The organism is Nocardia sp. NPDC019219 (genome assembly GCF_040632645.1).
In the GTDB taxonomy this organism is placed as follows: domain Bacteria; phylum Actinomycetota; class Actinomycetes; order Mycobacteriales; family Mycobacteriaceae; genus Nocardia; species Nocardia sputorum.
On sequence record NZ_JBEYCG010000027.1, the window covers coordinates 1 to 57671 of the forward strand.

Below are 57671 nucleotides of genomic sequence, written 5' to 3' on the forward strand. Positions count from 1 at the left end.
GGGGGGGGGGGGGCGGGCCCCTCCCGCGGGGCGGGGTGGTGGCGTTACACCACCCCCGCGCGGCGGCCCCCCCCCGGGGGGGGGGGGGGGGGGGGGGCCCCCCCCCCCCGCTTCTTTGTTCACGCCGCGGTCCCCCCGCCGTCACGCCGCTGGACCCGATCCGCCCACCGGCGTGTCGTATCGTGATCCGGTGACCAGCTCGACAAGCCTCTCCCCCGTCGCGGAGGTGATCCGCGCGCGGCGTGCCACGTCCGGCCGTGCCGACGGTCACCGCCTGGTGCTGGTGATCGAGGGTGGCGGCAGCCGGGGCGTGTACTCCAGCGGCATGGTGTCCGCACTGGAGGAACTGGGACTCGCCGGGGTGTTCGACGCCGTGTACGGCACGTCGGCGGGCGCCATCAACGGCGCCTGGCTGCTGTGCGGGCGCGCCATCCCCGGCATGCGCTCCTGGACCGATCCGGCGATCATGCGCCGTGCCATCGACCCGGCCCGGCTGCTGCGCGGACGCCCGGCGTTCGACCTGCGGTATCTCGTGCATCAGGTATACGACGGCATCGAACCGATGGATTTCGCGGCGATCCTGGCCAACACCACGACGTTCCATCCGATCGCCACCGATATCCGCACCGGGCAGTCGGTCGACCTGCACCCGCACATCACCGACAAGCGCACGCTCATGCGCGCGTTGCGCGCGTCGGCGGGCCTGCCCATCCTGGCCGGGCCGCCGGTCGCCCTGGGCGGCTCGGCGTTCTTCGACGGCGGTCTCTCCGAGACCGTGCCGATCCGCACCGCGGTCCGTGCGGGCGCCACCCTCGCCTTGGTGCTGCGCACCCGGCGGGTGGACGAAAGACGCCCGCCCGCGTCGCGCCTGCACCAGCTCGTCGGTGGCGGTTATATGCGCGCCGTGGCTCCCGGCGCGTACCGAGCCTGGCTGGAACGCCCGCGCCAGCAGGACATCGAAGACCGCGCGCTCGCCGAACTGGGCGACTCGGTCCTGCAGATCCACCCGCCCGTCGGCTCTCCCGACATCGACAGCGCCACCCGAGACACCACGCTGCTGGCCGCGGGCCTGCAGATCGGCCGCCGAGCCGCGCTCGCCGCACTCTCCGCCGTCCTTCCCGCCGCCTGACCGCGAGCGGATTCTCAACGCGGGAGTTCTTCGCGGCACCGGCATCCTCGGACATCCCCAGCCCCACAGGGGACCTGGCACGCGCGGGCAGCGACGCCGCCGGATCGTGAACCAGCTGACGCCCGCCCCGGCGGCCCTCGCCACGGGCTGACGCGGGCGGCGGGCGGCCGGGTCAGACGCCGCAGGCCCGCTTGACCGCGTAGGCGAGATCGCTGCGTGACGTCGTTCAGGCGATATGGACTCGCACACCGCCGGAGAGCACGAAATCGTGCAGTTCCAGGTGGTCGGGTGTCACCGTCTGCGGCAGGTCGAACACGAGTTGGGTGGTGGCGGACTGCCCGGGGCGCAGCTCGAAGGAGTAGCCGAGGCGCTGTTGGGTGTTCTGCCACATGGTGGCGGTGGCGTTGTGGTCGAAGGGCGTGTTCTGCGCGTCCAGGACGCGCTGGCCCATCGGCAGGAACCACTTCGTCTCGTCGGAGATGTTGCGAACGGCCAGTGTGACGATCAGGAACGAGCCCGCGGCCTTCTGCAATCCGATTCGGGACACGCCCGAGTCGACCTCCGTCACGACGAATTCGAATTTGCCGTCGCGCACGGGGCTGCCCGCCGGCGCCACGGCGGCCGGATCGGACGCGGAGTCGGCGTCGCCGGGCGGTCCGGGTTGCTCCGTCGCCACCGCCGAGGGCGGCGACGCGGGGGCGCCGGAGTCTCCGGTCCTGGTTCCCGCCGCGATCAAGGCGACGCAGCCCGCCGCGAACGCGAACGGCGCGAGGAATACCACGATCAGCGCGCCGATCATTTTCGACAGCAGACTCCGGCGGCGTCGCGGCTGCCTGCGCGGGACGAGGACGCCCGGCCGCCGCTGCGCGACCGGCGGAGGAACCGGACGCTGGACCGTTGGGAAGACCTTCCGCGCCGGTGCCCGATACGGTGGCGCGACCGGGCCGGGCTTCGGGGTCAGCACGCGCGCTTGCAGAGCGCGCAGACGCCCCTGCCAACCGGCCTGCGGTGCGGCTCCGGCGGCATTCGATCCGTTCAGATACCACCACCTGCGCGATGAATAGGGTTGTCCCGGAATGGAATAACCAGTGCCGGGCGGCGGCTGTGGACCGGCATATCCCCGCACAGACGAGCCCGGGTGCGAAACAGGTCGGCCCGCAGCGGAATTCGGCTGTGGTGTGGCCGAAGGCCAGTCGAGCCTGGTCGCCACCAGCGTTGGTGTCGGACCCTGATTCGGCAGAACCTTCGTCGGAGCGGGCATGCGCCGCGGAGCGGGGGCCGAGCTCGCGGGCTGCGAACCGTCCTCTGCGACAACACCTTCCTTTGCCGGTGCAGGATACTCCCGTGCAGCCGGATCGCCGTCGCGGACAGCCGAGGCCACTCCGGTCAACGGCTTCGTCGCCGGACGCCTCGATACGGCCGACGGCGGCACGACTCGCGGATCCGGAGCGGAAGCGCCGATCGCCGCTCGCGCGGCTGCGGCGAACTCACCTGCGGTGGCGAATCTTTCGCCCGGTTCCTTGGCCAAACCGCGGGCGATGACGACGTCCAGCGCGGCGGGGACGGCGGCGCACACCGAACCGGCGCGTGGCGGCGGCGCCGTCAGGTGGGCGTGCATCTGCTGCGCCGGGTCGGTGTCGCCGTAGAGCCGGGAGCCGGTGAGGCATTCGTAGAGCACGCAGGCCAGCGAGTAGACGTCGGCGCGGCCGTCCGCCTTGCCGGTGAACCGCTCCGGCGCCATGTACGCGAGCGTGCCGATCGCCATACCGGTGGTGGTCACGGCCGTCTGACCGAGACCGTGCGCGATGCCGAAGTCGATCAGGTAGGTGAAGCCGCTGGGGTGGACGACGATGTTCGACGGTTTGACGTCGCGGTGCACCAGCCCGGCTCGGTGCGCCACATCGAGTGCGGCGGCGACGTGGCCGACGACGCCGACCGCCTCCGCGGGCGGCATCGGCCCCTCGGCCAGCAGCTTGCGCGCCAGATCGGTGCCCTCGACGAATTGCATGTCGATGTAGAGCCTGCCGTCGATCTCGCCGAACCGGTGGATCCGCGGGACGTGCGGGTCGCGCAACTGCGCCACGGCCTCGGCTTCGCGCTCGAATCGTTTGCGGTATCCCCCCGCGGCCGCGAGTTCCGCGGGCAGGAGTTTCAACGCCACGCGGCGCGCCGCCACCCGGTCGTACGCCAGCCAGACCTGCCCCATGCCGCCCTTGCCGAGCAGCCGCTCCAGCTGGTAACCCCCGAATCGCACCTCCCCCATCGCGAACCTCCAGTCACCGTTGACATCTGGTCGACCCGGCCGTCGCCCGCGGCGCGGACAACGGAAAGCGGCAGCTCACCGTGCCGATGCCGGAGAAGTGGCCTCCTTCGGAGCGTAACCGCACGCTGGGCCGGGCACCACTGTGTGCTGGACGACAGTCCCGCGACGACTCGCCTACTTGCCGGGCTTCGGCTTGTCCTTGCCGTGGCCTGGGTTCGCGTGATCTGGTTTGCCCCGGTCGGGCTTGTCGGCCGGGCCGGGCCGGCCTGATCCGATCGAGTCGTCCGCGGGTTCCGCGGCGACACCACCGGAAGCCGGCGACACCGGAAGCCAACTCGACCGGCCCGCCGACGGCGCACAGGTCAGCTCGAGGCCGTCCACGGTGACGCTGTGCACGTCGACCGCCGGATCGCACGGCTGACCCGCGCCGGGCAGGATCACGGTGGGCGCCGAGATCGGGACCGGAGTCCGCGCGGACGGGGGACGCGACGGCAGGGCGGACGGTGTCGTGAGTTCGTGCTCGGAGGGCGGGACGGGGGCGGTGGCGGGTCCCGCGTCGGTGGTGTCCGGCCGTCCGAGCCATAGCGCCCCGGCGACCGCCGCGACGAGCACCGCGAACGCCACCAGGGCCAGACGTGGCCCGAGAGAGTTTCGCGCCGCGGGCGCGACATGGGCGCGGACCACCCCGCGCGGCGGCGGCAGCAGGACGGTCGGCATCGCCGACGAGAGTTCGACCGTGGTCGCGTCCCGGCCGGTCAGGGCCGCGTACCCGGCCGACGCCAGTTCCCCCGCGCTGGACCAGCGGTCGGCCGGGTCTTTCGCCATGCCGCGCGCGATGACCGCGTCCAGTTCCGGCGGCACGGCGGGATTCAGCGCGGAGGCCGGCGGCGGTGTCTGCATCAGGTGGGCGCGCAACAGGCGCGGCGGGTCGCCGTCGTCGAACGGTCTCCGCCCGGTGAGGCACTCGTACAGCACGCAGGCCAGCGAATATTGATCGGACCGTGGAACCGCCGCCCCCTCGAACCGCTCCGGCGCCATGTAGGCCAGCGTGCCCACCACGGTGCCGGTGCGGGTGATCGCGGGCTGGTCGCTGCGGTGCGCGGTGCCGAAGTCGATCAGGTAGGCGGTGCCGCCGGGCGTGACCATGATGTTGGACGGCTTCACGTCACGGTGCACCAAACCCGCCCGGTGCGCGAGATCGAGAGCGGTGGCCGTCTGGGTGACGATCTCGATCGCGCGTTCGAGGTCCAGTCGCCCCTCGCGCCGCAGCAGCGCGGCGACATCGCAACCGTCGATGAACTCCATATCGATGTACAGGCGGCCGTCGAGTTCGCCGAACGAGTGGATCGGCACCAGGTGCGGCCCGCGCACCTGGGCGGCCAGCCGGGCCTCCCGGGTGAAGCGTTGCCGGAACGTCGTGTCCGACGCGTACGCGGCGGACAGCACCTTCAATGCGACGGTCCGGTCGGCGGTGGTGTCGTGCGCCAGCCAGACCTCGCCCATGCCGCCGCTGCCCAGCAGCCGATCGAGGCGGTAGTGGCCGAACCACAGCTCGCCCATGTCGATACAACCTCCCGCTAGCCTCTTGGTCATGAACGAGCTACCCGAAATCCGCATCGGTACCGCGAAACGCGCAAAAACGACGCCGCGGTCATCCGATCATGTCGCAGCGAGGCCGGTCGGCGTCGCGGAATTCGGCAGAGTGATGGCGGGCGCCCCGGTCGCTGCGGGCGGGCGGCGCGGCGGAACGGCCGCATGCTGATGGAGCCGATCGAGATCAACGCGGGCGCCTGGTATCTGCGCGCCCTGCGCGCCGACGACCGCATCGATGACCGCCCCGCACTGGCCGCGGGCGGGATCACCGAGCCGGACTACGTGACCCGGCGCAGTGCGGGCTGGGCGGAGGAGACGCATTTCTCCTGGGCGGTCTGCGAACCGACGACGGCGGAATTGGTCGCCGAGATCGGGGTGACCCCGGCGGGCGACGGCACCGCGCGAGTGAGCGGCTGGGCGCGCCCTGGGTACGAGGCTGCTTTGGCGGCCGGGCTCACATCCGTGCACCGCTTCGTCGAAGGCGGCTTGGGACTGCAACCGGTCACGTCCTGACCGGTGTATCCGATCGATGCGCTTCCGGAACGGGACAGGTCAGCGCATCACGCCGGTGTGCCCGGTGGAGTAGCGGCCGGGCTGCGGCCAGATGGTGAGTCCGTGCGGCCCTTTACCGACGGGGATGCGCGCCAACAGGTTCCAATTGACGATATCGATGGCGTACACCTCGCCGTGATGGCGGCCGGACGCCCAGAAGACGCGACCGTCCGCGGAGATGTTGCCCATGTCAGGACTGCCGCCCCCGGGCACGAACCACTTGCGCACCAACCCGTTCGCCGCGAAATCCCACACCGAGATGCTGCCTTCGTGCCGGTTGGTGATGAGCATCTGCGCGGAATCGCGGGAGACGTAGAGCCCGTGGGTTCCCTTGCCGGTCGGCACGAACCCGATCAGGTCGAAGGTGTGCGCGTCGAAGAGGTAGACGCCGTCGGCGGTCATGTCGGCGACGAAGAATGTGTTCCCGTCCGGGGACAGCTTCACGTCCTGGGGCTTGCCCGAGCGGCCGCCGGGCAGGTCGACCATCTTGACGACTTTGCGCGCGGCCACGTCGAAAACCAGCATCCGGCCGACGAATTCGCACGACGCCAGCGCGAGCCGGCCGTCGGCGGTGAAGTCCATGTGATCGACCCCCGCGCAGTCCGGCACCGCCATGGCGTGCATCTTCTGCCAGGTCAGCGGATCGTAGAAGTCCAGCGACTTGTCCGCCTCCGCGACGACGAGCGCGTACCGGCCGTCCGGCGTGTAGTACATGTTGTAGGGATCGCGCACCGGGAAGGGCGCGCCCGGCTTGCCCGTCCGCGGATCGATCGGCAACAGACTGCCTCCGCCCAGCGGCAGGTCGTTGGTGACGTAGAGGGTCTGCATGTCGTAGGACGGCACGACGTGCTGCGGTTCCGAGCCGCCCGCCGGGAAGGTGTCGATCACCCGGAAGGTGTCCGGATCGATCACCGAGACCGTGTTCGACTGGCTGTTGGGCACGTAGACCAGCGTGCGGTGGTCGGCCACCGCCGGGCTGAGTACCCGGTTGGCCGCGTACACGTCGGTCGGCGAGAGGGGCGGCGGCATCCCCGGCAGCGGATCGGCCATGTGCGGTGGGAGCGTCTCCGCGCTCGGGGCGGCGGCCACGGTGGCCGGGACGGCCGGGCTCTGCTCGGCGTCCACCGTGCCCGCGTCACTGGCCGCGCAACCGGCCACGGCCGAGAGCGTCAGCACCGCGACGAGATGCAGGGCGCGGCACCGGTAGGTCCGCTGTCGGTTCACGCGTTGCACCTTGTCGCAGCGTGGTGACCACAAGATGACATGGGTGCGAAGCCTAGGAGGTGGATCCGGGATTCCGGCGTAGCCCGCGCCGCGGGACACCGGAATGCCCGGATCTCCTTCCCTCGCGTTAGTCGACGCCGGCCAGGACGCGATCCAGCGCGTCGACCGCCTCGTCCAGTTCGGCGCCGGTGACCGTCAGCGGCGGACGAAACCGGATGCCCCGCTCGCCGGTGCCGAGAATCAGCACGCGTTCCCGCTCGCGCAGCGCGGTGAGCACCTCGTCGCGCAGCCGGGACGACGACAGCGTGATCGCGCACATCAGGCCGCGTCCGCGCGGCTCGCTGACGTCGGCGTGCCGGGCCGCGAGCGCGCCGAGCCGTTCCAGCAGGTGCGCGCCCAGCGGACGGGACCGTTCGATCAGCTCGTCGCGCTCGAGCACCTCCAGGATGCGCCGGCTGCGCACCATGTCGGCGAGGTTGCCGCCCCAGGTGGAGTTGAGCCGGGAGCTGACCGCGAACACGTTGCCGGGCACCTCGTCCACGCGCCCGCCCGCCATGACGCCGCACACCTGGGTCCGCTTGCCGAACGCGACGACGTCCGGCGCCAAGCCGAGTTGCTGGTAGGCCCAGGCGGTTCCGGTCATGCCGACCCCGGTCTGCACCTCGTCCAGCACGAACAGCGCGTCGTGCTCGTGACACAGTCGTTGCACCGCTTGCAGGAACTGCGGGCGCAGGTGCCGGTCGCCACCCTCGCCCTGGATCGGCTCGGCGATGAAACACGCTATGTCATGCGGGTTCTCCTCGAACGCCCGGCGTGCCTGGGCCAGCGCGCAGGCCTCCGCCTCCTCGACGTCGAACGCGTCGGTGATGTAGGGCGACTTGATCCGGGGCCAGTCGAACTTGGGGAAACGCGCGGTCTTCACCGGATCGGTGTTGGTGAGCGACATGGTGTAACCGGTGCGGCCGTGGAACGCGCCGGTCAGATGCAGCACCTTGGCCCCTAGTTCCGGTGCGCGACCGTGGGATTCGTTGTGCCTGCTCTTCCAGTCGAACGCGATCTTGAGGGCGTTCTCCACCGCCAGCGCGCCGCCGTCGATGAAGAACAGATGCGGTAGCCGCGGGTCGCCGAGCACCCGGACGAACGTCTCGACGAAACGGGCCATCTCGACGGTGTAGATATCGGAGTTGCTCGGCTTGTTCAGTGCCGCGCTGACGAGCTCGGCCCGGAACTGCGCGTCCTCGGCGAGGGCCGGATGGTTCATGCCCAGCGCGTTGGAGGCGAAGAAGCCGAACATGTCGAGGTAGGAGCTGCCGTCGCGTTCGTCGACGAGGCGGCAGCCACGGGAACGGTTGAGGTCGAGAACCAGGTCGAAGCCGTCGGCCAGGATGCTCGCCGACAAGATCTCATGAACCCGGGCGGCGGGGGTGACCGCCGGGCGGGTGCGTTCCAGTTCGATGGTCACGACCTGAGGGTACGTAAAAATTTACGGAACCTCTACAACAAAGCGGATTAATTACACAGAATCGCTACCTGTCATAGAATGTCTGCAAGATGATGGTGCTCCGGGTGCGCACGTTGGCGGTGGCTCTGATCTCTTGGAGCAACTGCTCGAGGTGCCGCGGGGACGCCACACGCACCAGCAGGATGTAGCTCTCCTCGCCGGCTACCGAGTGGCACGCCTCGATGCCGGGGATGTGCTGCAGCACGGCGGGGGCGTCATCGGGTTGCGACGGGTCGAGAGGAGTGATCGCGACGAATGCCGACAGCAGTTGGCCGAGCGCTTCGGGATCGACGTGCGCGGTGTACCCGCGGATCACACCGCGGGCCTCTAATCGGCGGACCCGGGACTGCACCGCGGACACCGACAGACTCGCCTTCTCGGCCAGATTCGACAGGGTGGCCCGTCCATCGGCCATCAGCTCACGAATCAGCAGGCGATCGATGTCATCGAGTACGGGTCTTGCCGGTGTATCCGCCATCAGCGAAGGCTAACTCAGGCAGCCCGCCTCGTGTCCGAAACCTGACCTCCCCCCTCCCGCTATGTGGGACAGACACGCCGCGACGCGGCCGAAAGGTACGGCGGAACAACACATGACCGAGGTACTCGACGACCGGGCCACCCGGCAACTCGCTGCCCGCGCCGATGCGGTGCTGCGCCGATTGGATGCGCCGCCCATCGAACCCGGCGATCTGTCCGCGCGCACTCCGATCACCGGAGGTGAGCTGACCACCCTGCGGTCGACCGCACTGCCGGAGGTCGACGCCGCGATCGGCCGGGCCGCGGCCGCCTTCCACGCCTGGCGCGGCGTCCCGGCTCCCGTCCGGGCCGGGACGGTGCGCAGGCTGGGGCAGCTGCTCACCGAGCACAAGAGCGACCTGGCGGAGCTGGTGACGCTGGAGGCGGGCAAGATCCCCGCCGAGGCCGCGGGTGAAGTGCAGGAGATGATCGACATCTGCGAATTCGCCGTCGGCCTGTCCCGGCAGCTGTACGGCTACACCATGCCCTCCGAACGTCCGGGCCACCGGTTGATGGAGACCTGGCATCCGCTCGGCGTGGTCGGGGTCATCTCGGCGTTCAACTTCCCGGTCGCGGTCTGGGCGTGGAACACGGCGATCGCGCTGGTCTGCGGCGACACCGTGGTGTGGAAGCCGTCGGAGACCACGCCGCTGACGGCCGTCGCCTGCCACACGCTGCTGCGGCGCGCGGCCGCCGAGGCAGGCGCGGATCCCGAGATCCATCAATTGATCCTGGGCGCGAGCGATATCGGCGCCCGCCTCGTCGACGACGAACGGGTGCCGCTGGTGAGCGCGACCGGCTCGGTGCGGATGGGCCGGCTGGTGGCGCCGCGGGTGGCCGAGCGGCTCGGGCGCTGCCTACTGGAGCTGGGCGGCAACAACGGCGCGATCGTCACCGCGTCCGCCGACCTCGACCTCGCGGCGCGGGCCATCGTGTTCGCTGCGGCGGGCACGGCCGGTCAGCGGTGCACCACACTGCGGCGGCTGATCGTGCACCGGGACGTGGCGGGCCCGCTGGTGGACCGGCTCGAGCGGGCATACCGGCAGCTGCGCGTCGGCAATCCGTTCGACGACGGGGTTCTGGTCGGGCCGCTGATCGACGGCAAGGCCCACACCGCGATGCGCGCGGCGCTGGACAAGGCGGTCAGCGACGGCGGCGAACTGGTCTGCGGCGGTGAACGAGTCGACGGATTCGGCGACGACGCCCATTACGTGCGGCCGGCGCTGGTGCGCATGCCCGCTCAGACCGCGGTGGTGCGGGAAGAGACCTTCGCGCCGATCCTCTACGTGCTCACCTACGACGACTTCGAGCACGCGATCAGGGTGCACAACGAAGTGCCGCAGGGCCTTTCGTCCTCGATCTTCACCACCGACCAGCGCGAGGCCGAACGCTTCCTCGCCGCCGACGGCTCCGACTGCGGCATCGCCAATGTCAACATCGGCACCTCCGGCGCCGAGATCGGCGGCGCCTTCGGCGGTGAGAAGCAGACCGGCGGCGGACGCGAATCCGGCTCGGACTCCTGGAAGGCCTACATGCGCCGAGCCACCAACACCGTCAACTACTCCACCGAACTCCCCCTCGCTCAAGGCATCGAATTCGGCTGAGCCCGGCCCCCGCACCCCCTCCCCGGCTGCCACACCCGCGGTGACTGCCGCGTCCTGACGGGCTCGGCTGCCATGCGGGTGCCATGAACGGGCGCGGGCCGACGTTTCCCGCCCCCAGCGGTGCACGATGGGATCCGCTGTGGGTGGGCAGCCCGGTTCGGGCCTCACCCGGCCACCGGGCGGTAGCGCGCCCGAAGTCATTCAGGAGGGGAACAATGCGATCAATCATCCGCGCGGCCGCGGCGCCGCTGGCCGGCTTCGCCATTCTGCTGTCCGGCATTCCGTTCGCCGCGGCGGCTTCCGCCGTCGTCACGGACGCGGGCACCGCCGTCGTCACGACCGAGCGGCCCGCGGCGGTGACCGAGATCGGATTCGACGCGGTGGCGGGACGTCGTCCGCACTACATCGCGGGATACACCAACCACGCACGCCAGCGAATGGCCGAGCGCCGGATCAACGAGGATCAGGTCGAGGACGCCATCTACAGCAAGTACGAGGGGCAGTGGCAGCCCGAGCACCGTACCTGGCTGGTGACCTGGGGCGGGATCTCGGTGGCGATCAACGAGGACGCCTACATCGTCACGGTGATGTAGCAGTTCTTCCGCACCGGGAAGACCGCTACCTCGCACCGACGATCGGAAACGCAATGACGACCATTCGCACGTCTGCGACCGCCGCCTTGTTCGCGACGTGGTCACTCATCACCTTCGCGAGCGCGCAGGCGGTCGCCGCCCCGCTCGAGGACGCGACGCCACCCGCCGCGGCGCTCACCTTCCGAGCCGATGCCCCGGCTGTGCCGTTCGGTTTCGAGTTCGCGGCCAAGCGGTTCACCGACAGTGAGGACAGAGCCGCCGCTCGTGATCTCGGTTACGCTGAGGCCAAGGTGGGCCGAAGTCACGGGTGCCTGATCTTCAAGCACGCGAAGAAGAATTTGTACATTTCGCAGGACGTCGACGGCCACAACGGGGGGCGCTGGAAGATGGCGAGTTCCCCGGAACGGCTCGCCTCGAAGGACACCCGGATGGGGACGTACGACGACAAGCTCAACCGGATTGGGGACTGACTTGGATCGTCCGAACAACCAGATCCCGGCTGCCGCGGCCCACGCCGGAACGTGGCAGATACACTTCGACCCGGGGCTCACGAAGGAGAACGTCGAGCGTATCGCCGATTACGCGATCGCAGAGGGCATGGGCGCCCCGGACTCGGCGGATTTCCTCCGGGCGGGGCGGGACCCGCGGTTCTGGTTTTCGGGCGTCCTCGACAGCGCCGAAGTCGACGCGTGCCGTCAGGTGCTGCGCAAGGTGGTGCACGACGAGCCGACGACCGACCAGGACTTGGCACCGATCCGCGAGTTCATCCGTCGGTTCGACGACTGGCTGCGAGACCTGGCGTATCCGCGCGAAGAGATCTACGACGCGGACGACAGCTTCTTCGACTTCGACTGAAAACGATTGGAGCACCCTCATGGCCGAGCCCGCAGCGCATCGGTGGCAGATCCTCTTCCCGTTTGGTCTGACCGAAGATCAGGTGGCCCGTTTGGCCCGGTTCGCGGCCGGCAACGGCATCGACGAGCCCGCGCACGGCATCGACGACCGCGCGGTGTTCCGCTACGACTACGACCGTGCGACGGTCGAGCTGTACCGCCACGTCTTCCAGAAAGTTCTCGACGGCGCCGAACTCACCGACAGCAATCGGCTCGTGCTGACCGACTTCCTCGCGGAACTCGACGACTGGCGTACGGCAGCCACCACACCTGACTGACACGCCCGCCGCGCGGGCCGCTGACCGCGCTCGCCATCGCAGGCGAGCGCAGGATCGAGATCGAATGACGGTGATCACCCGTGCGCAGCCGCGTCAGGAACACGACGGGGCCGCAGCCACAACTGTGTGGCACCCGTTGACGCGCATCGCCTTCCGCTTCTGCTTCGGCTATTTCACTCTCTATTGCTTGTGCACCCAGGTGATCAGCCCCGTGCTCGGATTCGCGAGCAGACCGTCCGCGGGGCTGAGCGCGGGCCCGCTGATGACGCCCCTCGTGGATCGGGTCGCCGTGCACGTCTTCGGCGTGCACGAGCCGCTGGTGCACGACGCGACCGCGAGCAGCGACCGCACCTACGACTGGATACTGCTGTGCTGTCTGCTGGTCATCGCCGCCGCGGCCACCCTCGTCTGGTCCGTCCTGGATCGCCGCCGCGCCGCCTATCCGACGCTGCTCGTCTGGTTCCGCCTGTTTCTGCGGTTCGCGCTGGCGGGGCAGCTGCTGTTGTACGGCATGGCGAAGGTGCTGCTGACGCAGATGCCGTCACCACCGTTGACCACGCTGGTGACGCCGTTCGGCGAGTTGACGCCGATGGGGCTGCTCTGGTCGTCGGTCGGCGCCGCGCCGGCCTACGAGATCATGATCGGCGGTTTCGAAGCCGTCGGCGGCTTGCTGCTCGTGCTGCCGCGCACGACGACCCTCGGCGCGCTGCTCGGCACCATCGGCTTGACCCAGGTCTTCGTGCTGAATCTGACCTACGACGTGCCGGTCAAATCGATGTCGGCGCATCTGTTGTCGATGAGCGTCTTCCTGCTGGCGCCCGAGCTCGGCAGGCTGCTGAACGTGCTCTTGTCCCGTCGGCCGGTCGGGCTGTCGACACTGCCTCCGCTGTTCCGTACCAGCCGGTTGAACCGCTCGGCATTACTGGGGCAGGTACTGCTGGGGCTGTGGATCGCGATCCCCATCGCGCAGGACTGCATGGCCGCCTGGAGCGAACACGGCGAAGGGCGACCGAAACCGCCGCTCTACGGAGTGTGGCAGGTGGATCGGCTGGTGTCGGACGGCCGCGAGGTGCCACCGCTCGTCACCGATGACCGACGGTGGCGGCGCGTGTTCTTCGAATATCCCGGCGAATTCAAGGTGCAGCGCATGGACGACTCGATCGCCATCTACCGGGCAACCGTCGACGTCGCCAACCATCGGCTGGACCTGAGCCGGTACGACAGGCCGAACGACATCGCGACGCTGACGCTCGAGACCCCGACGCCGGACAGCGCGCAGCTGTCCGGCACGCTCGAGGGGCACCGCGTGGAGATCGGGCTTCGGCAGGTCGACCTGGACGCGCTCCCGCTGCTGAGCCGCCGGTTCCACTGGGTGCAGGATTACCCGTACAACCCGGACAGCCGCTAGCGCACACGTCCCCGCTAACCCGCGAACTTGCACAGCTGCAACGCGTGGCTGCGCAGGGCGCCGAGACTGATCTTGTCGCCCCCGGCGCCGTTCGCGCGCAAGGGTTCGATACCGGCCAGCCCGGCTTGTTCGGCTTTGTCGTTGAGCGCGTACGACTTCCCATCCGGAGCGACGAACACCGCGACCTCGCCCGCGCGGCATTCGATGGTGCCGTGGTCGACCGTGAACGGCCACAGGTAGCCGAGGTTCGCACTGGTTACGGCTTGGCTGTTGGAGGTCGGCTCGGGCAACGGCACCGGATTGGGATGCTCCGGATCCTTCGCCCCCGAACCGCCACCACACGCCGTGACCGCCAACGCGCCGCAACAAACCACACCGATCAACAAGCGCCGAATCATCGTCCCCTCCAAGCACAGTGGAATCCGTCTACCCATGACGTTGCGCACTGCCACGTTTCGGTTCACGAGCGGCGATGGCAGTCACGGCGAATAAGGTCGAGAACAGGCCCCGCCCGCGACCCAGGGAGAGTTGTTGTCCGTTCACCGGCCATCCCGGATCGATATCGTGTGCCCGGCGTTCAACCGTTCGACGGCGATCCGGGCGACGATAGACAGCGTACTGGCGCAGACCGTCCCGGACTGGACGCTGCTCGTCGTCTCGGACGGCTCCACCGACGACACCGACGATGTCGTCCGCGCCTATCGCGACCCGCGGATCCGGCTGCTGCGCGTCGGCCCGTACGGGCATCCTGGAGGGCCGCGCAACACGGGGGTCGCGGCAGCGACGGCGCCCTACGTCGCGTATCTGGACCACGACGATCGGTGGTCGCCGACCCATCTCGCGACACTGCTCGGCCTGCTCGACGGCGGGGCCGCACTCGCTGCCACGGGCTGTGTCCGGGTCGACGAGTCCGGCGCGGAGCTGGATCGCAGCGGCTTCACCGATCTGATCTGGCATCCCGAATTGCAGACCGTCAACGCCATGTTCGAGCCGACCCGCGTCGGTCACGTGCGAAAACTGCTGACCGAGGTCGGCCACTGGACGACCGAGCACGCCGGCTACGAGGACTGGGATCTGTGGTTCCGATCGGCTCGGCACGGCTTCGACTTCGCGGTGGCCGCCGAGCGCACCGCGATCCTCACCGTCGGCCCGCACACGAGGCGCAACGGACTACGTCCGCCGCAGGCGGTTGTGCTGCGGTGGGTCGACAGCGAGGCCGAGGCCGAAGCCATTCTGCGGGCGATCGGAACGGAGGAACACCGGAGTGCCGCCCGCGCGACTCATCTCGCCGACCTCCGCGATTGGTATGCCGCACTGGCTGATTCCGGCCGCTACCGCGTGGCCGAGGGCGTAGTCCGCGACGAGGTCGACGACGAGCTGTGCGAATTCTTCACGCGGCACGGGAAGCACTGCCTGCTGGAGGAGCTGAGTTACACGGCGGTGGGCGGCCGCTACGCCATCCTGCTTCCGCTGTGGTGCGTCAGCGGCAGGCACGCACAGGCGATCGGTGGTGTGCTGCGCACTCGATTTCCCCGTCAGCACGCTTACCTGCGAACGCTCGCGGGCGGCGAGACGGCGTGATCACGGCGTCGCGGCCCTGGCGGTCCGCAGCAGCGCGATATAGCCGTCGTCCAAGGTCGGGGGAACCGGACGCGATCCGGGCGGCGGCGTCGGTCCGACGATCCGGTATTCCGGCCCCTCGGCGGTGCCGGTGACGTTCACCACGGTGAAGTCGCCGCGCGGCTCGTGGGAGGCGCGCACCAGATGCGTCTGCCCCTCGGCCAGGGCCACCAAGCCGGGCGTCGTGCCGTGATAGGCCATCCGGCCTTCGGCCAGCACGGCCGCCATCGGGCAACTGTGCGCCACGTCGTCGAGGATGTGGGTGGAGAGCACGACGATCCGATCGCCGCCGAGCCGGCCGAGCAGGGCGCGAAAGCGAATCCGCTCCTCCGGGTCGAGTCCGGCCGTCGGTTCGTCCACGATGATCAGCTTCGGGTCGCCGAGCAGTGTCTGCGCGATACCGAGTCGGCGTTTCATGCCACCGGAGTATCGGCTGATCCGTTGTGCACCGACCGAATCCAATCCCACCCGCTCCAGCAGGCTGTCGATCTGGGACCGCCGGTTGCGTTTGTCGTCGATGCCCTTGAGCAGAGCGACGTAGTCGAGGAATTCGCGTCCGGTCAAGTCCTCGTAGAGCGCGAGCTCTTGCGGCAGATAGCCGAGCAGCCGCTTCACGGCGGTGCGTCCCGCGGTGGTGGACAGGTCGTGCCCGCAGACCGATACGGTGCCCGAGGTCGGCCGAATAGTTCCGGTCAGGATCCGGATCAGCGTGGTCTTGCCTGCACCGTTGGTACCGAGCAGCCCGGTCATGCCTTCGGTGGCGGTCAGGTCTATCTCGTGCAACGCGACGGTGCCGCCGCGGTAGACCTTCGTCACGTTGCGCAGGGTGATGGTCATTCGAACTCCATTCCGGCTCACCGGCTCGCGGCCAGCGTCACATGGCCGATGAGAAAGGCGAGCGCCGTGATCGCGAGCGTGATCCCGAGCGCGGCGACACCGGCGAGGCCGCCGGGCGCCGGATGCAGCCAGCCGCCGTCCTGGTGTGCCGACGCGACGTCCAGCCATTGCGCCGCTTGGTAGTCGCCGAGCGGTGAGAGCACCGTCCTGGCCACCGTCGGGATGGGTATCAGGGGCGTCAGCACCGTGGCCCAGTACCAGAACGGCACCAGCAGCACGCGCACGACGGTGCTGGGCAGCAGCAGGCTCGCGACGTTGGCCAGGACGGTGAGCAGCAGCGATCCCGGCGCCACGATCGTGAGCAGACCGATGACCGCCGCCACCGACGGTGCGGGCTCGCCGGTGGCGATCGTCAGCCATCCGCCCATGGTCAGCAAGACGAGCGCGCTGGGAATCGACGCGACCAGCCATGGTCCGAGCAGGACACCGACCGACCTGATCCATCCGCCGCCCGGTGTGGCGCCGAACAATTCGCGCAAGCCGGGCCTGCGCTGCCCGGCCAAGCGGTCCGCGAGCACGATGGCGATGCCGAGGGAACCGAGGAAATTGATCAGCAGCGCGGTGTCGCCGATCGCGGCGGACTCCGCCGTTCGGTTCCGGCCGTGCGGAAAGCCGCCGAGCAGCATGATCAACGCGGTGAGCGGGAGCAGCGACAACCACAACACCCGCTGCCGCAGGGCGAGCGTCGCCTCATAGCGGAGGGTCGCGCCGAGCCCCGGGAAGGCGCTCATCGGTGCGCTCCGCGCAACTGTGCCTCGCTGTCGGTGACGCGCAGCAGGGCCGGCCGGACGCACGACGCCGCGATGGCGAGCAGGAGCACCGCCTGAGTGTGCCGGGCCACCTCGTTCAGCAGCAACAGTTTGGCCAGCCACACCGTCGTGACGACGACGGAGGCGCCACCGGTGGAACCGAAACCGGCGCCGACCCAAGTCGCGATGCCGATCAGCGCGAGCGCGAAGATCAGGTTGCCGCCCAGGACGGCGGGCGCGTCGGTGACCGTCGCGGGCAGGCCGCTCAGCACCACCGCGCAGGCCGTCGTACCGAGGACGAGCGCGACGCGCCGCCCGACCGTCACCGGGTACGGCGTCGGCACACTCAGTTGCACCTCGATGGACCGCTCTCGCCCTACTGCCGCCGCGCAGGCCAGCCCCGCCACCAGCGGAATGGCTTCGATCGCGGCGGACCGCAGCACGTGGTTCGCGCCGAACACGGCCGACGCGATGCCGATCGCCGCGGCCGCCAGCGGCGGAAGGGCCAGCGCACTTCGCCCGCAGCGGCGAACTTCGTACAGCCAGATCGGATTCACAACGTTGTGGTAGCGAGCCGGCGTGGATCGGTTCATCCGGCCACGGCGTCGTATCGCGGCCTGCTCATGCCTGCCGCGGCGACGACCAGCAGCAGTGCCGCGAGCACGAGCGAGGCCGCCGAGGTGGACCACAGTGGTTCGATCAGGGCGCCGATCCGGTGCGCGGGGCCCGCATCCGAGGACGCGGCGGCGCCGAGCAGCCAAACGCCCGCGCCGGCTACCGCCCCGATCTGCGCGGAACGCCAGACCGCGCACACGACGCCGACCGCCGAGGCGAACAGCGCCGGACCGAGCCAGCCCGCGATCATGGCCGAGACGTCCGATGCCGCGCCCAACTCGCTCGCCACCACGGAGGTGAGCAGCGCTAGCGCGGTGTCGGCGAGCAGAACCAGCGCCAGCCTGCTCGCGAACACCACCGCGGGCGCGATCGGCAGGGTGCTGAACAATTCCAGCCGCGGATCCGATCGCGACCGGCAGGCGGTCAGGGTTCCGACCTGGAACACCAGGGTGACCGCGAGGCCGAACACGGTCGGCGCGGACTCGCTTCGCTTCGTCAGCACGGCCACGACGACGCACCCCACGAAGCCGAGCACGCTCAGGACGAGCAGCGCGCGCGGAAGTAAGCGCACCTGTGCGCGCACCAGTGCCGCGGCCACGGTCAGCGCCGCACGCCACCCGAGGGCCCGCGCTTGCTTCGGCGTGGACCACGGCATGCCGAGGGCATCGCCGAGCAGCGCGTCGAAGGAAGGGGTGCGGAACACACCGGACGATTCGACGGAGACCTGCCGCGCGGCGACTGCCACGTTCTGCCAGCCCTCGGCGCGTGTCTGACAATCGGGGCAGGCGCTCAGGTGCGTGGCGGCGGCATCGTCGCGTCCGCCGACCAACTGGTCATCCGAAAGATGCGGCCCCCGGGGGATCGGGGAAGTCACTGCGAACCTCCATATCGGGTGGACAGGTCGGCGGTGGTGCCGGCCAACGCGAGCGCCAACCGCTTCCGGGCATGGGACATCCGGCTTTTCACCGTGCCGACGGGGATGCCGAGAATCGCGGCGACGTCGGCATAGGGCAGGTCGTCGACGAGGACGAGCAACAGGACCTCACGCAGATGCTCGGGCAGTTCGCGGATCCCCACGGCGAGATCGCCCCGGGCGGCGTTGGCGAGGACGATGTCTTCCACGGTGCCGGTCCGGTCGGAGAGCTCCTCGGTCTCCTCCAGATCGACCGTCACCAGCACGGACTTGCGCAAGTAGTTGTGGGCTTGACGCTTGGCGACGCCGAACAGCCAGCCGCGCGCCGACGATTCGCCGCGGAAACCGTCCGCCGAGCGCCAGACGGCGAGCCAGGTCTCCTGCAGGATCTCCTCGGCGACCCCGCTCTGCGTCGTCATCCGGCGCACCAACCGCAGCATCGCCGGCGCGTGCCGCTCGTAGAGCGCGCGCAGACCTGCCTGGTCCCCCCTTGCCACCGCGGCCAGCAGCGCTTCGTCCGAGTCCACACCCATGTGTGTAGCGTGCGCGCTCCGAACGGTTCAACCGCGGCGGGAGCGAAACATCCCCCGCGGCGGCGATCGAGACATGTTGGCAGCCTCCGGCGACGCTGCCAGATACCGATCGCGACGTTGTACCGCCGCAGTGGCACTGCTTTTCTCGATACCCGGGGGAACAGCACCGGCCGCAGGGCCCGGTGGGATCGCTGGGCCTCCCTCGGCCGAGTCGTTCGATCGGCCGGGCACTCGCCTCAGAAGGGAGAACACCGTGAGTACGGTGTCCGTGAAACCGGTGGAGACGGTCGAAACCGTCGATCTGTTCGATCTCGACATCCGCGTGGGTGTCGGCAACATCCAGGGCAACGCGGCGGTCACCAGCTGGTCGTACTGCACCCCCGGCTGCACCAGCTCGGGTGGCGGCAGCGGCTGCAGCCACTGCTGTTGATTCGGAGATCCGGGTCGAGCACCCCGCTCGGCCCGGACTCCCCCCCTCTCGTCGAACACTTCGAAGGAATTGGGCTGGTGTCGGATTCGATCTTCCGTGCCTGGGACGTCTTCCTGCTCCGGGCTCCGCTGCGGGTCGGGGGCAGTGGCGTGCCGACGGCGGGCAGCCACCTGGACATCGTGCGAGCCGCGGCGGCGGACCAAGAGCTGCGCGCCGCGATCACGCTGGCGACGCCGAGTCTCGGCCGCCTGCTCGATCGCGTCCACCGCGGCGAGCACGCGGGACTCAAGGTGAGCCAGTTGCGTCGCGCCGCCTTGGCGGTGCTGCGCTACGACATCAGAACGCGGACGCGGCCGACTCCGTTCGGCGTCTTCTCCGGCGTGGCGGGCGGGCGCTTCGACGCGTCGGCCAAGCTCGACCGCGGCACCGCCCACCGCACCAGGACGCACGTCGACATGCAATGGCTGCTCGGCGTCGTGCAGGAGCTCCAAGGCCTCCCGGAACTGCTGCCATGCCTGAGCGTTCGTACGCACCCCGCGCTGACCCGACGCGGTGACCGGGTCGTGCTCGACTGCCCCTCCCCGCTCGGCGCGCCTCTGGAAGGAGCGACCCGATCGGTCGTCTCGATACGCAACTCGCCGGTGGTCGAGGTGGTGCTCGACGCGGCCGCGCGGACCGTCCCGGTCGGCGAGCTCACGGCGACGACCGCGACGCGGTTCGGTGCGCCGCCACAACGTGCCGCCGAATTGATCCGAACGCTCGTGGAGCAGGAATTCCTGCTCACCGACCTCCGGCCGCCCCTGGACGGCGGTGACCCGCTGTGTCACCTGATCGGAATCCTCGCCGCGATCGACCAGCCCGCCGCGCCGATCGCGAACGTGCTGCGCGCACTCCGCGACATCGACGAGCAGCGGCGGGCGAGCGACCGGCTGCCCCTGGGCCCCGCTACCGCACGGCTGATCGAGACAGTGGATCTGGCGCACAAACTCCACCCTTATGAGACGCCGCTGCACGTCGACACCGCTGTGGATGTCGAGGTCCAGCTGCCGGACGAAGTGCGCACCGAGGTCGAGCGGGCGGCGGCGCTGATGTGGCGGATGTCGGCGCCCGAGCTCGGGCTCGTCGCGCTGCGGGATTACCACGAGAAGTTCCTGGAGCGCTACGGGACCGATCGGCTGGTCGGCATCCGTGAACTGCTCGATCCCGCACGGGGACTGGGTGCCCCTGCCGGATACAGCTGGCCGAACAGCGAAGAGGCGGCGGATCGGGCGATCGACCGCGACGCGTCCCGGATGCGTTTGCTGCACCGCCTGATCGGGACCGCCTTGCGCGATGGCGCCCGGGAGGTCGAACTGACCGACGAGTTGCTCGACGAGCTGATTCCCGGCGACGGGCCCACCGCCGGCGTACCGAACTCGTGCGAGCTCACTTTCCACGTCATCGCACGGTCGCTGGACGCGTTGTCCGCCGGAGACTTTCGCGTCGTGGTGGCGCCGAGTCCTGGCTCGCACCACGCCGGAGCGACCCTCGCCCGGTTCGCGGACCTGCTGCCACCTGACCTCCGCGCGGTCGTCGCGGCCGAGTCCGGCGCGATTCCGGTCCACGTCACGAATGCGACCCGGGTCGATCTGGCGTTCATGCCCCGATCCGGCAAAGCCGCGAATCTCGCGCACTCCACGGCGCACAGTGGTGTCCGGATCAGCGTCGGCCTGCCGGACGCTCCCGATATCGACGAAATCGCCCTTGCCGACGTGGCCATCGGCGCGACGACGGAGCGGATGTGCGCGGTACACCTGCCGACCGGCCGCGAGATCGTTCCGGTGCTCAACACCATGATCAGCCCGATGACGCAGGCCCCCAACGCGTCCCGGTTGCTGTGGGAGATCGGTCTGGAGGGCCAGCGGTTGTGGGAGCCCTGGACGTGGGCCGGCTTGTCGGAGATGCCGTTCGTGCCACGCGTCCGGCACGGCCGCCTCGTGCTGGCCCCCGCGGTATGGCGCATGGACGCACTGATCGGTGTGCCCGAATCGGATTTCGCCGCCGCGGTCGACCGATGGCGCCGCGAGTGGCGGGTACCGGAACGAATCCTCGCCGTACAGATGGATCAGCGACTGCTGTTCGACCTGACCGATCCGGCGCATCTCGAACTGCTGTGGGACGAGCTGCGCAAGGACCCGGCCATCGTCGCCCACGAGGTACCCGGCGACGACGACTTCGCCGACGGTATCCACGGACACGCGATGGAGGTGGTCGTCCCGCTGTCACGCCGCGACGCACGACCGGTCCGCTCACCGCACGGCGGCTACCTGGAACCGGACCGTCGACCGGCGGGACTCGGCAGCGACTGGCTGTCGCTCGCGTTGTACCTGCCGTCGTCGTGCCAGGGCGACTTCCTGCGCATCCACTTGCCGGAGCTGGTGGAGCAAGCCCGGGAACATGGTTGCGACCGCTGGTTCTTCATCCGGTACACCGACCCCGATGGGCCGCATCTCCGGGTTCGCTTCCACGGCGTGCCGGACCAGCTCTGGAGCGCCGCCGCACGCCCGCTCGGCCGGCGACTCGACGACTGGCAGCGCGACGGTTTGCTCCGAGCCCATCGCCTCGACCAATACGACGCCGAGTTGGAGCGATACGGCGGCGCGGCGGCGATGGTCGCGGCCGAGCGGGTATTCGAAGCCGACAGCGAGGCCGCGATCCGATTCCTGGATCTGGTCGAGCAGCCCGCGTGCACCCACTCGATCGACACGTTCGCGGCGGTTTCCGTCGCCGCGCTCGCGGGCGCTTTCGGCCCGCCGGAGGCGGACTCTGCGGCTGACAGCGCGTGCAGCGACGACGCGGCGATGGCCTGGCTATCGATGACGGGCTCACGCAGAACGCTTCCCGACGCGTATCGGGCGGATGCGCAGCGCTGGCGCGCGATCGTCGACCCGCACGGCGGGTGGAGCGCGCTGCGCGCCGACCCGCACGGGGCGGCGGCCCTCGAAGCGCTCCGGCCACGCGACGCGGCCGTCGGCGAACTGCGTCTGGCGTCGGTGGGCACCAAGACGCGCAATCACCGGCTCGTCGGCAGCCTGATGCACATGAGCTGCAATCGGCTCTTCGGCGGAGACAGCGATCGGGAGCGGGCAGCCGTCGCCATCGCCCGCGGAGCGGTGCAGGACAACTTCAACAGGAGGCGCTACGCGCGATGAGAAACACCGCCCAGCACGACAGCTCGGTGGCGCAGCGGGCCACCGAAATCGTGTCGCTCGTCGCCGACCGCCTCGCCGACCCGGCCGCCGTCGCCGACATCGCAGGCCGTCCGGACAACCGCGATCCCATCTACGGCGCCGGCATGTGGGGGCCGATGACGTTGTCCAACGGCCTGCCCGGCACGGCGCTGTTCTACGCGGAGCTGGCGGCGCGCATCCCCGATTGGTTCGGCGTCGCTCATCGGCATGTGCAAGCGGCGGGGGCAGCGCTGCCGAGTCAACCGAGCCGGGGACTGTACGCGGGGCCTGCTTCCTTGCTGGCGGCCACCCAGACCTGCGGCGGCCACTACCCCGGCCTGCGGCGCAGGCTCGCCGCGTGGCTGGCCGACGACCAGCTGACGCGGCTGCGGCAGTGCCGAGCCGCCTCCGGACCCGGCATCTCGTGGGAGTGCTACGACATCGTCAACGGCTTGTCCGGTACAGCGCGGCTGCTGCTCGATTCGGTCGAGGATCCCGTCGAAAACGACCCGCAGGTCGAGCATGCCCTGCGGGAGACGCTCGGCTACCTGGTGACGATCAGTCGGCCGATCACCGTCGACGGCCATGAAGTGCCTGGTTGGTGGGTTCCCGCGGCGCGGCAAGCGGTCGAGGAGGATCGTCGCAACTATCCGCGTGGCGACTTCAACTTGGGCCTCGCGCACGGGATTCCAGGGCCGGTGGTGATCATGTCGCTGGCCCTGCGCCGTGGACACGACGTGCCGGGACTGCGAGACGCTCTGGTGCGGATGGTCGAGTGGTTGATCCGTTGGATACGCACCGACGACCAGGGCACGTACTGGCCGTGCCGAGTCGGCTTCGATGACGAGATCGCCGACGCACCGCCGCGAAACCTGTTCACCCGAACCGCGTGGTGCTACGGCGCGCCGGGAGTCGCGGCGGCGGTGCACCATGCGGGCGAAACCCTCGGCATCGCCGACTGGCGCAGGCACGCGGTCCGCGCGCTGCACGACGCTCTGGCCAGGGACGAATCGCGCTGGACGCTCGCGGGGCCGACCGTATGCCACGGTTACGCGGGCTTCCTTCAAGTGGTCCATCGAATCGGCACGGCGGAGCGGGACGGCGTGCTGCTCGGTGCGAAAACCCGTCTCGCCGAAGTCATTCTGGACATGGCGGACATCGACGCGCCCTTCGGCTTCCGGCATCCGATGCGGTATCCGCGGTCGGCGCCGGGGCCGACGGAGTTCAAGTTACTGGACGTCGCCGGGATACTCGAGGGCTCCGCGGGGGTGGCGTGCGCGCTGTTGTCGGTGATCCCGGCGCTCGGCACCGCTGCCGAAGCTCCCGCGCGCCCGTGGGATCGCGTTCTGGCATTGAGCTGAGAGGTGCACTTCCGATGACGGTCAACGCCTTCGAACTCACCGATATCGTCGTGCGGTACGGCGCCACGCCGGCCGTCGACTCGGTGTCGCTGAGTTCGGCCCCCGGCCGCCTGACCGCACTGCTCGGGCCGAATGGCGCGGGCAAATCCAGCCTGCTCAATGTGCTGTCGACCGCGTCCGAACCCGAATCCGGGACCGTGCGTGTCTTCGGCGACGACGCGCACACCGCTCCGATGCGTGCCCGCGCCCAGATCGGGCTGGTGTTCCAGGAACGGACGCTGGACAAAGAACTCACCGTCGAGCAGAACCTGTGGTTTCACGCCCGCCTCTTCGGTATGCGCCGCGCCGACGCCGCCGCGCAGATCGATCGGCTGCTGGCCATGTTGGAGCTGACCGAGCAACGGCGCATCGCGGTCGAGCGCCTGTCCGGCGGAACCGCCCGGCGGGTCGAACTGGTGCGTGCCCTGTTGCATCGTCCCGGACTGCTCATCCTGGACGAGCCGACCACGGGACTCGATCCGCGGTCTCGCCGGGTCTTCTGGCGCGATCTGCTTCGCATGCGCGACGAACTCGGCGTCACCACGATCTATTCGACCCATTACTTGGACGAAGCCGAGTACGCGGACGAGATCGTGATCATGGCCGGGGGCAGAATCGGCCGATCGGGATCGCCGGTGGACCTCAAAGACGACCTGCGCGCCTCCTGTGTGCGGCTGCGGACCCACGACGACGCCGCGGCCTGCGAGCAATTGCGCGCGGCCGGATTCGAGGTGGTCACCGGGCTGACGGAGCTGGAGATCCGGTGTGCCGAGCCGGATCGGCGGGTGGCCGACATCGTGCGCGTGCTCCATCTGCCGATTCTCAGTGTGACGGTGCACAACCCGTCGATGGACGATGTCTACGTCGCCGCGACGACACATCCCGGGAAGGACATGCCGTGACCGCATCGCAGGCGCTGAGCGCCCATCCTCCGGAACGCGTCATGGTCGGCAGCATCCGGGCCGTCGCGGTGATCGCGCACCGGGACCTGCATCGCCAGATCCGTCGCCCGGGACTGCTGATCAGCAACGCCGCCCAGTTGCTGTTCTTCATCGTCATCTATGCCGTCGGTTTCGACGCCATGGTCGGCAGCGTGGGCTCGGTCTCCTTCAGCGCCTATATCCTGCCCGGCATCATCGCCATTCAAGTGGCGACGATCGGCATCGCCACCGGATTGTCGTACGCGTGGGATCGAGAGTTCGGTGTGCTGCGCGAGATGACCGTCGCGCCGGTACCCCGGATGTGTCTGCCGCTGGGCAAGGTCGTCAGTACGGGTGTCGTCGTCGGGACGCAGAGCTTGCTGTTGTTATTGTGCGCACCGGTATTCGGATTGGCGCCGACATCCGCGCAGATCGCCGCGGCCGCGGCGATCTACCTGTTCGGGTCGGCGGTCTTCAGCCTGCTGGGACTGTTCCTGGCCACCGCGCTGCGACAGATCCAGACATTGCAGGCCGGCGTCCAGATCACGATGCTGCCGATGCTGTTTCTCTCGGGCTCGGTGTTCCAGCCCGAGGGGGTTCCGTCTTGGCTCTCCGTGCTGATTCGCCTCAATCCGCTCACCTATCTGGTCGATCTGAGCAGACAGATTTTGGTCGGCCGGCCAGGCCTGGCGCCGATGGGCGTGGACGTGCTGGTCCTCGTGTGCCTGGCGTTGTTCTTCACCGCGGGGATCCGCCTCAGGATCGGACGATGACGCCGGCGACCGGTCTTCATCCCAGCGAGGACCAGCGCGGCCGGGTACACGGCTTTCCGATATGGCCCGCGGTGGCGGTAGTCGATCACGAAACGAGCGCCCCGATGCTGGAAGCGGCGCTGGACTGGCTCGCCGCGAACCTACGCTGGTTCGATCCAGCACACTGGGATCGGTTCCTGCCGGCGCGGCAGTTCCCGGAGGGCGCCGCGCTCGAACTGCTGGTGCTGTGCCGTGTGCTGCGCCGTGGGCGATGGCGCGATCATCCGCTCGTCGACGGCGCGACCGAACTCGCGCGCACGCTGGCGGCAGCCGCCGCCTTCCACGACGCACTGGGGCGCGCCGACGAGAAGTTCCCGTATCGCGCCTACTTGGTGGCGTTGCTCGCCGATCTCGGCTGTCCCGTACCGAATGCCGACGAGCGGGTGCGCACGGTGCTCGCGACAGGTAGCGGCGGATGGAACGGCGCCTGGCGCCCCCCGCTCACCCGGCTGGAGCTGCGGTACGCACTCGAGCTCGGCCGGTTCCCGCATACCCTGCCGCCAGTGGCCGAGTTGGTCGAGGCGACCATCGCCGCTGCGGAGCCCGACCCGATCTACCTACGCGACGACGAGGTCTACGCGCTCACCCACGTCGTCTTCTATGCCACGGATTTCGCCGCCCGGCCGATGCGTAGCGCACCGGCGCTCGTAGCGACGATGCGGATCCTGCTCGGAACCTACCTCGCGGCCGGGGACATGGACTTGGCGGGCGAACTGCTGCTGTGCCTGCTGGCGGTGGCGCCGGACGACTGCGCGATCACCGCGCACGGATGGCGGACGCTGACTCGCCGCAGACTGGCCTGCGGCGCGGTGCCGGGCCCCCTGTTCGACCCGGTCCGGCTGTCGGGACTGAGCGGCCCGGTGGCCGAGGCATACACGTTCGGAACATGCCACCACACGACAATGGTTGCGGCGATGGCGGCGGCGGAGCGAGAACGGCATCCTGCTCGATGAGATCCCCTGATTCCCTTCCGGTGCTCTCCGACCGGTCCTTGGCGGCCGCGAGGAAGTGGTTGGCGACCGAAACGTCAGCGGTGCGGCAGTCCACTCGGACGCCGGAGCACGACGCACAGCGCGCTGGATCGCCACCTCGCGAACCACTGACCATGTTGTGCGCCGATCCGGCGCGCTGGCGCGCTCTGGCGACAATCGACGCCGCAGACGCCTCGATGGCATCCTCGGCGGAGTGGGCCGTCGTCCTGGACTCCCTTCTGGTGCTCGCGATTCGACGCTACGACCTGGATGCCCTGGCCACCCTGCTCCTGGGCTGCGCCCAGCTGGGACTGGCTCAGCGGCCGATTCCCACGCGGGCGACCGGATTCCTGCTCGCGCAGCAACAGGTCGACGGCGGATTCGGATCCGTGCCGGGAAGCGAGGAACCTTCCGACACGGCGACCCGAATCGCGCTCACCCGGCATTGCGTATCGGCGCTTCAGCGGATCTTCGAGCCGCAGGATTCCAGGATGCGGAAGAACCCCTCCTCGAGATCGCCGTCGCCCGCGATGCCCTGAACGGTGCCCTCGTATCGCGTCTTCCCGGCGACCAGAACCGCGACCCGGTCACACACGTGAGCGATCTCCGACAGCTGGTGACTGGAGAGGAAAACCGTCGTTCCCCCCGCGGCCAGTGCGCGAATGAGTTCTCGCATCTCCCGGATGCCCACCGGATCGAGGCCGTTGGTCGGCTCGTCCAGCAGCAGGAGTTTCGGCCGCGCCAGCAACGCGATCGCGATACCGAGACGCCAGCGCATGCCGAGGGAGTATGCCTGCACCTTGCGCGTGCGCACCTCACTCAACTGCACGACGGCCAAGGTCTCATCGATCCACTCCTCGGGCACCCCGCGCAGTCGGGCGTGAATGCGCAGGTGCGTCACCGCGTCCAATTTCGGCCACAATCCCGGTGTCTCGATCAACGCGCCGACATCGACCAACCGCGCCCGATCATAGGGCTGACCGAACAACCGGATGACACCGCTGGTCGGCCGTTGCAGGCCCAGCACGGTTTTCATCACCGTGGACTTGCCCGCGCCGTTCGGGCCGAGCAGCCCGTAGACCTCTCCCGCGCGGACCGACAGATCGACCCCGTCCAGCGCGTGGTGTTTCCCGTAATGCTTGTGCAGCTGCGCCACTTCCAAAGCGAACACGGTCAGATCTCCTTGCGCGTCATATGGAGCGAACCCAGAGCCAGGACCACCGCCGCGAGCCCGATCGAAAGCGCGATGGCAGGCAGGATGACACCGTGATCCCGGACCGGGCTGTCGGCCGGTAGTGGAACGCCATTGGGACCGATACCTGCCAACGGCAGGATCACGCGCATGGGCCAGGCGAACGGCACCGCCATCCACCAGCTCTTATCCGCGATGAGCATGCCGCACATCATGCCGACGACACCGGTCGCGATGGTGGGGCCCAGGCCCCACACCACCGAGACGACCAGCGCCACCGCCGCGGTACCCAACCCGGCCAGCCACGGCAGGTAGGACGCGGCGACGATCGTCGCGAAGCTGGTCGCGAACCGGCCGCTCAACGCTGCCCCGATGCTGAGCAGCAGCGCGAGCAGGGTGGTGGACACCGCGGTCAGCGCTGCCAGTCCGAGATACTTGCCGAGCAGATATTTGTTGCGGGGCACGGCATAGGAGAAGAGCAACCGCCAGGCGTCCTGATCGGCCCGCACCGAGAGGGCGGCCAGCAACGCGGCCGTCATCGGGATCAGGGCTCCCCAGCCCTCCAGCACCACGTCGCGGAACACCGTCCAGGTATGTCCCGATCGGCCTTCGGGCGAGGCCAGCGACATCGGGTAGAGCGGAACCGTGATGACGACGGGTACCAGAACGGCGAACCAGCCGATGAAGCCGCGACGCATCCTCGACAGCTCTGTCGCCGTGACGTCCCACAAACTCGGCTGGTCGCGCCGTGGGCGAAGCTCAGGCCCATAGCGTGCTGCGGTGGCGGCCATATCTCTCCTCGAGTCGTTCGGTTCCATCGAGGACGTAGCCGTCGACCGCGATCCGGTTCACGGCAGGCAGCGGTCCGGTCAGTCACCGTCCCCGGCGCGGGCCTTCCGCTTCAGCGCCGCGCTGAGCTGGACGTTCGCGTTCAGCAACTCGATGCCGATGAGTTCGCCGTCGTCGCCGAAGTCGAGGGCGGCGACGATCTCGCCGCTGTCCTGGTCGTGCACTCGCAGGGTGCGGGCGGCGTGGCGGGCTTCCGGGCTGTTCTGCCGGAACGCCAGATAGGCGATGTTGTGCTGTTCGTCCCAGGTCAGGTAGTCGAGATAGTCGAGTTTCATAGCGAATTCCTTGTCGTAGCAGGTTCGGGAAATGGCGAATACAGGTGGCGCTTCGTCACAGAACGACCCGCTGTTCTGGTGCGAGGAACATTCGATCTCGCTCTGTGACGTCGAAGGCCGAGTAGAACTCCGATATGTTGCGGACAACCTGGTTGGCTCGGAACTCACTCGGCGCGTGGCTGTTCGCGGCCAGCGCCGCGGCGGCGAACTGCTGTGTCTGTTTTACCCGCCAGCACCGCGCCCAGGACAGGAACAGGGTGCGGAAGTCCGGCTCGGTGCCGCGGCGCAGCGCGGCTCGCCGGTAGGCGGCGACCGCCACCTGGAGACCGCGGAGATCGGCCAGGTTCTCGCTGACGGTCAACTGCCCGTTCACCCGGTGTGTGGCGTCGAAGCCCTCGGGAACGAGGCTGTCGTACTGGTGGACCAATTGCTCGGTCTTCGCGTCGAACGCGGCGCGGTCCTCGGGAGTCCACCAGTCGCGCAGCCGGCCGTCGCCGTCGTATCGGGCGCCTTGATCGTCGAACGCATGGCCGATCTCGTGCCCGATGATCGCGCCGATCGCACCGTAGTTGACCGCCGGATCCGCATCCTTGTCGAAGTATGGCGGCTGCAGGAAGGCGGCGGGAAACACGACTTGGTTCGACGATCGGTTGTAGAAGGCGTTGACGGTTTGCGCGGTGGTCGTCCATTCGGTTCTGTCGACCGCCGCGGCGAGCCGGTCGAACTCCCGACGCCTGGCGAGAGCGCGGATACTTCGGAGGGAATCGATCAATTTGTCAGGATCGATCGACACGCCCGAACAGTCCGGCCGATGCCGCGGGGCGCCGATCAGCATCGTGATCCTGTCGAGCTTGGCGACGGCGGCCGCGCGCGTGGACTGTGAGAGCCAGGACGAGCCGAGTAACGCCGCACGGTAGGCCGCGAGCAGGTCGTCGACCAGCTCGCGCAGCTGGCCCTCGGCCGCGGCCGGAAAGTGCTTCGCCACATAGAGCCTTTCCAGTGGACCGCCCAGCTCGGCATTCACCGTGGCGACCGCTCGTTGCCAGGGCTCGGCCGGCCGGTTCGCCCCGCCGAGGAACTTGCGGCGGAACTCGAAATTGGCCTCGGAGATGCCGAAGGGCAGGAAGCGGGAGAACTCCAGTAGCAGACTCGATCGCAAATAGTCTCGCCAGTGCGCGATATCCACCTCCGCCCACAGCCGGCCGACCGCGGTGACGAAGTCGGGCTGACGCACCACGACGTGGGCGAACAGTTCCGGTGGCTGCGAAGTTCGCCCCGCGCGCCAGGCGTCGAAGTCGAACTCCGGTGCGAGTCCGCGCAACTCGCTCCAGGTCATCAGGTTGTTGGTAGCCGTGGCGTCCTGATCTCGCACGGCGTCCCAGTGCACGGCGGCGAGCTGTCGCTCGAGTTCGAACACTCGGCCGGACATACCGGCCGGATCCGCGAAGTGCGCGACGGCCGTGATGCGCTCCAGGAATGCCCGATATGCGTCACGGTGGGCGGCGAATTCGGGGTTCCGGTAGTACTGACTGTCCATTCCGAGACCGGATTGCGCGAGAGTGGCGACGTACCGGTGCGCATCCCTGGAGTCGACGTCGACATACAGTGAGATGACCCCGGGAATCGGCAGCATGCCCATGACGCTCGCCAATTCGGATTCGGACGCGGCCGCGTCGATCGCCGCGAAGAGGTCGGCCAGCGGAGTCGTGCCCAGCCGTTCGACGGCCGCGGTGTTCAAGCAGGCCGCATACAGGTCGTGCACCTGCTGTTCGGGCGTGCCGGGCCTGGGTTCGCGGATTGCCTGGATGATGGCCGAGAGCTGCTGTTCGACGCGTCGCATTGCCTCGGTCATGGGGCTGCACACCAGTTGGTCGGGAGGCAGCCGAAAGTCGCGCAGCCATTTCCCGTTGACATGCCGGTACAGATCGTCCTGGGGGCGGACGGCCTCGTCGAGGCCGACCGGATCCAGGGCGCCGGGTGGGGTGGCCGCACGACACGCGGACGAAAGACCCCCGGCGGCAAGTGCTCCGAGCGTGCGGAGCGCGGTACGCCGGCTCACGTTTCGGGTCGGATTCGACAGCACCATGGAGCTACCGATCAGCCGCGCAGCACGGTGAGCGGAAAGGACACGTCGCCGCGAGGTTGCGCACGGACCAGTTCGGCCCGGCTGTCCACACCCAAGGTGTCGTACAGGCTGCGGATGCGCCGGTACATCGATCGCTCCGACAGATAATGCAGGCGCGCGATCTCGGCCACCGTCATCGACGTGCGCAACATGCGCAGCAGCCGAGTGTCGAACTCGTCCAAACAGTCCCGGCCGGGCGGCTCGGCACCGGTAGCCGGTGTACCGGCACGCTCGCGCAGGGGCTGCCGCTTCGGTTCGTTCGATGCACGGCTGGTCACCGCACCGAGCACCGCCGGAAGCGGCTTCGCCGGAGCGGAGCGGGTGTGGTCGAGGAGTTGAGCGCGAACGAGACCGGCCTGACGCTCGACGGATATCGCGACGTTGATCACGAAGCTGGCGCCGGAGCGTATCGCGGCGTAGGTCGAGTAACCACCGACGTCATCGGTGACCGCGACGATCAACCCCATGGCGTGCCGGGCGCGGACCGAACGTAGGCTTTCGGCCTGGGTTTCACTGTTGACGGGTAGCACGATCGGAGCGCCGTCGGCGTCCCCGCGCATGGCCACTTCGTCGTAATCGGCGAACTCCACCTCGAAATACGGCTCGAACAAACTCCCCCACACTCCATCCGCCGGATCCAGATAGCCGCGCAAACCGGGGTGCACGAATGCGACACGCCCGGTTGCTTGTTCGAGATCCCGACTGGTTCGAACGGCGTTCAAGGAAGCCCCCTTCACTTCGATCGGCGCGCTGTCGCGCACCTCTTACCTACACGCCCGCCCCTGTACGCGGGGCTGGTGACACTCGAGCTCCGACCGAGAGGCGAAGCCCCCGGTCCCCTCCTCGAGTACCGCCACAATAGGCGCGACGGTGATTCGGCGCGGCCACACCGGTCGCCCGGCCCATCGCCACACCGCGGCACAGCGGCCTGATTTTCTTGTCACATGATTGGACGCGGTGGTGGCGCGTTCGGTTCCAACTCGCGCGCAAGAGATTGCCGCGCTCGGGGAATCCACCCGCCACACGCCCTCTCACCTGCACGATTCGGTACTTCGCGGCCACCTGTGTAGTGTTGTGCATACCGACGCGGGGTGGAGCAGCTCGGTAGCTCGCTGGGCTCATAACCCAGAGGTCGCAGGTTCAAATCCTGTCCCCGCTACTACGAACGGCCCGGAGCGCAACGCTCCGGGCCGTTCTCTTTCACCGAGTCGTATCCAGCAGGCACAGCATGTCGCCCGTAGACGTGGTTCCGGTCGATCAGCACGAAGAACGCTCGGGTCGCCGGATCGCGCCGAGGTGGAGCGTTCGGAGAGAACTCGCCGAAGCGTCAGCTTCGGCGCAGCGGCGGGCAGACTCGCCGCGTACTCTCGGCGACCACGCCCCCGAACCGAGGTATGTCGCTTGTCGCGACGGCCCAAGCTTTTTCATGCAATTCGCCGCACGGGTGTCCCGTAGCTCACAGTAGAATCTTCCCCAGAATAATCCACCCCAACTCCACCACCGCCGACTTCTGCAAATCGAGGGTTAAAAGACGGTTACGTCGCCGCCGTGGATTGGTGACGCCGAAGTTGTCGTGTCACGATACTTCCGAGTCACCCGGACTATTCATCCCGAAGTGTTTTCCCGCAGGCAACTTCCGGTTTCGTCACCGCACCCGGCTTGTCCCCTTCGGCGTGTTCGTAATGATTCGATCGCCAACGTCGGCCATCTCTGCGTGCAACGACAACAATCTGTGAGGAATGTTCCGCGTGAGTGATTTCTGGAATGTGAGCTCGTCTCTGGCGTGTCTCAGCATCGGCATTTCCCTGTTCGGCGTCATCGCGTATCTGGCGGGGATACTGGAAGGGGAGACCCGGCCGCGCGTCGCGTCGTGGGCGGCTTGGTGCACCGCGAACACGGTGTTCGCGATCGTGGCTTACCTCGAGGGCGGCTATCTCGCCGCGAGCATCAACGCCGCGGCGGCGGCCATGAACGCGGCGGTCATCGCCGTCGGCATGACTCGCGGGAGCAGCCTGCGACCGGATGACAATATCGATCGGGCCTGTCTGCTCTCGTCGATCGCCTGTGTGCTGGTGACGGTCGGCGTGCAGGAAAAGGCGTTCGGCGCGCTGTTCGCCATCTGCGCCAATCTCATCGCCACCATCCCCACGCTCCGGCATGTGTGGTCCAAACCCCGTGAGGAAACCTGGCAAACCTTCGCCGCGAATGCCTTCGCGAACGGCCTCGGCCTGCTCGGGGTGCTCATGGTGAGCGGGTTCGAATTCGTTTCGATCGCCGGTCCGCTGATTTCCACGGCAGGCAATGTCGCTTTGGTCACCCTGACCATCGGCCGTGCTCGATTCGCCGATGCCACGGTCGTCCCGGTGAAAGTCGGCTGATCGCTGTCTCTTCCTGCGGCGAGCCCAGCGAGCGCTCGGCCTGGGCGAGCCAGGTGGACCGCCGACCGATACACCTCCTGGCGGTCGGTGACCGATGCCGGCAGGCTGCGCCCGATGCCCCGCCCTTCCGGCGGACGCGTCGGGCGCGGCCGCGCAGGTGCGCGAGCACGCGGCCCGCTACCGCTATCCTTCGATCTCGGCGACCCGATGACCAGCTGATTCGTTTTCGCGCAATCGTTCTGCCGCGCCCGTTCCCCGCTGCGGCCGGACGGCTTGCCCCCGCACGCGAAGGAGAGAGCTGTGCAGCGCAGAGCGATGCTCAAGGGATGTGCGGCGGCGGTCGCCGTGCCGATGTTCACCGCAGGCTGCGATCTGCTGGACGGCAGCGCGCGGGCGGTGGACGAATTGGCCTTCGATCCCGGCGCGTTCACGACGAAGACGAAGACCGTCGCCACCTTCGAGCGCGACAGGAAGGTGACCTACCACTTCTACGAGAACGTCGTCTATGTGGCGAAGCCGGTGGACAAGGCATATCAGAGCCTGAACGTCAGCGTGCCCACCGAAATCGACGGAGCAGCCGTCGACGCGGGCAAGGCTCCCATTCTCTTCAGCAACTCCGTCGGGGGATATCTGTCGTCGTCGGTGACGAGCCGCCCACCGGACGACGGCGGGGATCGGATGAGGAACCGGGACCTCGCCCTGACGGCGGGCTATGTCGTCGTGGAACCCGGTGCGCGCGGTCGCGACCTGGTCGCGCCGGACGGCACGTATTTCGGCGTGGCGCCCGCGGCCATCGTGGATCTGAAAGCCGCGGTGCGGTATCTGCGGCACAACGCGGGCCGCGTGCCGGGAGACACCGACCGGATCGTGGCCACCGGTGTCAGCGCGGGCGGCGCGCTGTCCGCCTTGCTCGCGGTGTCCGGGGACAGCCGGATGTACGACCGGTATCTCGCCGAACTCGGCGCGGCGGACGCGAGCGATGCCGTCTTCGCCGCCGCTCCCTACTGCCCCGTCACCGATCTCGAACACGCGGACATGGCCTACGAGTGGAATTGGGGCGCCAACCCGCTGCGCTCCGGCGCACTCGACGCCGCCGCCTCGCGCGAGCTGAGCACGGCGTTCACGAACTATCAGGCGTCGCTGGCCCTGCAGGGGCGGAACGGATTCGGACCCCTCACGGCCCGCAATTACGGCGACTACCTGGCGCGGACCTACCTCGAACCGGCCGCGACCGCCTACTTGACCGCGCTGCCGGACGCCGACCGTTCCAGCTACCTGGCGGCCAACAGCTGGATCACGTGGGCGGGCGATCGCGCCGAATTCACCTGGCCGGACTACCTCTCGCACGTCGGCGTGCGGCAGAAGGGCGTGCCCGCGTTCGACGCCTTCGACCTGTCCTCGCCCGAGAACAACGAGTTCGGCGGGGGAACCGTCAAGGCCAGGCACTTCACCCTGTTCAGTCTGCGGCGAGCGACCGGCGACCCCGGCGCGCAGCTCGACAGCGACCTGCCCGAGAAGATCAGCATGATGAACCCGATGTTCTTTCTGCGACAGCGGAATGCCGCCCGCGCGAAGCACTGGTGGATCCGCGTGGGCACCAAGGACACCGATACGTCGCTGACGATCGTCGGCAATCTCGCCGCGAGCTTGGAGAATCTGGGCGACGAGGTCGACGCCGCGATGTACTGGGACGCCGGGCACGGCAGCAACGAAGACCCCGAGGATTTCATCGCGTGGATCGGCAAGGTGACCGGCTACGCGAAGTGAGACGGTGGTCGGTCGGGCAGTTCGCCGCAGGGAGCCCCGCTAGCAGCGCGGCGGCTCGATACCGAGCTCCCGCAGGCGTTCGCTGTAGAGCGCGACGTTGGCGAGCTTGATGTCCTCGTACCCGCGCACCACGTCGGCGAGCGCCGCGGCCCGCACCGCGCGGTCGTAGCCCGCCGGATCCAGCACCGACGCCAGATCCGCCACCATCGCGGTGTAGTGCGCCAGCAGCTCGCGTTCCACCCGCCGCACGTGGGCGTATCCGAAGGGGTCGAAGGCGGTGCCACGCAGACGCTTACCGCGCGCCAGCAAGCGGAGGGCGAAGTGGCTGCCCGGCCGCATCCCGATCTTCTTCTTCCGGCCCATCGCGCGCAGGACCGGCGGGTGCAGCCGATAGGTGAGGTTCGCCCCCTCCGGTACTTGCTCGGCGACCTCGGCCAGGAACACCGGATCGGTCAGCCTGCGCGCCACCTCGTATTCGTCTTTGTACGCCGTGAACTTGTACAGGCCGCGCGCCACCTGCTCACTGAACTCGGTCCGGTCGGTCACCCGGCGCTCGGCATCCCAGATGCGTTGTACCGCGGCGACGTAATCGCGGGCCACCGCCACGCTCTGGAAACCGATCAGTTCGATCGCACGCAGCTCGACCAGCCGCCGCACCTCTCCCGTGGCGGTGAACCCCTCGAACAGGTCCGCGGGCACCGTCACCGGCTCGCGTTCGGGTTTGCGGCGCGTGGTCGCGGCGGCGAACTCCTCCGGTCGCGCGATCGCGACTCGCCCCCAGCGGAAGGCCGCGAGATTCGCCTCCACCGCGACTCCGTTGATCCCGATGGCCTCTTCGATCGCGGCGCCAGGCAACCGCAGGCCGCCGGTCTGGTAGGCGGCTCCGACCAGCAGGAAGTTCGCGGCGGCGGTGTTGCCGAAAAGGACTTCCGCGGCGGCCAGCGCGTCGAAGGCCCGAACCGAGCGCGACGCCTGCCCCAGACGCTCCAGCAGCATCGCCTCGTCGGGATAGGCCACGGATTTGTCGTAGACCATGTCGCCAGTCGGCGTCTTGCTGGTGGAGGCGACCGACACGGTCGTCGTGGCGGAACCGTAGGCCAGGTTCTTGTTGTCGGTGGCGGTCAGCAGGTCGAAGGCCAGGAGGCAGTCGGCCGAGGCGGGGGCCAGGCGGTTGGCGGGCTCCAGCGCGCCCGCGGCGAAACGCAGGTGCGAGACCACGGGGCCGGCCTTCTGGCTCATGCCGATCTGATCCAGGCTCGCCACCTCGTATCCGGCGCGCAGCGCGGCGGTTGCCAGCACCTGGTTCACGGTGACGATGCCGGTGCCGCCGATCCCGGCGAGGAAGACGTTCTGCGTGGTTGTCGGCGGTTCGTGCACGAGTTCCGGCAGCCGCGGCGGCTGCTGCGGCCTGTTCGTCCCGCGCCGTTTCCGCTTCGCCGGGTCCGCCAGCTCTACTGTGACGAACGAAGGGCAGTCCCCGTTCAGGCAACTGTAGTCGGTGTTGCAGGAGGTCTGGTCGATGCGGGTCTTGCGACCGAACTCGGTGTCCACCGGCTGCACCGACAGGCAGTTGCTCCGCACGCCGCAATCACCGCAGCCTTCGCACACCGCCTCGTTGACGACCACCCGGGTGCGGCGCACCGGCAAGGCGCCCCGCTTGCGCTGCCGCCGCGCGTCGGCCGCGCAGTGCTGGTCGTAGATCAGCACCGTGACGCCGGGGATCTCACGCAACGCGCGCTGCGCTTCGTCGAGCCGGTCCCGGTGCCACAGCAGCGTGCCGGGAGCGAGATCGCGCTTGCGGTATCGCCCCGGCTCGTCGGCGCAGACGATGATCCGCCGTACGCCCTCGACGGCGAGTTTGTGGGTGAGCATCGGCACCGTGAGCGCGCCCTCGGCGTGCTGCGCGCCGGTCATCGCGACCACGTCGTTGTGCAGCAGCTTGAACGTGATGTTCACGCCCGCCGCGACGCACGCCTGCACGGCGAGCTGGCCGGAGTGGAAATACGTCCCGTCGCCGATGTTCTGGAACAGGTGCGGCACGTCGGTGAACGGCGCTTGGCCGATCCACTGGGCGCCTTCGCCGCCCATCTGGGTCAGCCCGGTGACCTTGCTGTCGTTCCGGCCGGACATGGTCACCAGGGTGTGACAGCCGATACCGCCGCCCGCCAGCGATCCTTCCGGGACGGCGGTGGAGCGGTTGTGCGGGCAACCGCTGCAGAAGTAGGCCGCGCGCTTGGCGGGCAGCACGGACAGTGACAGCGGCTGCGGCAGTGGACGTCTCATCTCCAGATGGCCGTCGAGTACGCGGCGCAGCGGTGCGGCGATGCGCCCGGAAGTGAGTTCGCCATCGGCGCCGAACAGCGGGCGGCCCGCGTGGTCGCGCTTGCCGAGGACCTCGGGCGCACCCGGAACGCCGTACAGGATCTCGCGGACCTGGGTCTCGACGAATGCCGTCTTGTCCTCGACGACGATCAGCCGGGTGAGCCCGGCGGCGAACTCGCGGACCCGTTCGGGCGCGAGCGGATAGGGCATGCCGATCCGCAACAGCCGGATCCCCGCGGCGTGCAACGCCTCGTCGTCCGCGCCGAGGTCGAGCAGGGCTTGGCGGACCGCGTCGAAGGTGGTCCCGGTGGCGGCGATGCCGATCGTGGCGCGAGCCGGATGGACCTCGATCACGTCCAACTCGTTGCGTGTGCTGTAGGCGCGCACCAGCTCCCAGCGGGGACCGTAGAGATCGGCCTCGGCGAGCAGGCTGTCGGCCGGCGCGGCCATCGGACGCTGCCGGTAACGGAAGCGCGCTCCCGCCCAGTCGATTTCGGGCACGACGATATCGATGTCACCCACCGAACCCTCGACGGTCCAGGCGCCGTCGGCGACGTCGGCGACGATCTTCAGCGCCACGAGGCAGCCCGAGGCGCGCGACAGCGCGACCCCGTGCAGACCCATGGTGATGATCTCGCGTGCGTTGCGCGGGAACAGCACGGGAATGTTCATCGCCGCCAGCGAGCGCTCGCTCACCGCGGGCACGGTGGAGGACTTGGCCGCCGGGTCGTCGCCGACCAGCAACAGGACGCCGCCGCGGGGATTCGCGCCGTACATGTTGGCGTGCCGCAGCGCGTCGGTCGCGCGGTCCAGGCCGGGGCCCTTGCCGTACCAGACGCCGACCACGCCGTCGTGGGTCGCCGTGCCCGCGGGCAGGTCCGCCTGACTGCCCCACACGGAGGTCGCGGCCAGTTCCTCGTTCAACCCCGGGACGAACGAGATGTCGTGCTCGGCCAGGACCTCCGGCATGCCGGCCAGCATCTTGTCGACGCCGCCGAGCGGACTGCCCTGGTAACCGGAGACGAACGTGCCCACCCGCAGGCCCGCGCGCAGATCACGCACGTGCTGCTCGACCAGCTGGCGCGCGATGGCCTGGACGCCGGTGAGGACAACCGTCCCCGAGCCGACGCGGTAACGGTCGGCCAGGTCGTAGGGAGCTGCGATCAGATCGCGGTCGGCGAGCTCGGTCATCAGATCCACCCGTCCGCTCGGCGCCGGTTCGGCACCTCGCATCGTTGAGCACTTGTTGCCGATATGGTGTCTGTGAAGATCTGAACGCACAACCTTGACTCTTCATATTGAGCAATCTGCCCAACTGTTCGCAGCCGCAGTGGGCACAACCTAAGCACAGTGCGAGGTCGATGTGATGACGCGCACAGCACAGCGTCGCGGCGTCGGCGGGCCGAGCGGGTGCCACGCCGCGTTTCCTCCGCCGCACCCGCGCCCACCTGTGTGAAGGTGGAAAGGTGTCAATGCTCAGGAGGGGTGCGGCGCTCCTCGCCGCCATCGCGTTCGGGTCGCTGACCGCGTGCGGCCAGCAGGCGGACCCGGCTGCCCCCTCCACACCGGAGCGCACCGCGGAAGCCGCGGCCGGGACCCGAGCCGACCCCGGTCCGCGCACCTACGCGGGCGGAACGATGGTGGTCATCCCGCATGCCGCGGATCTGGAACCCAGTTCGGCCATGCCCTTCTCCGAGTACGACACCGAGGACGGGACGAACAAGCTCGCGATCCACATTCCCGGCCCGGTCGGCTGTCCGAGTATCGGATTCACCGCGCGCGTGGAAGAATCGGCCGATCTGGTGAGCGTGCGACTGATCCGTGGCCTGCATCGCGGTATGCCGCCGTGCCAGGGCGCGAATCCGGAGCAGAAACGCGAGTACGGCGTGGTCGTGGTCGACCTGCTTCGCCCCCTGGGCGCTCGTCCGGTGCTCAGCTTCGCATGAGCCACGCGACCTGCGGACGATTCGGTGCGCGACCGGGCAGGCCACCTCCCTTAGTGATCTTGTCGAATGGCGGGGCATGCGCTTTGTGACATGTCCGGTTCGCCTGTTCCGGTGCGACGCTCCGATCGGCGGAGCGTTATCTTCGCAGCGGATGGTGCCGCCTTCGCGGCTACCGGCGGTCCCGGAGTCGAAGGAGGTGCGGCAGTCCGCCATGATCGACTCAGTATCTTTCCGGCGGCGGTTCCTTCTGCTCCGTCCCGCAGCGAGCGTTCGCTGCGGTTTTCCGTGTAGTGCCGGTCCGTCCGGAACACCGACACCGCGGCGTGCCCGCGGGGCGGTGGGTCGGTGACGGCTGACTTTCGAAGGAAACCCGTGTCCAGAGTTCCGTTCCGGATCGCGATCTTGCTGGTGAGCATCGTCTCGCTCGGCCTGCTCGGCCTGCCAGCGACGGCTCAGCCCCTGTATCCCACTCCCGATCCCGATCCCTTCTACACGGCACCGCCCGATCTAGGGGCGCTCGCTCCGGGCGACGTCGTGCGGGCCCGCCGGATCGACACCGGTATGTATGTCGGGACCGAGGGCTGGCAGGTGGCTTTCCGCTCCACCAATTCGCAGGACAAGCCCGTCATGGCGATCACGACGGTCCTGCTGCCCGCCGGGGTGAAGAACCCGCCGCTGGTCTCCTACCAGGCGCTGATCAATTCCCTCGGCACCCAGTGCAATCCGTCGCGCTCGCTGTTCAACGGCGAACTGCAGGACGCGGTCGGCGCGATGCTGCCGATCGGGCGCGGATGGGCGATCTCGCTGCCGGACTACCTGGGGCCCACCTCCGCTTACGGCGCCGCGCGCTTGGCCGGGATGATCACCCTCGACAGCGTGAAGGCCGTCCGCAAGGTCGCCGAGCTCGGTCTGTCCTCCTCCCCCGTCGCCCTCGCGGGCTACTCCGGCGGCGGCATGGCCACCTCCTGGGCCGCCGCGTTGCAACCCACCTACGCGCCGGATCTGAAGCTGACCGCCGCCGTGGCCGGCGGCATCCCGGCCGACCTCGAGCAAATGGCGATGTCGCTCGGCTTCGACCCGCACCCCGGATTCGGCCTCGCTTTCGCCGCCGCCATGGGGCTCGAGCGGGAGTACCCGGACCGGTTGCCGATCTCCGATCAGCTCAACGAGAACGGTTTGTGGTTCCGGGAATTCACGCATGACGCGTGCCGGCGGTTCCTGCTCTTCCACGGCGCTTTCCGCAGCGCGGAGCAGATGGCGGCGTCCAAGAGCCTGATGGACAGCCCCGAGGCACACGCCGTCCTGCGGGAGAACAGCCTGCGGTACTTCGACGGCGTGCCGACGGTGCCGACCTACATCTGGCAGGGCCGCTACGACGAGCTCACCTTCTATCCGCCCGTCGCCGAGGTCGCTGCCCGGTACTGCAAGGCGGGTGCGCCGGTACAGTTCCACACCGTCGACATCTCCGAGCACATGACCGCGGCGGCCGCCGGATTCGGCGACGCGTGGAACTACGTGGAGGCCAGGTTCCGCGGCGAACCCGCACCGACCAGCTGCTGAAACCGGACGGGAACGGCCCGGGAGACATTCTCCCGGGCCATTTTTCGTTCGATCAGCTGATGGACCGCACCTCTTGCTCGTACTGTGCCCGCGTCTTCTCGTCGGCCGGGCGCAAGGCTCGATCCCCGTCGAACAGGCCGCGGATCAGGCGCACCGCGCGTTCCGGCGCGGCCGCCAGCGCGATGTCCAGCGGTCCGAGGTAATTCGGCACCGCCACCTCGGCTTTGCGAGTGGCGCAGGTGCGCAGGATCGCGGCGGCGACGTCCTCCGGGTCGACGGTCGGCATACCGTGGCCCAGGGCCAGTCCCGAGGAGAGGCGGGTCCGCACGGCCGACGGCAGCACGCAGCTGACACTGACGCCCTGCCCGGCGAATTCCAGCCGGGTCGCCGCCGAGAGGCCGACCGCCGCGAACTTGCTGGCGTTGTACACCGCCAGCCCGGGAATCGGGACCTTGCCCGCCAGGGACGCGACGTTGACGATGTGCCCGCGGCCACGTTCGATCATGCCCGGCGCGGCGGCGCGCATGCCGTGGATGAGACCCCACACGTTGATGTCCAGCGTGGCCTGACCGACCACGTCCGGTTGCTCCAGGAACGCTCCCGCCGGCATGACACCGGCGTTGTTGACCAGCACGTCGACCTCGCCGACCGCCGCGACGACCGCGTCCCATTGTCCACGCGAACGCACGTCGAGCTCGAACGCGCTCGCCCCGATCGCGGCGGCGGTCGCGTCGGCGGCGGCTTTGTCCACGTCCGCGAGCACGACGCGGGATCCTTTCGCGGCGAACGATTCCGCGGTGGCGCGGCCGATGCCCCGCGCGCCTCCCGTGATCAGGACGGTCGCCGCGCGCAGGTCGATCGCCGGGTAACCGGATCCGAAGATGTTCATACGAATGCTCCTCGCTCGAGGGCGCGGCGCGTGCTGCGCAGGCTGTGCTCGAAGGTGGCCGGACGGCGGCGGCCGTCCATGAAGTTGGGTCCCATCACGGCGAGGTCGTCGGCGGACGCACCCACGAAGAGGACCTTGGTGCCCGCCGCGCGCAACTGGGCGATCTCGGCGCGGAGCTTGTCGCTCATCCGGTTGCGCAGCTGCCGTTCCAGCAGGTGCCCGGGGCCGGTGGCCGGAATCCGGGCCCCGGAGGCCATCGGCGCGAGCACGAGGACCTCGTCGAGCTTCTCGGCGGCGAGCAGGTCCACCGACGCGGTCGAGCCCGCGCCGCCGTCGACGAAGCGACGGCCCGCGATGGTGACCGGAGGGAACCAGCCGGGAATCGCCCACGACGCCCGCAGCGCCTCGCCGATGGTCGCGGCGGGGGCACCCGGCGCACCGAATGCCACCCGCTCGCCCGTCGCGTAGTCCATCGCCACCAGCCTGGTCGCCGGATGCGGCACCCACGCGCGGCCGGGGTTCAGCCGTTCGGCCAGCCGTCCCAGCCACCCCGCGTCGCCGCCGCCGACCGGCAGCAGTCCGCTGCCCGCGGCCAGCAGCGCCTGGCCCGGCTCCTGGCGGCGCAGCGGCAGCCGGGGCGAGCCGAGTCGCGGGCGCGGCAGCGGCGGAAACCGGCCGGGCTCGGCCGCGCCGTGCTCGCGCAGGACGGGGTCGGTCGCCGTGCCGCGCTGCATGGCGACCAGGTCGTCCACCGAGACGCCGCTGCCGAGCAGCGTGACCGTCTCCGCGCCGGCCGAGGTGCCGATCAGCACGTCCGCCTCGCGCGGATCCCAGTCGAGCACGTCGCGGGCGGCGGCGAGCGCGGCGACTATCCACGCCGCCCCCACGGCGCCACCGCACCCGATGGCCAGGCCGCGCCGTTGCGACCTATTGTTGTTACCCATAGTCTCAGACACTAGCCCAGTGTGGCGTGGATGCCACGCCTTCCCTCGGACTGAGATCAGCAGCCGTCAGGCCGTGAAGTGCAGCGTCCATTCGCCGCGATAGTGCAGCCGGGTGATGCTGCCCGGCGGAATGTCGATACGCCAGAACGATTTCGGCGGAGCGTCCAGCGTCACCAGCAACGCGGCCCTGACCACCGCCGGGTGCGTGACCGCGATCGTGGACACGGACTGCGCGGCCACCTCGGCCATCCACAGCCTGGTCCGTTGGATCACGTCCAGCACGGACTCGCCACCGTGCCCGCGGAACGCCGGGTCGGTGAGCCAGGCGTACAGCTCGTCCTGCGGCACCGACATCAGTTCGCCACCGCGCCATGCGCCCGCGTCCAGGTCGCGCAACCGGTTGTCCTCCTCCCCCGGCAAACCCAGCAACGCCGCGGTCTCCACCGTCCGGCGTTCCGGCCCGGTGAGCACTCGCGCGGCGGTGAGCGGTCCGCACTCGGCCACCGCCCGCCTGCCCGCCTCGGTGAGCGATTCGTCCACCGGGAAACGTGCCTTCCGCATCGCCTCGGTCATCCCATGGCTGACCAGGTCGAGTCTGAGCACTTTTTGCACCTGTGGAAGCGTACGGCCCGGCGTCGGCGATTGCTCCCGCTTCGCTCGCGAAACGGTACGGGCGTGCTTGTCGGTGGGCCGGTGCACACTGAATCCATGGCCCAGTTCTCCCGCGCGACCCAGGAGTGGTTCGACGGCGCGTTCCCCGCGCCGACCTCCGCTCAGCTGGGGGCCTGGAAGGCGATCGCGGCGGGCGAGCACACGTTGGTCGTCGCGCCGACCGGCTCCGGGAAGACGCTCTCGGCGTTCCTCTGGGCGATAGACCAGCTGGCCACCCGGGAGCGGCGGCCCGAGCGGGCGGGCACCTCGGTGCTGTACGTGTCCCCGCTCAAGGCGCTCGCGGTGGACGTGGAACGCAACCTGCGGGCGCCGCTGGTCGGCGTCACCCAGACCGCCAAGCGCTTGGGCCTGGAGCCGCCGGAGATCACCGTCGGGGTTCGGTCCGGCGACACCAGCGCGTCCGACCGGCGGTCCATGCTGCGCACCCCGCCGGACATCCTGATCACCACGCCGGAGTCGCTGTTCCTGATGCTGACCTCGGCCGCCAGGGAAACACTGCGGGACGTGGGCACGGTGATCGTGGACGAGGTGCACGCGATCGCCGGTTCCAAGCGCGGTGCCCATCTGGCGCTGTCCCTGGCCCGGCTCGATCTGCTGACCGAGCGGCCCGCCCAGCGCATCGGGCTGTCGGCGACCGTGCGTCCACCGGAGGAGGTCGGGCGGTTCCTGGTCGGCAACGCGCCGATCACGCTGGTCGCGCCGCCCGCGCCGAAGACATTCGACCTCTCGGTGCGGGTGCCGGTCGCGGACATGACCGAGCCGGGCGATTCCGACCAGCCCGGCTCGATCTGGCCGCACGTGGACGAGGCCATCGTCGAGCTGGTGCTCGAGCACCGGTCCTCGATCGTGTTCGCGAACTCCCGCAGGCTGGCCGAGCGGCTCACCGCCCGGCTCAACGAGGCCTACGCGGCGCGGCTCGGCGAGCCGGTGGAAACCGAGCACGAGCCGCCCGCCCAGCTCGGCCCGTCGACCGAGGTGAACCACGGCGCCGGGCCGCTGCTGGCACGCGCGCACCACGGCTCGGTCAGCAAGGAGCAGCGGGCGCTGATCGAGGACGATCTCAAGAGCGGGCGGCTGCGCTGTGTCGTCGCGACCAGCAGCCTGGAACTGGGCATCGACATGGGCGCGGTCGACCTGGTGGTCCAGGTGGAGGCGCCGCCCTCGGTGGCCAGCGGATTGCAGCGGATCGGGCGGGCCGGGCACCAGGTCGGGGAGATCTCGCGCGGGGTGATCTTCCCGAAGCACCGCACCGACGTCATCCACTGCGCGGTGGCGTCACAGCGGATGACCGCCGGGCAGATCGAAGCGATCCAGATTCCGGCGCACCCGCTGGACATCCTCGCGCAACAGACCGTCGCCGCGTGCGCGCTGGACCCGATCGACGTCGACGAGTGGTTCGACATCGTGCGCGGCACCGGCAGTTACGCGGCGCTGCCGCGCTCGGCCTACGAGTCGGTGCTGGACCTGCTCTCCGGGCGGTATCCGTCCGACGAGTTCGCCGAGCTGCGTCCCCGGCTGGTGTGGGATCGCGACGCTGGCACGCTCACCGGGCGGCCCGGCGCGCAGCGGCTGGCCGTGACGTCGGGCGGAGCGATACCCGATCGCGGCATGTTCGCGGTGTACATGGTCGGCGAGAAGGCGTCTCGAGTCGGTGAACTCGACGAGGAGATGGTCTACGAGTCACGCGTCGGCGACGTGTTCGCGCTCGGAGCGACCAGCTGGCGGATCGAAGAGATCACCTTCGATCGGGTGCTGGTGACGCCCGCGTTCGGGCAGCCGGGGCGTTTGCCGTTCTGGCACGGCGACGGGCTCGGGCGGCCCGCCGAACTCGGCGCGGCGCTCGGCGAGTTCGTGCGCACGGTCGCGCAGGATCGTGCTTCCGGATCGGCCGCGAGCACCGGGAAGAAGGCACGGCGCGACGGCAGCGCACCGACGGCCGCGCCGAAGCGCCGGGCGCGACCCGACGGCGCCGAGCCGGCCGGGCCCGAGCTCGGCGCGTCCGTCGGTCCGATGGGGGACCGCGTCGCCGAGATCATGCGATCCGCCGGTCTCGATGACAACGCGACCGCCAATCTGCTCACCCTGCTGGACGAACAGCGCACCGCGACCGGGCATCTGCCCACCGACCGCACCCTCGTGGTGGAGCGGTTCCGCGACGAGCTCGGCGACTGGCGTCTGGTATTGCACTCCCCCTACGGTCTCCCCGTGCACGCCCCCTGGGCGCTGGCCGTCGGCGCGCGGCTGCGGGAAAGGTTCGGCGTGGACGCCGCGCCGAACGCGTCCGACGACGGCATCGTCGTGCGGCTGCCCGACACCACCGACGATCCGCCCGGCGCCGAGCTGTTCGTCTTCGAGTCCGACGAGATCGATGACATCGTCACCGAGCAGGTGGGCGGCTCGGCGCTGTTCGCCTCCCGGTTCCGCGAATGCGCGGCGCGCGCGTTGCTGCTGCCGCGCCGCGATCCGGGCAAGCGAGCCCCGCTGTGGCAGCAGCGGCAGCGCTCGGCCCAATTGCTCGACGTGGCACGCAAATTCCCCGAGTTCCCGATCCTGCTGGAGACGGTGCGCGAATGCCTGCGCGACGTCTACGACCTGCCGTCGCTGCGCGAGCTGCTCGGCCGGGTGGGGCGGCGCCAGATCCGGCTGGTCGAGGTGGAGACGGGGACGCCGTCGCCGTTCGCCAACGCCTTGCTGTTCGACTACATCGGGCAGTTCATGTACGACGGCGACAGTCCACTGGCCGAGCGGCGCGCGGCCGCGCTCTCGCTCGATTCCGGGCTGCTGGCCGAACTGCTCGGCCGCGTCGAGCTGCGCGAACTGCTCGACGCCGCGGTCATGGAGCAGACCGAGCGGGAACTGCAGCGGCTCACCCCCGAGCGGCACGCGCGGGACGCCGAGGGCTTGGCGGATCTGCTGCGCCTGCTCGGGCCGCTCACCGCCGCCGAAGCCGCCGAGCGCTGCGACGACGACCCCGCCGCGTGGTTCGAGAGCCTGGTTGCCGCGCGGCGGGCGCTGGAGGTGTCGTTCGCGGGGCGTAGCTGGTGGGTCGCGGTGGAGGACGCGGCGCGGCTGCGCGACGCGCTCGGGGTTCCGCTGCCGATCGGCACGCCGTCCGCGTTCATCGAGCCGGTGGCCGATCCACTCGGCGATCTGGTGGGCCGCTACGCCCGCACGCACGGCCCGTTCGCCACGGAGGCGGTGGCGGCCCGGTTCGGGCTGGGCACCGCGGTCGCCGCGACCGCCCTGCATCGGCTGACCGCCGAGAAACGCGTGGTCGAAGGCGAATTCACGCCCGGAGCGGCCGGAGCGGAATGGTGTGACGCGCAGGTGCTGCGCCGGTTGCGCCGCCGCTCGCTCGCTGCCGCCCGGCACGAGGTCGAGCCGGTCTCGACCGCCGCGTTCGGGCGTTTCCTCCCGGCCTGGCAGCACATCGGCGGCGGCGGGCTGCGGGGCGTCGACGGCGTGGCGGCCGTCGTGGAACAGCTCGCGGGTGTGCCGATTCCGGCCTCCGCCTGGGAATCGCTCGTCCTGCCCGCACGGGTGCCCGACTACACCCCCGCCATGCTCGACGAACTCATGGCGACCGGCGAGGTGATCTGGTCCGGGCACGGCGCCATCACCGCCAAAGACGGCTGGATCGCTCTGCATCCGGCCGAGCAGGCGCCGTTCACTCTGGCCCCGCCGGACGAGATCGACCTCACGGACGTGCAGCTGCGCCTGCTCACCGCGCTGGGCGCGACCTTCGTGCCGTGGACGCCGCCCGCTAGCGAACAGGCCGTGCGAGCTCCGGTGTCGTTGGACGAGCCCGAACCGCCCCCAGGCGCCGCGTTCGACGGACGTGGCGCCGACGGGCGATCCGCCGCACTACCGAAAGAGTCCGGGCCGGACAACGTCCGACGCTCACCGGTCGACGCGAACCCCGCGGTCTCGGGCGCTCCCGTGGAACGGCTGATACCTGTCCCCCAGGGCGGCGGCGCGTACTTCTTCCGGCAGCTCTCGGATGCCACCGGGTTGCTCGACGACGCCGCCGTAGCCTCCGCCCTATGGGAACTGGCCTGGGCGGGACTGGTCTCCGGTGACACGTTCGCGCCCGTACGGGCGCTGCTGTCCGGCACCACCCGGACCACCACGGCCCATCGCACGCCCCGGCGCGCGCCGCGGGGGCGCGCCTACCTGCCCCGGCCGAGCATGCCCACCCGTTCCGGTCCGCCCTCGGTCGCCGGACGATGGTCGCTGCTACCCGAGCGGATCTCGGACAACACCGTGCGCGCGCACGCGACCGCGGATCTGCTTCTGGAGCGGTACGGGGTGCTGACCAGGGGCTCGGTGCAGAACGAGGGCGTGCCGGGCGGATTCGCGCTGATGTACCGGGTGCTCACCGAGTTCGAGGATCGCGGCCGTTGCCGCCGCGGCTATTTCATCGATTCGCTCGGCGGCGCCCAGTTCTCCACCACCGACGTGGTGGACCGGTTGCGCTCCTTCGACGCCGAACGCGCTCGTCCCGAGTCCAGGCAGCCGACCGGCACGGTGCTGGCGCTGGCCGCGTCCGATCCCGCGAACCCGTACGGCGCCGCGCTGGCCTGGCCGAAGAGCGATGTCGAGGGCGGCCACCGCCCGGGCCGCAAGGCCGGAGCGCTGGTCGTGCTGGTCGACGGCGAACTTGTCCTGTATCTGGAGCGGGGCGGCAAGACCCTGCTCACTTTCACCGAGGACCCCGACGCCCGCCGGGCCGCCGCCGGAGCGCTCGCCGACCTGGTCCGGCGCCGGCAGGTGGACTCGCTGGTCATCGACCGCGTGAACGGAGACACGGTGCACGGCAACACCTTCGCCGGTTTCTTGACCGAGGCGGGCTTCTCCGCCACCCCGCGCGGACTCCGCCTCCGGAGCCGCCCGTGAGCGGCGAGACCCCGGTGCGGCAGATCCGGAACGCAGTCGACCCCGTCAGCACACCGGGGTCGTATGCCTGAGGGTGACACCGTCTTTCTGGCCGCCAAAAGGCTTCGCGCCGCTTTGGCGGGAAAAGAACTGACGCGCAGCGATTTCCGGGTGCCGCGATACGCGACGGTCGATCTGCGCGGACAGGTGGTCGAAAGCGTCGGCAGTTACGGGAAGCACCTTTTCATCCGCACACCCAGTGTCAGCGTGCACACGCACTTGAAGATGGAGGGCAGCTGGCGCGTGTTCCACTGCGGACAGCGCTGGACCAAACCTCGTGTGGCCGCACGGGTCGTGTTGAGCACCGCGGACGTCGAGGCCGTCGGGTTCTCGCTGGGCACCGTCGAGGTGGTCCGAGTGCGCGACGAGCACCGCGTCGTCGACCATCTCGGGCCGGACCTGCTCGGGCCCGAATGGGATGCGGCCGAAGCCGTCCGGCGGCTGGAGCGGTATCCGGATCAACCCATCGGCGTCGCCCTGCTCGACCAGCGCAATCTGGCCGGGATCGGCAACATCTTCCGCAGCGAGGTCTGTTTCCTGCGCCGCGTCCACCCCGCCACCAGGGTGGGGGACGTCCCCGATCTGCTGGCGATGGTCAACGAGGCACACCGCATCCTGACCGAAGCGGTCGAGCGGCCCCCACGACGGCCACTGGCGTACGGCCGCACGCACCGGCCGTGCCAGCGCTGCGGCACGCCGCTGGTCGCCGACCTGCTCGGGGACACCGCACCGGATTACGACCGCGTCGTACAGCGGGAACGCGGCATCTTCTTCTGTCCGCACTGCCAGCCCGCCCCGGCCGGCTGATCCGCGGGCACCATGAGCGACCCACGGCGATACGTGATGATCGGCGGCGGCCCGCCCGGGCTCGCCTCGGCGGTCTGGCTGGCGGAGGCAGGCAAGCAGGTCACCCTGCTGGAGCGTAGAGGGCAACTCGGCAGACCCGTGGATCCGGACGGTCCGACGGAGCGAATCCTGTTGGCCGCCACGGAGGAATTGGCCCGGCTGCACCTCGTCGATCCGGTCGAGTACCCGGACGAGCTGGTGCTGCGCTATCTGCGTTCACTGGTCGATTGGGCGATGCGCGTCGAGGCCCCCGCCGACGAGCAGTGATCAGAGTGACGGCGCGGTCGCGCGGCTCAGCCCTCCGCCGGCACCGGTTCCAGGATCTCCGGGCGGGGCTCCGGGGCGGCGATGCGCAGGGCGTCGGCGGAGGCGTCGTCCGGCTGGGTCTGCGAGTGGATCTCCGCGTCGACTCGCGCTTGATAGGTCTGGACCTCCCGGTCGACCTCCTCCTCGTCCCAGCCCAGGATGGGCGCGACCAGCTGAGCCACCTGCTCGGCGCAGTTGCTGCCGCGATGCGGGTACTCGATCGAGATCCGGGTCCGCCGGGCCAGGATGTCGTCGAGATGCAGCGCGCCCTCGGCCGCCGCCGCGTAGACCGCCTCCACCTGCAGATAGGACGGCGCGTCCGTAATGGGTTGCAGCAGTTCGGGTTTGTCCGTGGCGAAGGCCATGACGTCGGCGATGAGCGAACCGTACCGATCGAGCAGATGCTTGACCCGGTAGGGATGCACCCCGTAGGTCTCGGCCAGCTGCACCGTCTGGTTGACCAGCGCGAAGTAGCCGTCGGCGCCCAGCAGCGGCACCTTCGCCGTGATCGATGGCGAAACCCGGGCCGGAATATCCTGCGCCGCTTCGTCCACCGCGTCCATGGCCATCACCCGATAGGTGGTGTATTTGCCGCCCGCGATGCCGACAAGGCCCGGTGCGACCCGGGCGACCGCATGTTCGCGTGACAGTTTGGAGGTCTCGTCGCTCTCCCCCGCCAGCAGCGGGCGCAAGCCCGCGTACACGCCGTCGATGTCTCCCGGCGTGAGCGGCGTGACCAGTACCTCGTTCACCCGTTCCAGCAGGTAGTCGATATCCGCCTTGGTCGCGGCCGGATGTGCGAGGTCGAGATTCCACTCGGTGTCGGTCGTGCCGATGATCCAATGCGCACCCCACGGGATGACGAACAGCACCGAGGTCGCGGTGCGCAGGATGATCGCGGTGTCGCTGACGATCCGATCGCGCGGCACCACGATATGCACCCCTTTGGAGGCCCGCACGTGGAACCGGCCGCGCTGATGCGACAGGGCCTGCACTTCGTCGGTCCACACGCCGGTCGCGTTGATCACCACATGGCCGCGGACCTCGCCGTTGCGCCCGTCCTCGGTGTCGCGCACCTTCACACCGATCACCCGGTCGGCCTCCCGCACGAACCCGACGACCTGGGTGGACGTGCGGATGACCGCGCCGTAGTGCGCGGCCGTGCGCGCCACCGTCATGGTGTGACGCGCGTCGTCGACGACCGTGTCGTAGTAGCTGACCCCGCCGATCAGCGAGTCGCGCCGCAACCCCGGCGCCAGCCGCAACGCGCCCGCGCGACTCAGATGCCGTTGCCCGGGAACGCTTTTGGATCCACCCATGGTGTCGTAGAGCACGAGCCCGGCGGCCACGTACGGACGCTCCCACACGCGATTGGTCAGCGGGTACAGAAACCGCAGCGGCTTGACCAGGTGCGGCGCCAGGGTGGACAGCGTGAGCTCGCGTTCCCGCAGCGCCTCGCGCACCAGCCCGAACTCCAACTGTTCGAGGTACCGCAGCCCGCCGTGGAACATCTTCGACGACCGGCTGGAAGTCCCGGACGCGAAATCCCGGGCCTCGACCAAGGCCACCTGCAAACCCCTGGTCGCGGCGTCCAGCGCGATGCCGGCCCCGACCACGCCACCGCCCACGACGACCACATCGAAATGATCCTTGCCGAAGCGCTCCCAGGCCGCCCTGCGCTGCTCCGGGCCGAGGAACTGCGTATCCGGTTTATTGGCCATGCTCGACTCCTCCAGCCGACGCGGATGTGTGCGATCGAGCGTTCAGGTCCAGGCTAGGCGAACCGCCGCGGATCGACCGCCCGCGCCCCAGTCCGTGTCGCCCTTGCCTACTCGTCGGTAACAAGACCACCCTATCCGAGCGGCGAGTCATCGCGCACAGCCCAGTGAGGCACCCGACACCCGGTCGCACCCTGCCGGACGCGGCCACCGGAGGTCATCCGGCCATACTTCAACCCCCGGTTTCGAGTGCACGGAGACCGTGTATTGCCCGTTCGGGTCCCGGCTCGGTTCGCGCGGCCGCCTCGGACGCGACGAAGGAGCAAGCAGCGGACGCCGCAGAGGAGTCCCGAAACGGCGCGCCGGGGGCCGCAGCACTCCGCCCCGACGCACCCAGCGCACCACAACCCCCGGTTTCGAGCGAAGCGAGACCGAGCATTGCCCGTTCGCGGCCCAGCGCCGCAGGCGCTGGCAAGACCAACACAGCCGCGAACACGCCGCGACGAAGTCGCGGCCAAAATACACTGCACGGATGCGTCGTTATGTGGCCGCCATCGACCAGGGCACGACCTCGAGTCGGTGCATCGTCTTCGACCGGCAGGGACGCGTCGTCGGCGTCGCCCAGCGCGAGCACGAGCAGATCTTCCCGCAACCGGGTTGGGTGGAGCACGATGCCGAAACCATTTGGCGCGATACCGCATTCGTGCTCGGTGAGGTGCTGGAGCGCAGCGGTCTCGGCGCTGACGACATCGCCGCGGTGGGCGTCACGAATCAGCGGGAGACGACCGTGGTGTGGGATCGCGCGACCGGCCGCCCGGTGTACAACGCGATCGTCTGGCAGGACACCCGCACCGACCGGCTGTGCGCCGAACTGGGCGGCGGCGCCGGTCCGGCCCGCTACCAGGACCGCACCGGCCTCCCGCTGTCCACCTATTTCGCCGGCCCGAAGCTGCGCTGGATCCTGGACAACGTGCCCGGCGTGCGGGAGCGCGCTGAGGCGGGCGAGCTGTGCTTCGGCACCGTCGACAGCTGGGTGCTGTGGAATCTGACCGGCGAGCACATCACCGACGTCACCAACGCCTCCCGCACCATGCTGCTGGATCTGCGCTCGCTGCAGTGGGATTCGGAGATCTGCGCGGAGTTCGGCGTGCCGGAGTCGATGCTGCCGCAGGTACGCAGTTCCTCGGAGGTCTACGCGCCGATCGCGTCCGGGCCGCTGGCGGGGGTGCCGGTCGCGGGCATCCTGGGCGACCAGCAGGCCGCCACCTTCGGCCAGGCGTGCCTGTCGCCCGGCGAGGCCAAGAATACCTACGGCACCGGCAATTTCATGCTGCTGAACACCGGAACCACGCCGGTGTTCAGCAAGCACGGCCTGCTCACCACGGTGTGTTATCGCCTAGGCGACGCGGACGCGGTGTACGCCCTGGAGGGCTCCATCGCGGTCACCGGCTCGCTGGTGCAGTGGTTCCGCGACAACCTCGGCATCATCTCCGCCGCCGACGAGATCGAGCCGCTGGCCCGCAGCGTCGACGACAACGGCGGCGCTTACATCGTGCCGGCTTTCTCCGGGTTGTTCGCGCCCCGCTGGCGTCCCGACGCACGCGGCGTGATCGCCGGGCTGACCCGCTTCGTCACCAAGGCCCATCTGGCGCGGGCGGTGCTGGAGTCGACCGCTTTCCAGACCCGCGAGGTGGTCGACGCGATGCGCGCGGACGCCGAGTCGCAGCGGCTCGGCCTGGAGCTGACCACGCTGAAGGTGGACGGCGGCATGGTCGGCAACGACCTGCTCATGCAGTTCCAATCCGACATCCTCGATGTGCCCGTGGTGCGCCCGGTGGTCAACGAGACCACCGCCCTCGGCGCGGCGTACGCGGCCGGGCTCGCCGTCGGATACTGGTCGGGCACCGACGACATCCGGGACAACTGGGCCGCCGACAAGACCTGGCACCCGACCATGTCGGCCGCCGACCGGGACGAACGCTTCGCCGCGTGGAACAAGGCGGTCGAACGCACCTACGGCTGGGTCGACTGACGCGCCCGCGTGGGGCGATGCCGTGCGCCCGCGGGGGCCGATGTCATGCACCCGCGGGACCGATGTCGTGCACCCGCGGGGCTGATGTCGTGCGCCTCGGTTGTCGCCGTCGACCGTGGCGCGGCCGAATCGACCGGAACAGTGACCCTACCGGCGGTGGCGCGCGCCGAGGCGACCGCGCGCGACATCATTCGCCTATCGCATGCGCCAGGCGGGAGACCGCCTCCCGGAGGGTCGCCTCCTCGGAGGTGGTGAAGCACAGCCGCATCGAGTTCCGATGGGCTCCGGAGACCGCGAACGCGTCGCCGGGGACGTAGGCGACGCCGAGATCGATCGCGTGGGGCAACAGGTCCACGGTGTCGGTCCCGTCGGTGAAGTCGACCCACACGAACATGCCGCCGGCCGCGTCGGTACTCACCAGCCGGTCACCGAAACGCGCGCGCAGCTCGTCCACCAGCACACGCGCTCGCGCACCGTAGACGCGCCGGATCTCCTCCACTTGCGCACCCAGCCAATCCGGGTCGGCGAGCAGATCGGCGGCGATCTGCTGGGTCAGCGCCGAACCGCACAGGTCCGCGCCTTGCTTCAGCAGCTCCACGCCCCGGCACACCGCGTCGGGCGCGGTCATCCAGCCCACCCGCAAGGTCGGTGCCAGGATCTTCGACACGCTCGACAGCCGGATGACGTTGGCCGAATACGTCGCGATGGGCTCCGGCGACGGCCGCTCGAACCACAGCTCACCGTAGGGATCGTCCTCGATCACCCAGAATCCGTACCGATCGGCGAGTCCGGCGAGTTCCCGACGTCGCCGCGGGCTCATGGTGACACCGCGCGGATTGTGGAAATTGCTCACCGTATGCACCAGCGCGGGCCGCTCGCCCCGAGCGAGCAGCTCGGCCAAGGCGTCGACTCGCATGCCGTCGGCGTCCAACGGCACCGTCACGATGCGCGATCCGGCGGCCCGGAACACCTGCAAGGCGCCGACGTAGGCCGGATCCTCGACCACGACCAGCGCACCCGGATCCACCAGCACCTCGGCGAGCAGCGACAACGCCTGCTGCGACCCGTGGGTGACGAACACCTCCTCGAGCGGCACCGGCCGCCCCAGCCGCACGGTCTCCCGTGCCGCGAGCACGTCACGCAACGGGCCCCAGCCCGCCGATTCGGTGTATTGCAGACGCGCGCGGTCCGCGAGCGCTGCCTCCGCCGCCTGCGCGATCCGGTCCCGCGGCATCAACTGCTCGTCCGGCAAGCCGCCCGCCAGGCTGATCACGTCGTCGCGCGCCGCCACCTTCAGCAAGTCCCGGATCGCCGAACTCGTCAGGCCGTCGAGACGCCGGGCCAGCGGTGGAGTGATCGCCGACATGAAACCTCCCGAAAGGACGCCACGGTACGCGAGTCCTCACTGTTTCACATCGGCTACCAGAATATGAAATTCCATTCTCAATATGTGAGAAATTGCCCGAGGGCGGAGATCTCCTCCTCGCGGATTGTCACCGGCGAGGGCGATCCACCGAGTCGGCCGGGTGGGCCCGTTGCCGATGACGTCATCACGGGTGGTCGGAGCAGACTCAATCGATCAGGTAGATGAGCGTCCGTCCGTCCAGGTTCACGGTCGTGATCACCGGGAAGTACTGAGCCTCTGTGCCGTCGGGACGGCGCTCGGTGATCTCGACGTTGAAGCGATCGGAGGAGATCTCCGCGATCCGCAGGCAATATCCGGTGCCCTGCGGGATGTGCTGGTCGATGGTCTTCTGCAGGTCCGCGGGCGGCTCGACGTTCGCGCCCGGCGCCACGAATGTGTGCGCGCGGGCTGCGCTGCGCTCGGAATAGTACGCATGCTCGAAGCCCAGAATCGCCCGGATCCCACTGCTCGTATCACCAGGACCGTTGCCGAAGGTGACCTTGCCCTCGGTGCGGGTGGGGCAGTCCATCGCCACGGCACTGCTGGTGTCCGAAGCAGCCGGGCCGTCATCACTGCCGCTGGACACCACGATGGTCACGGTCAGCGCGACCAGCGCCACCACTGCCGCGAGGGTCCCCAGCACGACCCAGCGCCGCGAGGAACCGCGCCGCGCGGGCGCGGGCGTCTCGGGAATGCGCAGCGCAAGCCGCATGGCGATCGGGTCCTCGGCCCAGGACAGGCCGGATTCGGAGGGCGGCGGAGGCTTCGGAACGCCACCTTCCTGCGTCGGCCGGTTCCACCAGGAGTCCTTTTCGCCGTCCGTGGACGTCGGGCCCGCGGCCTCCCCGGCAGGCGGCCCGGGTTGGGCAGGCGCGGGCGGTGCGGACGGCCGTTCTGCGTATACCGTCGAGTCCGGCGCGCGAAACTGCGCGGGCGGTACCGGAGGCGTCTCCGGCTCGCCCGCCGGGCGCCAAGTGAGTTCCGAGTGGTCGCTCGACTGCTGCGGCACCTGCCAGCCCGGGCCCACGTCCGGGCCCATCGGCGGACCGAATTCCGTGACAGGCGGCCCGAATTCGGAAATCGGCGGACCGAACTCCCCCACTGGCGGACCGAACGCCGAACCGGACTGATCGGATTCGTTCTCCCTCGCAGAACCCTCGGAAGTCACACCCAATCCTTTCCCAGGACACACAAGTGGGGCGGCCGCGAACGACCGCCCCACCCGTCGAACAGCACGTGTCAGTACTGGAGTGAACCACCCCACTGGGTGGTGACACCACCCACGTCGACGGTCTGCGGAGCGAAATCGCCCGGCTGAAGCGGAAGCTTAACCTGTGCGGCGGCCTCCAGGGCGGCCGCGCCGCCCGGCTGCTCGCGGATCCAGTCCTCGACCGCGGCCTTGGCCTGGTTCAGCTGGGTGGTGTCGAACACGGCGGTGGTGTTGTTCGAGGCCAAGCCCTCGCCGCCGGTGTAGGTGGTCAGCTTGACGGTGTTCTTGTCGACGAACTCCACCGAGACGCCCGCTTCACCCGCGCCGGTCGGCGTGCGGTAGCCGATGGTGCCGACGTAACCGGCCTCGTTGCTGAAGTGGTGGGTGTTGGCCACGTGGCCCGGCAGGATGGTGCCGCCGTCGATGTTCGCGCCGATCTCCGCGTGCGGGCCGGTCATCTCGACGACGGGCGCGGCCGGGGCCGCCTCCATGCGCGGCGCCTGCCAGCGCGGCTGCGCCTGCGGCTGCACCAGCGTGGAGCTCTCCGGCTGGCGGGCCTGAGCGTTGTCGTTCTCCGTGCCCAGCTGCGGAGTGGTCTGCTGGCCGGGCTGCGGCGCGGCCTGCTGACCCGGCTGCGGCGCGGCCTGGTCCGGCACGACCGCGGGCTGCGGGTCGCTCGGCTTCTGCTGGCCGGGAACCGGCAGCGGCGCGACGCGCGGCGGGGTCACGCCCGGCTGGGTCGGCTTCGCCAGCTTCGGATCCTTCTGGTCCGGCGCGGCGTGGTCCGACTCGGGGGTGGTGACGCCGGGCTGGCTCGGTGTGGGCTTGCTCTCCGGCTTCTGCGGATCCTGCTTGGACTCCGGCTTGTTCGGCTCCGGTTGCGTGGTCTCCGGGGTGCTCGGCGACTCGTTCACGCCCGGCTGCGCCGGAGCAGGCGTCGGCGGAGTGGTCGGATCGTTGGGAGCCGCCCCCGCCGGCGCAGCGAAGAGAGTGGCCACTGCAGCCGCTGTGGCCAGAGGCAACGAGGTGCTCGCCATCGCTCGCTGCGCCCGACTCGGCTTACGATGTTTCACTTTTCGCAATTCCCTTCCCGGGTGCGACCGGAACGGCCGCATGCAGTTGTCCCTGGGTGAGACGCCTGATCGTCGAACGACCCAAGCCGTTCGTTCGTGCCGATTTGGAAAGGACCCATCCCCCCACACCGAACTCCGCGACCGTCCTTCGATCGCATCTCTGCCGAGAGTGAACCACATGTGCGCACGATGGGCAACGCGGTGAATAGCCAAGGGTGGCAAGAGCGCCCGCCTCCCCTGCGCGCCCCGTGCTCACCGGGCGTGATGTCCTGAATCGGACACGGCACGGCAGACGCCGAACCGAGGTCAGTCCAAATCGTCGTGCCGCATCAGCAAACGCGCCGCCTCGGTCACCGAACCGGTGAGCGACGGGTACACCGAGAAGGTCTGGGCCAGGTCGTTGACCGTCAGATTGTTCTGCACCGCAAGCGCGATCGGCAGGATCAGCTCCGAGGCGATCGGCGCGACGACGACGCCGCCGATCACCACACCGGTCGCGGGACGGCAGAAGATCTTGACGAAACCGCGTCGCAGCCCGGACATCTTGGCGCGCGGGTTCGTGTTCAGCGGCAGCATCACCGTGCGCGCGGGGACCTCGCCGTTG

General features: G+C 69.4%; 48 protein-coding genes and 1 tRNA gene (1 of these 49 running past the window's edge). 24 read left to right on the forward strand and 25 right to left on the reverse strand.

Going from position 1 to position 57671, the window contains the following annotated elements; all coding sequences use genetic code 11:
• Window positions 1-190 precede the first annotated feature (190 nt).
• On the forward strand, window positions 191-1129 hold the full coding sequence (locus tag ABZ552_RS33085) for a patatin family protein (protein ID WP_281916728.1): 939 nt from the start codon (window positions 191-193) through the stop codon (window positions 1127-1129).
• 226 nt (window positions 1130-1355) lie between these two features.
• Here the strand turns inward: ABZ552_RS33085 and ABZ552_RS33090 are convergent, their stop codons facing one another.
• Both ABZ552_RS33090 and ABZ552_RS33095 read right to left on the reverse strand, forming a co-directional pair.
• Window positions 1356-3392 (reverse strand): protein kinase, encoded by a 2037-nt coding sequence (locus ABZ552_RS33090; RefSeq protein WP_281916727.1) that lies wholly within the window; start codon window positions 3390-3392, stop codon window positions 1356-1358.
• Between the two features lie 174 nt (window positions 3393-3566).
• Entirely contained in the window at window positions 3567-4985 is a 1419-nt protein-coding gene (locus ABZ552_RS33095; protein WP_357441809.1) for a protein kinase, read from the reverse strand.
• A 168-nt stretch (window positions 4986-5153) separates the two neighbouring features.
• Between ABZ552_RS33095 and ABZ552_RS33100 the strand changes: the two genes are divergently transcribed.
• Window positions 5154-5498, forward strand: a complete 345-nt coding sequence (locus tag ABZ552_RS33100; RefSeq protein WP_281919460.1) for a hypothetical protein — start codon at window positions 5154-5156, stop codon at window positions 5496-5498.
• A gap of 39 nt (window positions 5499-5537) precedes the next feature.
• Here the strand turns inward: ABZ552_RS33100 and ABZ552_RS33105 are convergent, their stop codons facing one another.
• The 3 genes from ABZ552_RS33105 to ABZ552_RS33115 form a co-directional block, all read right to left on the reverse strand.
• On the reverse strand, window positions 5538-6761 hold the full coding sequence (locus ABZ552_RS33105) for a YncE family protein (protein WP_281916725.1): 1224 nt from the start codon (window positions 6759-6761) through the stop codon (window positions 5538-5540).
• A gap of 127 nt (window positions 6762-6888) precedes the next feature.
• Window positions 6889-8223: an L-lysine 6-transaminase gene (lat, locus tag ABZ552_RS33110; RefSeq protein ID WP_281875310.1), complete on the reverse strand. Its 1335-nt coding sequence runs from the start codon at window positions 8221-8223 to the stop codon at window positions 6889-6891.
• 64 nt (window positions 8224-8287) lie between these two features.
• The gene (locus ABZ552_RS33115; protein WP_039796222.1) at window positions 8288-8740 is read right to left on the reverse strand and encodes an Lrp/AsnC family transcriptional regulator; all 453 of its coding nucleotides are present in this window, start codon (window positions 8738-8740) and stop codon (window positions 8288-8290) included.
• A 112-nt stretch (window positions 8741-8852) separates the two neighbouring features.
• Here ABZ552_RS33115 and ABZ552_RS33120 point away from each other — a divergent pair, with 112 nt between their 5' ends.
• From ABZ552_RS33120 to ABZ552_RS33145, 6 genes are all read left to right on the forward strand, one after another.
• A complete protein-coding gene (locus ABZ552_RS33120) occupies window positions 8853-10382 on the forward strand; it encodes an aldehyde dehydrogenase family protein (protein WP_357441811.1) in 1530 nt (509 codons plus the stop codon).
• A 215-nt stretch (window positions 10383-10597) separates the two neighbouring features.
• Window positions 10598-10975: a DUF4258 domain-containing protein gene (locus ABZ552_RS33125; RefSeq protein WP_281916723.1), complete on the forward strand. Its 378-nt coding sequence runs from the start codon at window positions 10598-10600 to the stop codon at window positions 10973-10975.
• A gap of 53 nt (window positions 10976-11028) precedes the next feature.
• The gene (locus ABZ552_RS33130; protein WP_281875314.1) at window positions 11029-11445 is read left to right on the forward strand and encodes a toxin C-terminal domain-containing protein; all 417 of its coding nucleotides are present in this window, start codon (window positions 11029-11031) and stop codon (window positions 11443-11445) included.
• Complete coding sequence (locus ABZ552_RS33135; RefSeq protein WP_281875316.1) at window positions 11435-11830, forward strand: hypothetical protein; 396 nt, start codon at window positions 11435-11437, stop codon at window positions 11828-11830. Before ABZ552_RS33130 ends, ABZ552_RS33135 begins: the two co-directional genes overlap by 11 nt.
• A gap of 19 nt (window positions 11831-11849) precedes the next feature.
• Window positions 11850-12146: a hypothetical protein gene (locus tag ABZ552_RS33140; protein WP_357441814.1), complete on the forward strand. Its 297-nt coding sequence runs from the start codon at window positions 11850-11852 to the stop codon at window positions 12144-12146.
• A 64-nt stretch (window positions 12147-12210) separates the two neighbouring features.
• Window positions 12211-13554: a DoxX family protein gene (locus tag ABZ552_RS33145; RefSeq protein ID WP_357441816.1), complete on the forward strand. Its 1344-nt coding sequence runs from the start codon at window positions 12211-12213 to the stop codon at window positions 13552-13554.
• A 14-nt stretch (window positions 13555-13568) separates the two neighbouring features.
• Here the strand turns inward: ABZ552_RS33145 and ABZ552_RS33150 are convergent, their stop codons facing one another.
• On the reverse strand, window positions 13569-13952 hold the full coding sequence (locus ABZ552_RS33150; RefSeq protein WP_357441818.1) for a DUF2511 domain-containing protein: 384 nt from the start codon (window positions 13950-13952) through the stop codon (window positions 13569-13571).
• 133 nt (window positions 13953-14085) lie between these two features.
• Between ABZ552_RS33150 and ABZ552_RS33155 the strand changes: the two genes are divergently transcribed.
• Window positions 14086-15135: a glycosyltransferase gene (locus tag ABZ552_RS33155; RefSeq protein WP_357441820.1), complete on the forward strand. Its 1050-nt coding sequence runs from the start codon at window positions 14086-14088 to the stop codon at window positions 15133-15135.
• On the opposite strand, the gene ABZ552_RS33160 is transcribed toward ABZ552_RS33155, so the two are convergent.
• The 5 genes from ABZ552_RS33160 to ABZ552_RS33180 are packed head-to-tail and all read right to left on the reverse strand — an operon-like array spanning window position 15136 to window position 18881.
• Window positions 15136-16011: an ATP-binding cassette domain-containing protein gene (locus ABZ552_RS33160; RefSeq protein ID WP_357441822.1), complete on the reverse strand. Its 876-nt coding sequence runs from the start codon at window positions 16009-16011 to the stop codon at window positions 15136-15138.
• A gap of 17 nt (window positions 16012-16028) precedes the next feature.
• Entirely contained in the window at window positions 16029-16802 is a 774-nt protein-coding gene (locus ABZ552_RS33165) for a hypothetical protein (RefSeq protein WP_357441824.1), read from the reverse strand.
• On the reverse strand, window positions 16799-17377 hold the full coding sequence (locus ABZ552_RS33170; protein WP_281875325.1) for a hypothetical protein: 579 nt from the start codon (window positions 17375-17377) through the stop codon (window positions 16799-16801). The genes ABZ552_RS33165 and ABZ552_RS33170 overlap by 4 nt, the downstream gene beginning before the upstream one ends.
• Window positions 17378-17409: 32 nt before the next feature.
• Entirely contained in the window at window positions 17410-18309 is a 900-nt protein-coding gene (locus tag ABZ552_RS33175; protein WP_357441826.1) for a hypothetical protein, read from the reverse strand.
• Window positions 18306-18881: an RNA polymerase sigma factor gene (locus tag ABZ552_RS33180; protein ID WP_357441828.1), complete on the reverse strand. Its 576-nt coding sequence runs from the start codon at window positions 18879-18881 to the stop codon at window positions 18306-18308. Before ABZ552_RS33180 ends, ABZ552_RS33175 begins: the two co-directional genes overlap by 4 nt.
• A 253-nt stretch (window positions 18882-19134) precedes the next feature.
• Between ABZ552_RS33180 and ABZ552_RS33185 the strand changes: the two genes are divergently transcribed.
• The 6 genes from ABZ552_RS33185 to ABZ552_RS33210 all read left to right on the forward strand — a co-directional run bounded on the left by ABZ552_RS33185 (window position 19135) and on the right by ABZ552_RS33210 (window position 26605).
• Window positions 19135-19311, forward strand: a complete 177-nt coding sequence (locus ABZ552_RS33185; RefSeq protein ID WP_281916719.1) for a gallidermin/nisin family lantibiotic — start codon at window positions 19135-19137, stop codon at window positions 19309-19311.
• Window positions 19312-19388: 77 nt separating this feature from the next.
• Window positions 19389-22502, forward strand: a complete 3114-nt coding sequence (locus ABZ552_RS33190) for a lantibiotic dehydratase (protein WP_357441831.1) — start codon at window positions 19389-19391, stop codon at window positions 22500-22502.
• Entirely contained in the window at window positions 22499-23881 is a 1383-nt protein-coding gene (locus ABZ552_RS33195) for a lanthionine synthetase C family protein (protein WP_357441833.1), read from the forward strand. Before ABZ552_RS33190 ends, ABZ552_RS33195 begins: the two co-directional genes overlap by 4 nt.
• A gap of 14 nt (window positions 23882-23895) precedes the next feature.
• Window positions 23896-24822, forward strand: a complete 927-nt coding sequence (locus ABZ552_RS33200) for an ABC transporter ATP-binding protein (RefSeq protein WP_357441834.1) — start codon at window positions 23896-23898, stop codon at window positions 24820-24822.
• Window positions 24819-25613, forward strand: coding sequence for an ABC transporter permease (locus ABZ552_RS33205; protein WP_357441836.1), 795 nt, complete (start codon window positions 24819-24821; stop codon window positions 25611-25613). Before ABZ552_RS33200 ends, ABZ552_RS33205 begins: the two co-directional genes overlap by 4 nt.
• Complete coding sequence (locus ABZ552_RS33210) at window positions 25610-26605, forward strand: hypothetical protein (RefSeq protein ID WP_357441838.1); 996 nt, start codon at window positions 25610-25612, stop codon at window positions 26603-26605. Before ABZ552_RS33205 ends, ABZ552_RS33210 begins: the two co-directional genes overlap by 4 nt.
• A 478-nt stretch (window positions 26606-27083) precedes the next feature.
• Here ABZ552_RS33210 and ABZ552_RS33215 read toward each other — a convergent pair whose 3' ends face one another.
• From ABZ552_RS33215 to ABZ552_RS33235, 5 genes are all read right to left on the reverse strand, one after another.
• The gene (locus tag ABZ552_RS33215; RefSeq protein ID WP_281875334.1) at window positions 27084-27794 is read right to left on the reverse strand and encodes an ATP-binding cassette domain-containing protein; all 711 of its coding nucleotides are present in this window, start codon (window positions 27792-27794) and stop codon (window positions 27084-27086) included.
• 2 nt (window positions 27795-27796) lie between these two features.
• Window positions 27797-28606, reverse strand: a complete 810-nt coding sequence (locus ABZ552_RS33220) for an ABC transporter permease (protein WP_281875335.1) — start codon at window positions 28604-28606, stop codon at window positions 27797-27799.
• Between the two features lie 78 nt (window positions 28607-28684).
• Window positions 28685-28939, reverse strand: coding sequence for a DUF2283 domain-containing protein (locus tag ABZ552_RS33225; RefSeq protein ID WP_281875336.1), 255 nt, complete (start codon window positions 28937-28939; stop codon window positions 28685-28687).
• 55 nt (window positions 28940-28994) lie between these two features.
• The gene (locus ABZ552_RS33230) at window positions 28995-31025 is read right to left on the reverse strand and encodes a M13 family metallopeptidase (RefSeq protein WP_357441841.1); all 2031 of its coding nucleotides are present in this window, start codon (window positions 31023-31025) and stop codon (window positions 28995-28997) included.
• A gap of 11 nt (window positions 31026-31036) precedes the next feature.
• The gene (locus tag ABZ552_RS33235; protein WP_357441843.1) at window positions 31037-31786 is read right to left on the reverse strand and encodes a hypothetical protein; all 750 of its coding nucleotides are present in this window, start codon (window positions 31784-31786) and stop codon (window positions 31037-31039) included.
• Window positions 31787-32149: 363 nt separating this feature from the next.
• On the opposite strand from ABZ552_RS33235, the gene ABZ552_RS33240 reads away from it, so the two are divergent.
• From ABZ552_RS33240 to ABZ552_RS33250, 3 genes are all read left to right on the forward strand, one after another.
• A tRNA-Met gene (locus tag ABZ552_RS33240) sits at window positions 32150-32223 on the forward strand.
• Window positions 32224-32812: 589 nt separating this feature from the next.
• A complete protein-coding gene (locus tag ABZ552_RS33245) occupies window positions 32813-33442 on the forward strand; it encodes a hypothetical protein (RefSeq protein WP_357441845.1) in 630 nt (209 codons plus the stop codon).
• Between the two features lie 300 nt (window positions 33443-33742).
• Entirely contained in the window at window positions 33743-35209 is a 1467-nt protein-coding gene (locus ABZ552_RS33250) for a subtype B tannase (protein WP_357441847.1), read from the forward strand.
• A 39-nt stretch (window positions 35210-35248) separates the two neighbouring features.
• Here ABZ552_RS33250 and ABZ552_RS33255 read toward each other — a convergent pair whose 3' ends face one another.
• Window positions 35249-38722 carry an indolepyruvate ferredoxin oxidoreductase family protein gene (locus ABZ552_RS33255; RefSeq protein WP_281916711.1) on the reverse strand — a complete coding sequence of 1158 codons (3474 nt, stop codon included), beginning with the start codon at window positions 38720-38722 and terminating at the stop codon, window positions 35249-35251.
• A gap of 275 nt (window positions 38723-38997) precedes the next feature.
• Here ABZ552_RS33255 and ABZ552_RS33260 point away from each other — a divergent pair, with 275 nt between their 5' ends.
• Together ABZ552_RS33260 and ABZ552_RS33265 are read left to right on the forward strand one after the other, a co-directional pair.
• Window positions 38998-39477: a hypothetical protein gene (locus ABZ552_RS33260; RefSeq protein ID WP_281875342.1), complete on the forward strand. Its 480-nt coding sequence runs from the start codon at window positions 38998-39000 to the stop codon at window positions 39475-39477.
• 402 nt (window positions 39478-39879) lie between these two features.
• Window positions 39880-41037, forward strand: coding sequence for a lipase family protein (locus ABZ552_RS33265; RefSeq protein ID WP_357441859.1), 1158 nt, complete (start codon window positions 39880-39882; stop codon window positions 41035-41037).
• 52 nt (window positions 41038-41089) lie between these two features.
• Here ABZ552_RS33265 and ABZ552_RS33270 read toward each other — a convergent pair whose 3' ends face one another.
• The 3 genes from ABZ552_RS33270 to ABZ552_RS33280 form a co-directional block, all read right to left on the reverse strand.
• A complete protein-coding gene (locus ABZ552_RS33270; protein WP_281916710.1) occupies window positions 41090-41926 on the reverse strand; it encodes an SDR family oxidoreductase in 837 nt (278 codons plus the stop codon).
• Window positions 41923-42870 carry a patatin-like phospholipase family protein gene (locus ABZ552_RS33275; RefSeq protein WP_357441849.1) on the reverse strand — a complete coding sequence of 316 codons (948 nt, stop codon included), beginning with the start codon at window positions 42868-42870 and terminating at the stop codon, window positions 41923-41925. The genes ABZ552_RS33270 and ABZ552_RS33275 overlap by 4 nt, the downstream gene beginning before the upstream one ends.
• A 66-nt stretch (window positions 42871-42936) precedes the next feature.
• A complete protein-coding gene (locus ABZ552_RS33280) occupies window positions 42937-43482 on the reverse strand; it encodes a histidine phosphatase family protein (protein ID WP_281875345.1) in 546 nt (181 codons plus the stop codon).
• 96 nt (window positions 43483-43578) lie between these two features.
• Between ABZ552_RS33280 and ABZ552_RS33285 the strand changes: the two genes are divergently transcribed.
• The 3 genes from ABZ552_RS33285 to ABZ552_RS33295 all read left to right on the forward strand — a co-directional run bounded on the left by ABZ552_RS33285 (window position 43579) and on the right by ABZ552_RS33295 (window position 49590).
• Window positions 43579-48438, forward strand: coding sequence for an ATP-dependent helicase (locus tag ABZ552_RS33285; RefSeq protein WP_357441851.1), 4860 nt, complete (start codon window positions 43579-43581; stop codon window positions 48436-48438).
• Window positions 48439-48501: 63 nt separating this feature from the next.
• Window positions 48502-49284: a DNA-formamidopyrimidine glycosylase family protein gene (locus ABZ552_RS33290; protein ID WP_281875347.1), complete on the forward strand. Its 783-nt coding sequence runs from the start codon at window positions 48502-48504 to the stop codon at window positions 49282-49284.
• Window positions 49285-49296: 12 nt separating this feature from the next.
• The gene (locus ABZ552_RS33295; protein ID WP_357441853.1) at window positions 49297-49590 is read left to right on the forward strand and encodes an NAD-binding protein; all 294 of its coding nucleotides are present in this window, start codon (window positions 49297-49299) and stop codon (window positions 49588-49590) included.
• Window positions 49591-49616: 26 nt separating this feature from the next.
• Here ABZ552_RS33295 and ABZ552_RS33300 read toward each other — a convergent pair whose 3' ends face one another.
• Window positions 49617-51350 carry a glycerol-3-phosphate dehydrogenase/oxidase gene (locus tag ABZ552_RS33300; RefSeq protein WP_281875348.1) on the reverse strand — a complete coding sequence of 578 codons (1734 nt, stop codon included), beginning with the start codon at window positions 51348-51350 and terminating at the stop codon, window positions 49617-49619.
• 529 nt (window positions 51351-51879) lie between these two features.
• Between ABZ552_RS33300 and glpK the strand changes: the two genes are divergently transcribed.
• Entirely contained in the window at window positions 51880-53379 is a 1500-nt protein-coding gene (gene glpK / locus ABZ552_RS33305) for a glycerol kinase GlpK (protein ID WP_281875349.1), read from the forward strand.
• 187 nt (window positions 53380-53566) lie between these two features.
• Here the strand turns inward: glpK and ABZ552_RS33310 are convergent, their stop codons facing one another.
• The 4 genes from ABZ552_RS33310 to ABZ552_RS33325 all read right to left on the reverse strand — a co-directional run.
• Window positions 53567-54745, reverse strand: coding sequence for a PLP-dependent aminotransferase family protein (locus ABZ552_RS33310; RefSeq protein WP_281875350.1), 1179 nt, complete (start codon window positions 54743-54745; stop codon window positions 53567-53569).
• Window positions 54746-54950: 205 nt separating this feature from the next.
• Window positions 54951-55823 carry a hypothetical protein gene (locus ABZ552_RS33315; protein ID WP_281875351.1) on the reverse strand — a complete coding sequence of 291 codons (873 nt, stop codon included), beginning with the start codon at window positions 55821-55823 and terminating at the stop codon, window positions 54951-54953.
• A 200-nt stretch (window positions 55824-56023) separates the two neighbouring features.
• On the reverse strand, window positions 56024-56908 hold the full coding sequence (locus ABZ552_RS33320; protein ID WP_281875352.1) for a hypothetical protein: 885 nt from the start codon (window positions 56906-56908) through the stop codon (window positions 56024-56026).
• Window positions 56909-57373: 465 nt separating this feature from the next.
• Window positions 57374-57671: the final stretch of an NAD(P)H-quinone dehydrogenase gene (locus ABZ552_RS33325; RefSeq protein WP_063023136.1), read on the reverse strand. 1106 nt of this gene lie beyond the right edge of the window; the window shows 298 of its 1404 coding nt (coding positions 1107-1404); the start codon falls outside the window, past its right edge; it ends in the stop codon at window positions 57374-57376.

What these genes read in the sequence shown, in the direction of transcription:
- ABZ552_RS33090 (WP_281916727.1), bottom strand. Translation starts at nt 3,392, where the DNA reads ATGGGGGAGGTGCGATTCGGGGGTTACCAGCTGGAGCGGCTGCTCGGC.
- ABZ552_RS33095 (WP_357441809.1), bottom strand. Translation starts at nt 4,985, where the DNA reads ATGACCAAGAGGCTAGCGGGAGGTTGTATCGACATGGGCGAGCTGTGG.
- ABZ552_RS33100 (WP_281919460.1), top strand. Translation starts at nt 5,154, where the DNA reads ATGGAGCCGATCGAGATCAACGCGGGCGCCTGGTATCTGCGCGCCCTG.
- ABZ552_RS33115 (WP_039796222.1), bottom strand. Translation starts at nt 8,740, where the DNA reads ATGGCGGATACACCGGCAAGACCCGTACTCGATGACATCGATCGCCTG.
- ABZ552_RS33120 (WP_357441811.1), top strand. Translation starts at nt 8,853, where the DNA reads ATGACCGAGGTACTCGACGACCGGGCCACCCGGCAACTCGCTGCCCGC.
- ABZ552_RS33125 (WP_281916723.1), top strand. Translation starts at nt 10,598, where the DNA reads ATGCGATCAATCATCCGCGCGGCCGCGGCGCCGCTGGCCGGCTTCGCC.
- ABZ552_RS33130 (WP_281875314.1), top strand. Translation starts at nt 11,029, where the DNA reads ATGACGACCATTCGCACGTCTGCGACCGCCGCCTTGTTCGCGACGTGG.
- ABZ552_RS33140 (WP_357441814.1), top strand. Translation starts at nt 11,850, where the DNA reads ATGGCCGAGCCCGCAGCGCATCGGTGGCAGATCCTCTTCCCGTTTGGT.
- ABZ552_RS33145 (WP_357441816.1), top strand. Translation starts at nt 12,211, where the DNA reads ATGACGGTGATCACCCGTGCGCAGCCGCGTCAGGAACACGACGGGGCC.
- ABZ552_RS33150 (WP_357441818.1), bottom strand. Translation starts at nt 13,952, where the DNA reads ATGATTCGGCGCTTGTTGATCGGTGTGGTTTGTTGCGGCGCGTTGGCG.
- ABZ552_RS33160 (WP_357441822.1), bottom strand. Translation starts at nt 16,011, where the DNA reads ATGACCATCACCCTGCGCAACGTGACGAAGGTCTACCGCGGCGGCACC.
- ABZ552_RS33165 (WP_357441824.1), bottom strand. Translation starts at nt 16,802, where the DNA reads ATGAGCGCCTTCCCGGGGCTCGGCGCGACCCTCCGCTATGAGGCGACG.
- ABZ552_RS33180 (WP_357441828.1), bottom strand. Translation starts at nt 18,881, where the DNA reads ATGGGTGTGGACTCGGACGAAGCGCTGCTGGCCGCGGTGGCAAGGGGG.
- ABZ552_RS33195 (WP_357441833.1), top strand. Translation starts at nt 22,499, where the DNA reads ATGAGAAACACCGCCCAGCACGACAGCTCGGTGGCGCAGCGGGCCACC.
- ABZ552_RS33200 (WP_357441834.1), top strand. Translation starts at nt 23,896, where the DNA reads ATGACGGTCAACGCCTTCGAACTCACCGATATCGTCGTGCGGTACGGC.
- ABZ552_RS33210 (WP_357441838.1), top strand. Translation starts at nt 25,610, where the DNA reads ATGACGCCGGCGACCGGTCTTCATCCCAGCGAGGACCAGCGCGGCCGG.
- ABZ552_RS33220 (WP_281875335.1), bottom strand. Translation starts at nt 28,606, where the DNA reads ATGGCCGCCACCGCAGCACGCTATGGGCCTGAGCTTCGCCCACGGCGC.
- ABZ552_RS33225 (WP_281875336.1), bottom strand. Translation starts at nt 28,939, where the DNA reads ATGAAACTCGACTATCTCGACTACCTGACCTGGGACGAACAGCACAAC.
- ABZ552_RS33230 (WP_357441841.1), bottom strand. Translation starts at nt 31,025, where the DNA reads ATGGTGCTGTCGAATCCGACCCGAAACGTGAGCCGGCGTACCGCGCTC.
- ABZ552_RS33255 (WP_281916711.1), bottom strand. Translation starts at nt 38,722, where the DNA reads ATGACCGAGCTCGCCGACCGCGATCTGATCGCAGCTCCCTACGACCTG.
- ABZ552_RS33270 (WP_281916710.1), bottom strand. Translation starts at nt 41,926, where the DNA reads ATGAACATCTTCGGATCCGGTTACCCGGCGATCGACCTGCGCGCGGCG.
- ABZ552_RS33275 (WP_357441849.1), bottom strand. Translation starts at nt 42,870, where the DNA reads ATGGGTAACAACAATAGGTCGCAACGGCGCGGCCTGGCCATCGGGTGC.
- ABZ552_RS33285 (WP_357441851.1), top strand. Translation starts at nt 43,579, where the DNA reads ATGGCCCAGTTCTCCCGCGCGACCCAGGAGTGGTTCGACGGCGCGTTC.
- ABZ552_RS33290 (WP_281875347.1), top strand. Translation starts at nt 48,502, where the DNA reads ATGCCTGAGGGTGACACCGTCTTTCTGGCCGCCAAAAGGCTTCGCGCC.
- ABZ552_RS33295 (WP_357441853.1), top strand. Translation starts at nt 49,297, where the DNA reads ATGAGCGACCCACGGCGATACGTGATGATCGGCGGCGGCCCGCCCGGG.
- ABZ552_RS33300 (WP_281875348.1), bottom strand. Translation starts at nt 51,350, where the DNA reads ATGGCCAATAAACCGGATACGCAGTTCCTCGGCCCGGAGCAGCGCAGG.
- glpK (WP_281875349.1), top strand. Translation starts at nt 51,880, where the DNA reads ATGCGTCGTTATGTGGCCGCCATCGACCAGGGCACGACCTCGAGTCGG.
- ABZ552_RS33310 (WP_281875350.1), bottom strand. Translation starts at nt 54,745, where the DNA reads ATGTCGGCGATCACTCCACCGCTGGCCCGGCGTCTCGACGGCCTGACG.
- ABZ552_RS33315 (WP_281875351.1), bottom strand. Translation starts at nt 55,823, where the DNA reads ATGGGCCCGGACGTGGGCCCGGGCTGGCAGGTGCCGCAGCAGTCGAGC.